At 40.7% G+C, this 57,671-nt stretch carries 47 protein-coding genes and 1 pseudogene (1 of these 48 running past the window's edge); 16 read left to right on the forward strand and 32 right to left on the reverse strand.

Going from position 1 to position 57,671, the window contains the following annotated elements; genetic code table 11:
* Positions 1-72: 72 nt before the first annotated feature.
* Together ASG16_RS09170 and ASG16_RS09175 are read right to left on the reverse strand one after the other, a co-directional pair.
* A complete protein-coding gene (locus ASG16_RS09170; RefSeq protein ID WP_056495051.1) occupies positions 73-672 on the reverse strand; it encodes a pentapeptide repeat-containing protein in 600 nt (199 codons plus the stop codon).
* Between the two features lie 77 nt (positions 673-749).
* A complete protein-coding gene (locus ASG16_RS09175) occupies positions 750-1,499 on the reverse strand; it encodes a metallophosphoesterase family protein (RefSeq protein ID WP_056495048.1) in 750 nt (249 codons plus the stop codon).
* Positions 1,500-1,839: 340 nt separating this feature from the next.
* Here ASG16_RS09175 and ASG16_RS09180 point away from each other — a divergent pair, with 340 nt between their 5' ends.
* A complete protein-coding gene (locus ASG16_RS09180) occupies positions 1,840-2,397 on the forward strand; it encodes an RNA polymerase sigma factor (protein ID WP_056495041.1) in 558 nt (185 codons plus the stop codon).
* Entirely contained in the window at positions 2,394-4,148 is a 1,755-nt protein-coding gene (locus ASG16_RS09185) for a DUF4179 domain-containing protein (protein ID WP_056495039.1), read from the forward strand. The genes ASG16_RS09180 and ASG16_RS09185 overlap by 4 nt, the downstream gene beginning before the upstream one ends.
* Before the next feature lie 57 nt (positions 4,149-4,205).
* Here ASG16_RS09185 and ASG16_RS09190 read toward each other — a convergent pair whose 3' ends face one another.
* The 8 genes from ASG16_RS09190 to ASG16_RS09225 all read right to left on the reverse strand — a co-directional run bounded on the left by ASG16_RS09190 (position 4,206) and on the right by ASG16_RS09225 (position 14,294).
* Positions 4,206-4,739 carry a GNAT family N-acetyltransferase gene (locus ASG16_RS09190; protein ID WP_056495036.1) on the reverse strand — a complete coding sequence of 178 codons (534 nt, stop codon included), beginning with the start codon at positions 4,737-4,739 and terminating at the stop codon, positions 4,206-4,208.
* A gap of 12 nt (positions 4,740-4,751) precedes the next feature.
* Complete coding sequence (locus tag ASG16_RS09195; protein WP_056495035.1) at positions 4,752-5,369, reverse strand: TetR/AcrR family transcriptional regulator; 618 nt, start codon at positions 5,367-5,369, stop codon at positions 4,752-4,754.
* Between the two features lie 520 nt (positions 5,370-5,889).
* Positions 5,890-9,045 (reverse strand): hybrid sensor histidine kinase/response regulator, encoded by a 3,156-nt coding sequence (locus ASG16_RS09200; RefSeq protein ID WP_056495027.1) that lies wholly within the window; start codon positions 9,043-9,045, stop codon positions 5,890-5,892.
* A gap of 70 nt (positions 9,046-9,115) precedes the next feature.
* Entirely contained in the window at positions 9,116-10,264 is a 1,149-nt protein-coding gene (locus ASG16_RS09205) for an ABC transporter permease (protein ID WP_056495024.1), read from the reverse strand.
* The gene (locus ASG16_RS09210) at positions 10,261-11,391 is read right to left on the reverse strand and encodes an ABC transporter permease (RefSeq protein ID WP_056495021.1); all 1,131 of its coding nucleotides are present in this window, start codon (positions 11,389-11,391) and stop codon (positions 10,261-10,263) included. Before ASG16_RS09210 ends, ASG16_RS09205 begins: the two co-directional genes overlap by 4 nt.
* 15 nt (positions 11,392-11,406) lie before the next feature.
* Positions 11,407-12,345, reverse strand: a complete 939-nt coding sequence (locus ASG16_RS09215) for an ABC transporter ATP-binding protein (protein ID WP_048031181.1) — start codon at positions 12,343-12,345, stop codon at positions 11,407-11,409.
* Between the two features lie 118 nt (positions 12,346-12,463).
* Entirely contained in the window at positions 12,464-13,579 is a 1,116-nt protein-coding gene (locus ASG16_RS09220) for a sensor histidine kinase (protein WP_056495018.1), read from the reverse strand.
* Between the two features lie 16 nt (positions 13,580-13,595).
* Positions 13,596-14,294 carry a response regulator transcription factor gene (locus ASG16_RS09225; protein WP_056495104.1) on the reverse strand — a complete coding sequence of 233 codons (699 nt, stop codon included), beginning with the start codon at positions 14,292-14,294 and terminating at the stop codon, positions 13,596-13,598.
* A 268-nt stretch (positions 14,295-14,562) separates the two neighbouring features.
* On the opposite strand from ASG16_RS09225, the gene ASG16_RS09230 reads away from it, so the two are divergent.
* The 4 genes from ASG16_RS09230 (at position 14,563) to ASG16_RS09245 (ending at position 18,395) form a co-directional block, all read left to right on the forward strand.
* Positions 14,563-15,348, forward strand: coding sequence for a class I SAM-dependent methyltransferase (locus ASG16_RS09230; protein WP_056495017.1), 786 nt, complete (start codon positions 14,563-14,565; stop codon positions 15,346-15,348).
* 146 nt (positions 15,349-15,494) lie between these two features.
* Positions 15,495-16,106 carry a TetR/AcrR family transcriptional regulator gene (locus ASG16_RS09235; protein ID WP_056495016.1) on the forward strand — a complete coding sequence of 204 codons (612 nt, stop codon included), beginning with the start codon at positions 15,495-15,497 and terminating at the stop codon, positions 16,104-16,106.
* Positions 16,107-16,128: 22 nt separating this feature from the next.
* Positions 16,129-17,433 (forward strand): MFS transporter, encoded by a 1,305-nt coding sequence (locus tag ASG16_RS09240; protein ID WP_056495015.1) that lies wholly within the window; start codon positions 16,129-16,131, stop codon positions 17,431-17,433.
* A 95-nt stretch (positions 17,434-17,528) separates the two neighbouring features.
* The gene (locus ASG16_RS09245; protein ID WP_056495011.1) at positions 17,529-18,395 is read left to right on the forward strand and encodes a copper amine oxidase N-terminal domain-containing protein; all 867 of its coding nucleotides are present in this window, start codon (positions 17,529-17,531) and stop codon (positions 18,393-18,395) included.
* Between the two features lie 229 nt (positions 18,396-18,624).
* Here the strand turns inward: ASG16_RS09245 and ASG16_RS30855 are convergent, their stop codons facing one another.
* A complete protein-coding gene (locus tag ASG16_RS30855; RefSeq protein ID WP_198674203.1) occupies positions 18,625-18,909 on the reverse strand; it encodes a hypothetical protein in 285 nt (94 codons plus the stop codon).
* A gap of 75 nt (positions 18,910-18,984) precedes the next feature.
* Positions 18,985-19,086: pseudogene (locus tag ASG16_RS31615) on the reverse strand (SPASM domain-containing protein); the annotation flags it as partial.
* Between the two features lie 520 nt (positions 19,087-19,606).
* Here ASG16_RS31615 and ASG16_RS09260 point away from each other — a divergent pair.
* The gene (locus ASG16_RS09260; protein WP_056495007.1) at positions 19,607-20,845 is read left to right on the forward strand and encodes a V-type ATP synthase subunit I; all 1,239 of its coding nucleotides are present in this window, start codon (positions 19,607-19,609) and stop codon (positions 20,843-20,845) included.
* Between the two features lie 135 nt (positions 20,846-20,980).
* Here ASG16_RS09260 and ASG16_RS09265 read toward each other — a convergent pair whose 3' ends face one another.
* The 6 genes from ASG16_RS09265 to trpB all read right to left on the reverse strand — a co-directional run bounded on the left by ASG16_RS09265 (position 20,981) and on the right by trpB (position 27,069).
* Positions 20,981-21,856 carry a radical SAM/SPASM domain-containing protein gene (locus tag ASG16_RS09265; protein WP_048031174.1) on the reverse strand — a complete coding sequence of 292 codons (876 nt, stop codon included), beginning with the start codon at positions 21,854-21,856 and terminating at the stop codon, positions 20,981-20,983.
* 168 nt (positions 21,857-22,024) lie between these two features.
* Positions 22,025-22,603 carry a GNAT family N-acetyltransferase gene (locus tag ASG16_RS09270; protein ID WP_056495004.1) on the reverse strand — a complete coding sequence of 193 codons (579 nt, stop codon included), beginning with the start codon at positions 22,601-22,603 and terminating at the stop codon, positions 22,025-22,027.
* An 83-nt stretch (positions 22,604-22,686) separates the two neighbouring features.
* Entirely contained in the window at positions 22,687-23,352 is a 666-nt protein-coding gene (locus ASG16_RS09275; protein WP_241970724.1) for a CPBP family intramembrane glutamic endopeptidase, read from the reverse strand.
* A gap of 146 nt (positions 23,353-23,498) precedes the next feature.
* On the reverse strand, positions 23,499-24,713 hold the full coding sequence (locus ASG16_RS09280) for a NupC/NupG family nucleoside CNT transporter (RefSeq protein ID WP_056494998.1): 1,215 nt from the start codon (positions 24,711-24,713) through the stop codon (positions 23,499-23,501).
* 57 nt (positions 24,714-24,770) lie between these two features.
* Entirely contained in the window at positions 24,771-25,709 is a 939-nt protein-coding gene (locus tag ASG16_RS09285) for a nucleoside hydrolase (protein ID WP_048031170.1), read from the reverse strand.
* A 193-nt stretch (positions 25,710-25,902) separates the two neighbouring features.
* The gene (gene trpB, locus ASG16_RS09290; RefSeq protein WP_056494995.1) at positions 25,903-27,069 is read right to left on the reverse strand and encodes a tryptophan synthase subunit beta; all 1,167 of its coding nucleotides are present in this window, start codon (positions 27,067-27,069) and stop codon (positions 25,903-25,905) included.
* 217 nt (positions 27,070-27,286) lie between these two features.
* Between trpB and ASG16_RS09295 the strand changes: the two genes are divergently transcribed.
* The gene (locus ASG16_RS09295; RefSeq protein ID WP_056494993.1) at positions 27,287-28,609 is read left to right on the forward strand and encodes an esterase-like activity of phytase family protein; all 1,323 of its coding nucleotides are present in this window, start codon (positions 27,287-27,289) and stop codon (positions 28,607-28,609) included.
* Between the two features lie 174 nt (positions 28,610-28,783).
* Here ASG16_RS09295 and ASG16_RS09300 read toward each other — a convergent pair whose 3' ends face one another.
* From ASG16_RS09300 to ASG16_RS09320, 5 genes are all read right to left on the reverse strand, one after another.
* Complete coding sequence (locus ASG16_RS09300) at positions 28,784-29,287, reverse strand: SMI1/KNR4 family protein (RefSeq protein ID WP_056494990.1); 504 nt, start codon at positions 29,285-29,287, stop codon at positions 28,784-28,786.
* A gap of 139 nt (positions 29,288-29,426) precedes the next feature.
* Positions 29,427-29,861: a HEAT repeat domain-containing protein gene (locus ASG16_RS09305; RefSeq protein WP_056494986.1), complete on the reverse strand. Its 435-nt coding sequence runs from the start codon at positions 29,859-29,861 to the stop codon at positions 29,427-29,429.
* 164 nt (positions 29,862-30,025) lie between these two features.
* The gene (locus ASG16_RS09310; RefSeq protein ID WP_056494984.1) at positions 30,026-31,240 is read right to left on the reverse strand and encodes a macrolide family glycosyltransferase; all 1,215 of its coding nucleotides are present in this window, start codon (positions 31,238-31,240) and stop codon (positions 30,026-30,028) included.
* A 411-nt stretch (positions 31,241-31,651) separates the two neighbouring features.
* The gene (locus tag ASG16_RS09315) at positions 31,652-33,964 is read right to left on the reverse strand and encodes a hypothetical protein (RefSeq protein WP_056494982.1); all 2,313 of its coding nucleotides are present in this window, start codon (positions 33,962-33,964) and stop codon (positions 31,652-31,654) included.
* Between the two features lie 567 nt (positions 33,965-34,531).
* Positions 34,532-35,326 carry a glycosyltransferase family 8 protein gene (locus ASG16_RS09320; RefSeq protein ID WP_048031165.1) on the reverse strand — a complete coding sequence of 265 codons (795 nt, stop codon included), beginning with the start codon at positions 35,324-35,326 and terminating at the stop codon, positions 34,532-34,534.
* Between the two features lie 327 nt (positions 35,327-35,653).
* Here ASG16_RS09320 and ASG16_RS09325 point away from each other — a divergent pair, with 327 nt between their 5' ends.
* The 3 genes from ASG16_RS09325 (at position 35,654) to ASG16_RS09340 (ending at position 39,444) form a co-directional block, all read left to right on the forward strand.
* Positions 35,654-36,736, forward strand: coding sequence for a glycosyltransferase family 28 protein (locus ASG16_RS09325; protein ID WP_056494980.1), 1,083 nt, complete (start codon positions 35,654-35,656; stop codon positions 36,734-36,736).
* 250 nt (positions 36,737-36,986) lie between these two features.
* Positions 36,987-37,430: a cell wall hydrolase gene (locus ASG16_RS09330; protein ID WP_056494977.1), complete on the forward strand. Its 444-nt coding sequence runs from the start codon at positions 36,987-36,989 to the stop codon at positions 37,428-37,430.
* Positions 37,431-37,908: 478 nt separating this feature from the next.
* Complete coding sequence (locus ASG16_RS09340) at positions 37,909-39,444, forward strand: thiol-activated cytolysin family protein (RefSeq protein ID WP_056494971.1); 1,536 nt, start codon at positions 37,909-37,911, stop codon at positions 39,442-39,444.
* A gap of 878 nt (positions 39,445-40,322) precedes the next feature.
* Here ASG16_RS09340 and ASG16_RS09345 read toward each other — a convergent pair.
* The 5 genes from ASG16_RS09345 to ASG16_RS09360 all read right to left on the reverse strand — a co-directional run bounded on the left by ASG16_RS09345 (position 40,323) and on the right by ASG16_RS09360 (position 46,128).
* Complete coding sequence (locus ASG16_RS09345) at positions 40,323-42,263, reverse strand: YfaP family protein (RefSeq protein WP_056494968.1); 1,941 nt, start codon at positions 42,261-42,263, stop codon at positions 40,323-40,325.
* Between the two features lie 753 nt (positions 42,264-43,016).
* Positions 43,017-43,670, reverse strand: a complete 654-nt coding sequence (locus ASG16_RS09350) for a lysozyme inhibitor LprI family protein (RefSeq protein WP_056494966.1) — start codon at positions 43,668-43,670, stop codon at positions 43,017-43,019.
* A 537-nt stretch (positions 43,671-44,207) separates the two neighbouring features.
* Positions 44,208-44,675: a hypothetical protein gene (locus ASG16_RS09355; RefSeq protein ID WP_017249846.1), complete on the reverse strand. Its 468-nt coding sequence runs from the start codon at positions 44,673-44,675 to the stop codon at positions 44,208-44,210.
* A 23-nt stretch (positions 44,676-44,698) separates the two neighbouring features.
* Positions 44,699-44,833 carry a hypothetical protein gene (locus tag ASG16_RS31500; protein ID WP_255412997.1) on the reverse strand — a complete coding sequence of 45 codons (135 nt, stop codon included), beginning with the start codon at positions 44,831-44,833 and terminating at the stop codon, positions 44,699-44,701.
* Positions 44,834-44,850: 17 nt separating this feature from the next.
* Positions 44,851-46,128 carry a helix-turn-helix domain-containing protein gene (locus ASG16_RS09360; RefSeq protein ID WP_056494963.1) on the reverse strand — a complete coding sequence of 426 codons (1,278 nt, stop codon included), beginning with the start codon at positions 46,126-46,128 and terminating at the stop codon, positions 44,851-44,853.
* 227 nt (positions 46,129-46,355) lie between these two features.
* Here ASG16_RS09360 and ASG16_RS09365 point away from each other — a divergent pair, with 227 nt between their 5' ends.
* The 4 genes from ASG16_RS09365 to ASG16_RS09380 all read left to right on the forward strand — a co-directional run bounded on the left by ASG16_RS09365 (position 46,356) and on the right by ASG16_RS09380 (position 49,308).
* Positions 46,356-46,553, forward strand: a complete 198-nt coding sequence (locus ASG16_RS09365; protein WP_056494962.1) for an aspartyl-phosphate phosphatase Spo0E family protein — start codon at positions 46,356-46,358, stop codon at positions 46,551-46,553.
* A gap of 340 nt (positions 46,554-46,893) precedes the next feature.
* Positions 46,894-47,913, forward strand: a complete 1,020-nt coding sequence (locus ASG16_RS09370; RefSeq protein WP_056494959.1) for an HNH endonuclease signature motif containing protein — start codon at positions 46,894-46,896, stop codon at positions 47,911-47,913.
* Between the two features lie 20 nt (positions 47,914-47,933).
* Positions 47,934-48,443: an SMI1/KNR4 family protein gene (locus ASG16_RS09375; protein ID WP_056494955.1), complete on the forward strand. Its 510-nt coding sequence runs from the start codon at positions 47,934-47,936 to the stop codon at positions 48,441-48,443.
* A gap of 352 nt (positions 48,444-48,795) precedes the next feature.
* Positions 48,796-49,308: an SMI1/KNR4 family protein gene (locus ASG16_RS09380; RefSeq protein ID WP_056494952.1), complete on the forward strand. Its 513-nt coding sequence runs from the start codon at positions 48,796-48,798 to the stop codon at positions 49,306-49,308.
* Positions 49,309-50,255: 947 nt separating this feature from the next.
* Here the strand turns inward: ASG16_RS09380 and ASG16_RS09390 are convergent.
* Both ASG16_RS09390 and ASG16_RS09395 read right to left on the reverse strand, forming a co-directional pair.
* Complete coding sequence (locus ASG16_RS09390) at positions 50,256-51,164, reverse strand: hypothetical protein (RefSeq protein ID WP_056494946.1); 909 nt, start codon at positions 51,162-51,164, stop codon at positions 50,256-50,258.
* The gene (locus ASG16_RS09395; RefSeq protein WP_056494943.1) at positions 51,161-54,259 is read right to left on the reverse strand and encodes a sacsin N-terminal ATP-binding-like domain-containing protein; all 3,099 of its coding nucleotides are present in this window, start codon (positions 54,257-54,259) and stop codon (positions 51,161-51,163) included. Before ASG16_RS09395 ends, ASG16_RS09390 begins: the two co-directional genes overlap by 4 nt.
* Positions 54,260-54,686: 427 nt before the next feature.
* Here ASG16_RS09395 and ASG16_RS31205 point away from each other — a divergent pair, with 427 nt between their 5' ends.
* On the forward strand, positions 54,687-54,854 hold the full coding sequence (locus ASG16_RS31205) for a tyrosine-type recombinase/integrase (protein ID WP_241970733.1): 168 nt from the start codon (positions 54,687-54,689) through the stop codon (positions 54,852-54,854).
* A 405-nt stretch (positions 54,855-55,259) separates the two neighbouring features.
* Here the strand turns inward: ASG16_RS31205 and ASG16_RS09405 are convergent, their stop codons facing one another.
* On the reverse strand, positions 55,260-56,828 hold the full coding sequence (locus tag ASG16_RS09405) for an RNA-directed DNA polymerase (protein WP_056494940.1): 1,569 nt from the start codon (positions 56,826-56,828) through the stop codon (positions 55,260-55,262).
* Between the two features lie 166 nt (positions 56,829-56,994).
* A protein-coding gene (locus tag ASG16_RS09410) for a hypothetical protein (RefSeq protein WP_056494937.1) crosses the window boundary here: on the reverse strand, positions 56,995-57,671 show its 3' portion. 76 nt of this gene lie beyond the right edge of the window; the window shows 677 of its 753 coding nt (coding positions 77-753); its start codon lies beyond the right edge, outside the window; it ends in the stop codon at positions 56,995-56,997.

A 57,671-nucleotide genomic window follows, 5' to 3' on the forward strand; every position in this document is an offset into this window, starting at 1 on the left:
GCCAAAAAGAAATCCCCCAAAAGGGGGTTTCTCTTCAGTCTGAGGAAGAGGGCGCTTGTCCTCTTCCTTTTTTCATGGGGTATGGATTTGCTGTATGAGCCAATTTCTCGCGTCTTCTCCTGTAAGAATATCTGGCTGCTCGACGGTACCGATATTAATACTTCTAATAGTAGCTTCTTCTAAACCGGTTACTCCTTTTAATTGCGCTCCTCTAAACAGCACTTCTTCAAATGAAGAATAACGAATATCTGCATTCTGCAAATCGGCTTCTCTAAAATCTGCCTGATAAAAAAGAGCATTCACTAATTTTGCCTTCCGCAAATCGGCTCGCGCGAACACCGTTTCGAAGCAAGAGCTTTTGACAAAGTTTGTCTTTTGTAAATTAGCATTTGAAAAGTCTGCATAAGAAGCTTCACTTTTGATGAAGATAGCGTTTTCCAAATTCGCAGATCGAAAGGTAGAGGAATACAAATGTGCCGCATAAAAATCTTTGTCCTTCAAATTCATCCCGTCAAAAGTACTGGCGATCAGACGTGATTCGACCAGACGATACTCCGTTACGTCTATGAAGCGAAAGTCTACTTCATCCACAAAGAACCTCACTCCCTCTTTCCCAAGCGAATCAGCCCATTGTTGATGCAAATCTAATTGCTTGATGATATCGTCCTTCATGAAAACCCCTGCCTTATCCGATAAACAAAATGACTTCTTTTCGTTGGAAAGCTTGCGGTAATTTTTCCTTCGATATGCTACAGCTCTGCTCTTCCCGTTCGGATCGCATACGCATAGTCTCTGCGTCCGTTTTCTTCCGCTCTTCTCGCTGCCTTCTCGAAGTCATATGGAACCAATACATGCTCCACAAGCCACGAGCCGCCTTGCGGTTTTACCGTGACGTACTTGGCATGCGGGGTTTTCGATTCCATCGAATGCGGGTACGGCGTTTCTTCAAAATACGCTGGCAACCCGACACTCCCCGGATTTACTACGAGCTTCCCATCTGGGAGCCACACGGATTTGGGTACATGAGAGTGTCCGCAAAAAATGACCTGCTGCTGAATGCCGGTCAGCTCGATCATTAAGGCATTTGCGCTTTTGTCTTCGATTCCATATGGAGCGACATTCTCCAATAGGTACACATCATCAGCAAAAGGTGTGCCGTGGCAAAACAAGAGATCATCAAACGTCCATTGCTTTTCGAATGACCCGATCCAGCTGAGCATTTCTTCTGTCAACAGTGGCTTCACGTATTCGAAGGTGATGGACTCCATTTGCTCTTGCAGTAAATATCTGTCACAATTACCCATGATGTGTACCATCCCAGGCCGCTCCATCAAGAGCTCTGCCGTTTTGAGCGGATCAAGCGGTCCAAATAAGGTGTCGCCTAAATTTACAATGGTTTCAATTCCGCGAGAATCAATGTCGTGCAGCACTGCTTCCAAAGCATAAGCATTGCTGTGAATGTCGGAGATCACCGCGATCGTATGGTTGATAGGGTTCAAGTTCGTTTACTCCTTTACGAATTAAAAGCATATATTCTTATCGTATTACCGCAAAATTATGTGAATTTCTTGTTCCCTATTGTAATGCAGCAAACGTGAAAATCAAGAGGATGCCCTTCTTTGCGTACAGAGGGGCATCCTCTTCCTGTGCAAATTTCCATTTTCATAAAAAAGTTTGAGAGGGGTCCCCTCTCCTTATCGTCTATAGTAGTGAACACCAAAACGGTTTCGTCCGTTTTGTTTGACCACAATCGGTCAGATTACATTTCATGAAAAACGTCGAGACGTTTTTCACAAAAAGGAAAGCTGCGCAGCACCTTTTTGCAAGGAGGTAACAAACATGCAGGACGATCGAGAGGTCATTGCGGAGGTTCTTCAAGGAAATAAAGAGGCTTATGCTCTGATCGTCAATAAATACAAGGGAAAAATCGCTTCGATTCTTGGGCGCACGCTCCACCACTCCCATGATGCCGAAGACATGGTGCAGGAGGTTTTTATCAAGGCGTACTACAGTCTGCCAGATTATAAACCCAACTACTCCTTCTCTGCCTGGCTGTATCGAATCGCGATCAATCGTGGGATTGACGAGCTGCGGAAACGAAAGCGGATGCCTTTCGTAACAGAGATGGATGTCGAGGTCAGGGACGAATGTCCGATCCCAGAGGAAGATTATCTGGAAAAAGAACAGCGTCATGCTTTGCGACAGCAGATGATGACACTGGACAAGAACCACAGGACGATTCTCGATTTGCATTATCTCCAGCATTTAAGCTACAGGGAGATCGGCAACAAACTATCTTTGTCCGTAGATACCGTGAGAATGCGCCTTTCCTATGCCAGGAAAAAGCTGCGAGACCAGCTAAGCAAGCCAGAGAAAAAAGGGGGTACCCCGCTTTGAATTGCCTTACGCAAAGACAGCTGATCGCCTACATGGAAGATCGTTTATCACCAGTGAACAAACGAAATGTCGAAAGTCATTTCGATCATTGCACACACTGCCAGCACCAACTGGAGCAATGGATCGATGAGCTGTACCAAACAGAAGAAACGATGTGGGAAAACTCCCTCTCAGCAAATATGGATCAAAAGATTATTCAGATGCTCTCCCCTCATCCCGTGAGAGTATTGAACCCTGCTACACCTACACACCAACCACCTGCGTGGAAACAAAGGAGTATCACAATCATGAAAAGAATGACGCTTGCCGCCGCTGCATTAACCATCGTCGTATCGGGAGGAATGCTCGTCTCCCCGACCTTTGCTAGTTATGTCCAGGCTGCTTTTACGAACAGCCCGATTGGTAAGGCTGATCCTGTAGCACCTGTAAGTAATAGTATTCTTCAAAAGTCCGGAGACCCTGGTATTGAGCAAGCAGCCAAAAAAGGTTTCGCTCAAACAGTGAATGCAAGTGCGACCGACCAAGGTATCACTTTTGAGGTGAAGGAAGTAATGGCTGATCCTCTGCGCATTAGCATAGCTGCTATTGTAAAAGACAAGAATGGCAAACCGATGGACAGTTTTTTGACCGAAATGATCAGAAGAGATAACAAGGAGCAAGTCATTACAATCAAAGACAAACAAGGGAACGTACTGAAACCTGTTGAATCGTCTGCAAATGAAGACACTCGCAAACCAAATGAAGATTGGCACAATGTTATGAATGTAGATACTGGTTACATGTCCTTGGATCGTGATCTGCGCAGCTACTTTGATGATATCAGTGAAATTCCGGACGAGCTGATTGTAGAGTTCAACCTTAAACAATTGGACGACATCAAAGGTAACTGGAGGTTGTCCGTACCTGTTGACATGAAAAAGGCAAAGGCCGCAACGAAGACACATGAAATCAACAAAACATACACGACTCCGCAAGGACTCAAGCTGGACGTAAAACAGATGACGTTTGCACCAAGTGGGGTGGAAATGGTCATAGATCGCTCGACTACGGATAACCAGCGAAAAGAATACAGCTACGTGTTAGTCAATGAAAAGGGCACAGTCGTCGCCGCTTGGGATTCCAAGGCTGTCATCCGTGAAGCCAGCAAACAAAACAATGTCATCCCGTATTTGAAATGGGATCACAGCCGCTCTACTGAAAATGGAACAAGAGACTTCCACTACTTCCAACCAATCGACGCAAGCCAAAGCCTTACCTTCAAGCTCGGGTCTGTCTATACAGAGGAAACCGCTACGCTTAACGCGAAGTTGGACGCCAATCGCCTCGAGAAGAAAGAAGTCCTCACAGCGGATGACCAGGGAGATCAGTTTACTTTCAAAAAATATCAAAAGGATCCAAACGCAGTCGTTGATTTTAAAGGCTATGACGGTCATCACCGCGTGAACGACGATGGGACTACCACGAAATTGGAAGGCTACCACCTGACATTCGAGGCAACTCTCTCTCCAGATACTGCCGCTATGGGTCCCTATCAATACTGGACCATTACAGATGAGACCGGGAAAAAATACGAAGACCCCGACTACTTAATCGATAAAACTGAGTATGAAAATGGCCGGGCGATTTTTGGAGGTACGATCTTCTTAGAAAACCTCACAGCCCTGCCTAAGCAACTGATTATTACTTCCGAGAAACGAATGGTTGAACACAAAAATGTAGAGTGGGAAGTACCGATTTACGCCGAAAAATAAGAGACACACTCATACACAAAAGGCTGATGGTACCCTTCGTACCGCCAGCCTTTCTTTTTACGAGATGTATTCCTGCTGCAAAATCCCCATGTGCACGAGATCATGCCATTTTCCCTCTCGAAACAAAAACTGCCGCGAGATCCCCTCCTGCTTGAATCCGAGCCTTTCATACAGCTTTATGGCTTTTTCGTTAAAGGAAAAGACGCGAAGCGATACCCGATGCAGATTCATTTCCAAAAAAGCATAATCCAGCAGTAGCTTCAGCGCTTCTCCTCCATACCCTTTTCCCCAGTATTCCTTCTCTCCAATATCAATGATGCATTCCGCATGGCGGTTTTTCAGGTCGATTTGAATGAGCGAAGTAATCCCGATCGGTCGATTGGTTTGGCTGTCTACGATTATGTAGCTCTTCGAGGAGCTTGCATGCAGGATGACCTGATTCACAAACCCGTTCGTATCGTCCCGGGTAAAGACGTCCATAGACGGACTTGTTGTCCGCATGACTTCCACGTCATTTCTCCACGTGTGGTAGACGTCCACATCCTCCCCCGTCATTTTTCTCAGATAGATTCTCTCTGATTGAAACAGCATTCTTCCCCCTCCTTATTGAACCGGTCCCAGCATCGCTCTCAATGAAAACAACAGTGCTTCCATCTGCGCGGGCACCTTCGTTTTCTCTGCGCCCAAATGCGCGGTATCCAGCATCAGTCCATCGATAACCGTGATGAGATAGCGAGCAATCGCCTCAGGTGGTAGCTGTGGCTTGAACTCACCTGTCGCTGTCCCATGCGCGAAGAAAGCTGTCAACACATCGACCATTTTTTCATAGCGAGTCGTGACGTATGGATAGGTCTGTTGCTTTTGCTGGTCTTTCAGTGACAGGAAAAACTCTGAGTTGGCTTGGGACAGTGTTTGTTCGATTTTCTCGATCTCAACCTGCTGTTTGTAGACCCATTTGGTGATTTGATTCCAAGACGTTTCGCCAGCAATTGGTGTAAAAAACTGTACATCCTGTTGATCCTCGAATTGCAACAGCTCCAAATATAAGTGCTCCAGGTTGTCGAAGTAAGCGTACAAGGCTCCCCGCGATACACCAGCCTCGTCCATGACGTCTTGCATGGTAGCCCGTGTATAGCCTTTTGAGATGAACACACGTTTAGCCGCTTGTAGCAGTTCGATTTTCTTTTTGGTTTTGTATTCGTCGCTTACTTTTGGGGCCATCGGGTTTGGGTCAACCTCCTTTGAACAAAATATACATAGATGTCGTTTTTGTTGGTGAGAACATTATAAACGACATTTATGTCGTTTTTCAATCTCTCATAATTTCTTTCAACGAGAATAGCCACATATCCAATCATTGGAAAAACCATGGCATATCCTGTGTTAGATTGTCATGAAAGGATGGGGCCTTCTTGAAAAGAAAAAAATCGAAGGGATTCAGGAAAGTCAACGGACGCTTGATACAATATGGCACTTATCAGGATTATCGCAGAGACCTAGCCAATCGTCTTCGAGAAGAATGTGAGCGGCTGAATCCAAATGATCCGAGTGGAGCTAATTGTTGTTACCTTTGTGCTAGATGTGCCATCTATGGGAATCGCTATGGTGACTATGACTGTAACGCCTGTAATTCTTATGAATGTAGGGGAGGGTAAACGGCGTTCCGAGGTATAGGAAACGCGAGAAAGCACCCTGCTTCACCAGTAACAGTGATCCAGGGTGCTAAAATAACAAACCTGTTCTATTGCGTCCGATCCGGTATAACAAACGACACCGTCGTTCCTTCACCCAGCTTACTCGTGATGCGCAAGCCCTTCCCGTACATTTGCGTCAGTCTCCGATTCGTGTTGGACACTCCGATTCCGCCTCTTTCCTTCTTCGACAAATCAAGAATTTGCCGCACAGTCGCTTCCTCCATCCCGATACCGTCATCCTTCACCTCAAAAAGAGTGGCGTTCTTTTGCCGGACGATGCGGATATGGAGAGTTCCTCCCTCTATTCGGGTAAAAAGACCATGGTTGATTGCATTCTCAACCAGCGGCTGAATGGTTAATGGCGGGATGAGAAGATCGATATCAGGCTCGACCTCCCACACGATCTGTATCCGCTCGCCAAATCGTTCCTTTTCAATGTAAAGATAGGCTTGGACGAGCTCCAGCTCATGGGAGAGTGCAACTTGTTTTCCTGTATTCAAAAAGTCAAAGCTGATATGCAAGAAGGCGGTAAACGCATCCCCGAGTTTACGCATCTTCTCCGTATCAATATCGCTCAATGCCATAATCGAGCTAAGTGTGTTGAACAAGAAGTGTGGGTGAATTTGCGCCTGCAAGTAGGCAGCCTCCATGCGAAGTCGTTCATCGACTGTTTGCTTGAGCGTGGTCAAAGACCATACGCGATATTTCAGCTCCATGCCATCGACTGGTTTGCAAACATAGTCATTCGCACCAGACAAATATCCGGTGTATACATCCTCAGACTGGCTGCGCGCCGTTAATAGCAAGATCGGAAGCTCGGAAACAGAGAAATGCTCCCTGACCTTTTGCGTCAGCTCGTAGCCCGACATATGCGGCATCATGACATCGATGATAAGCAAATCCCACTGCTCTGTAAAAAGCAGATCGAGTGCGTCTCTTGGCGATGTACACGTGGTGATTTGGTAATGCGAGGATGAGAGCATTCGATCCAGCACCCTTAGGTTAACCGGGTCGTCATCGATCGCTAATATGTTCGCCTTTCTGTCAACAGATGCATGCGCAGCCGTTTGCTGGAAAGCCAATATATCTGGAGCTTCACTATGCCCTATCTGCTTGGTAGCCATCACTTGATTGTTCTTATCTATCTGCTCCACATATTGGTTCTCTGCTGCTTTCATCTGATCTGTACTAACCACGGGCAGCCAGAAGCTAAATACCGAGCCTTTGCCCGGTTCAGAGACGACTCTCAGCTCGCTATCATGCAGCTCTACCAACTGTGTACAAATAGCAAGACCGAGGCCGATTCCTCCTCCATCATTCGTTGCTTGTGCTCCCTGTTCATACGGCAAAAATATACGTGCCCTGGTATGCTCATCCATCCCGATTCCTGTATCGGATACATAGATCGTCACCTGTCCGTCCACGATCTCAGCAGAAACGATGACCGATCCTTCTTCCGTGAATTTCAGTGCATTGTGAACAAGATTGAACAGAATCTGGACTAGCCGCTTCTCATCTGCCAAGATTGGCGGGATGGATTCCGGTACGTCCATTTTCAGTTGAACAGGCTTGCCCTCTACCATATAGGTGAGCATGCTGATGATGCCGGAAACTACCGATTGAATTTGCAACGGCTTCTTCTGCAACACGATATGCTTGTCCTGCAATCGCACGACATCTAGCAAATCGTCCAGTAAATGCGCCATTCTGCGGCTGATCGTGATTAAGAGCTCCATATCCTGTGTGCTGCGACCACTCATGGCATGCTTTTCATTGTTGACGACAGTCTGGGCGATATTCATGATGCCGTGCAATGGCGTCCTCAGCTCGTGTGAGGTATGGGCGAGAAACTGGTCTTTGAGCTTGTCCGCTTCTTTCAATTGCTCCGTTAGCTTTGCCTTTTCCTCTGCATTGCGAAAGAATCGCTTAAACCAATAGGCAGAAAAGCTGACAAGAGCAGCAACCAGATCAAGCGGATAAAACACGTACTTGATATCAATGACTTGATATTCCATGATTGCGGACCATATGACATTCGAAAAAATACTCGTTGCAGCAATGAGCAAAAACACAGCGTCATGCTTGTTTTGCATGAGCATGCGGCTGATTTTGAAAATAAACAGCAACAACGGGCCGAAATAAATAATGACTAAAAATGGCGTTCCAGCTAATATATACACCCATTGTGCCGTTCCAAGTACGATGACTGCCGAATAAAGACTGAGCACGAAAAAATATGCCCTGAACGGCTTGGAATATTCTTTCTCTTCCTGATCAGATAGACTCCTGACCAATAATATCATCAGCAGAGGCTGCCATATGTAGGCGAGCACGTCTACCTTGATCGACCATGTATAATCGATCGGGAGCCAAAGTAACAGCAGATTGTCATAATCAGACACAGTCTTTATCCCCACGCAGGACAGCAACAGCAGAAACACGAGAAACTCTTTGTAACGTGCATTCAATACATACAGGATACCGGCATACAAGCCATGTAGCAACAAGATGAGGAAGGTTGTCATCTGAAAGCCGATAGAATACCAACGTTCGGTGTCAATTGCGGCCTGCGACCCGAAGTAAATCGATCTGACGATGCCCCCTTCAATTGGATTATGAAAGTTGGCCGTTCGGACAAGCACTTCAATGACCTTTGCATCACCTGCAATGTATGTAACCGTGAAGGATGCCTTCTGCGGCGTGTACTCTTCCGCTGTTGTCGCGGGCACTCCGACTCTGGCTGATATCTCTCCGTTAACCTCTACGGTAGCAGATGCCTCCACTTGCGGAACCCATAAGGTATATGGCTGATTTAGCGGTTGATCGACCAAGATCCGTAAACGGTATGTTCCATAGCCATACGATGACGGAGAGTCCCTGGAAAAAGCGCTGCTCCAATTGCCAGGCACTTGAACGTATTTGCGTTCGTAATTCGAAGATTGCTTAAACTCCTCATGCGTAATCAAAGAATCAGGGTAAAACTCCCATTCCCCATCCAGTGAAATGGACGGGGAATTTTCAAAGTCCCACCCGCGCATATCAAGAACCCCTTGAACCACAGACGGATGCTCTGGAAACGCATGAAACGAAAACCAGAACGCCCGAAGACCTAGTAGAAATGCTAAAAACAAGAGAAGAATCACAAGATGCTTACTTATGAGTGCTTTTGAATGACTCCGATTAAGGTTGCTTTGCTTTATCATAGTAAGATCATCTTTCGACACGATTCGAATTATCCCTTGTCAAATTACAGTTCACCTCGTCCTATTTTTCTCACACAAACTGTCTACTATCGTTATTCCGCCCAAACCGATAGATGGCGATCAAGGCAAAAACCGTTGCGAATGCGAGCAAAATGGCCATGTTCAAATACAAGCTCCCCAGGCTGTATCCTTGTTGAAGCTTATTCACCGTATCGAGCAACCAATGCTGAGGCAAGAATGTTGAAATTTTGCGCACGGTGTCCGGCATGATTTCCATTGGAAAGAAGCAGCCAGCCAGAAGGCACGTCGGTACAATGATCAGGTTGGAAATCGCTCCGGCACCTGCTCTGCTCTTCGCAAAGGCAACAGTCATCAGAGAAAGTGCGATTGCCCCCAGCGCAAACACGAACAACGGCAGCATCATTTGACCATACGAGACGCCTGCATCTATGCCGAAGACGTTTTTCATGAGGAGTAAGGTTACGATGATTTGCAGCAGCAAAATAAACATGCTGACGATAATATTCGAGAAAACATAGGATCTGGCCGACATCGGCGAAGAAAGGAGTCGCAAAAAGGTGCGATTCTCTTTTTCTTTTAAAATGATCTCCGACATGTTCACCGCTGAAAACATCATGAACATAATGAGGAAACCAATCGATTGATTCGTCATACGCGTCACGTTCGAGGTGTCTTGCAGTGTTACCGTATTGAGCTTGTAGCTTTGCTCGTGGTATGCCGTATACAGCTTCGTGAACTTCGCCTCATCCGTTTGTGTCGCTTTTCCAATCGCGGCAAGATTGCCAATATAACTGTGCAGCATGGCCTTCATGTAGGCTGTAACCTGTTCACCTTTTACTGATACAATATTCAAGTGTGCTGGCGCCCCTTTTCGAACACTAGCAGCATACCCTGACTCGAAAACAATTCCGCTATCCAGCTCACCAGAAACGATTTGTTCACGCATCATTTGTTCGTCGATGACTGTGACCTTGATAGATTCCAATCTCTCGAGAAACCGGATCGTGTCCTGCGTGATCACCTGGTCCCCATCTTGATTGATGATTCCGACATGGATCTTGTCGCTGCCTGCATTGCTGTAAAGGGTGAGAGACAGCAGAACACCTAGAATCGGCAAACCCAAGTACGTGAACCAGCTTTTTTTGCTGCGAAACGTCTCCATCAGCGTTTTCCGAATGAGCCATAGCATTTCATTCATACAAAAGACCCCTCCCTTCTGCGCATCGTGATAACAGAAATGATGATGAACGCCGTGGCAATGCTCACATTCATCGCAATCGCAAACCATGCGCCTCTCGGATTGTCTGTGTAGATGATTTGCATCAGACCTGTATTCGCCCAGTGAAGGGGAGAGAATTTGGCCAAAAGGCTGAAGAAACCGGTTGATTGATCAACGGGAAAATAGGCACCACCTACAAAGGAGGCGACTTGCGTAAAAATATTGTTGATAGCCCTTACCCCTTCACCTTTAAAAAGAAAGCTAATCCCCAGACCCAAGCTTACCGCGAGCAACACCTCTGTCAAAAGCACGAGGATAACCATTCCGTAGTGGTTGCCCCAATCTGCTTGGAACACGATTTTGCTGACTAAGACCACGACGAGCACGAAAAACAGATTGACGAGCGTACTGCCGATCATTTTTCCGGTAAAAACGGCACCTTTGCTGACAGGTGCTGCCATTAATCGTGTGGACGTTTTGTTCGTTCGCTCCTTGGTGAACAAATAACTCGCAGAATACATCGAATAGAGCCCAATCATGGTCGTCATCGCAATCGCGTAATAGTCGATTGCCCCCGGTTTTTTATTTGGATTCAAGGTCGTTTCACGAATAAAATCATCACGCTGTCCGGTACCCTTGACTATTGCCGAAGCAGATTCGGGATCTATCTGATAAGCTGCGGATGCGAGCGAGTACCGATCTGCAAAAACGGTTAGCATCCCCGCAAGGATATTACTTCCTATCGCATTCTTGCTGCTTCCATAAAACTCAATCCCCCCATCACTGACGACTGCGTACCCCGTATAGCGATCCGAGCGTACTTCCTCCTGCCCGTTCATGCCTGAACCCTCTTGAGCGACCTCCACTCCTTTATCACCCAATGCTTTGATAAACGAGTTCCACGCCGTAGACATTTGCTCATTCGTCCCGTTGCTTTTATACAGCAAGCGCATGTCTCCTACGGTCCTCGTATCGTCGAATGCATTGGAAAGGGCGGAACCTAATATCAGCATCAGGATGATGGGAAGTGCTAGCATAAACATGAACGTTCTCTTTTCGCGAAGGCTGGACTTGATTTCTATTACAGCGATATTCCATATATTCATGGCAAAGCCCCTCCTCTAGTCTCGCAAGTTTCGACCGGTTAAGGTCAAGAACACAGTCTCCAGATTCGGCGCTTGCTCTTCAACGGAGCGAATTTCTACCTGATCCTTGATGAATTGTTGAATGATCCGGTTCAGGTTGTTGATCTCCGTTTTCGATACGATTTTGATCGTATTCTCTTCTTGAAGCACCGCATTCACACCAGGAATCGCCTTAATACCTTCGAGGTTTAACGGTTCATCTGCCCTGACGCCAATCCAGATTTCCTTCGCGTCGGTAATAATCGCTTTTAGCTCCTCCTTCGATCCTTCCGCGATGACTTTTCCATGATCAACGATGGCAATGCGGGTGCAGATTTCTTCGACTTCCTCCATGTAATGGCTCGTATAAATGATCGTGCAGCCCATGTCGTTGAGCTTGCGCACCGAATTCAGGATATAATTGCGCGAATGAGGGTCAATCCCGACAGTAGGTTCGTCCATGATGATCAGCTTTGGTCGATGGGCAATGGCACAAGCGATATTTAACCGACGCTTCATACCGCCAGAGAAGTTTTTGGGAAAGCTAGTAGCTTTGTCACCGAGACCTACGAATTCAAGCGCCTCTTCCGTCCGTTCGCGCAACAGTGATCCACGCAGTCCATACAAGCCAGCAAAAAACCTCACGTTTTCATAGGCAGTCATATCCTCGTAGATGGCGATATCTTGTGGTACGATACCGATGTTCATTTTGGCGAATTTGCTGTGTTTCTCAATGTTTTTTCCCAGCAGGGTAATCTCACCCTTTGTTACGCGCAACAGAGAGGCGATCATGTTGATCGTTGTGCTCTTTCCCGCTCCGTTGGCCCCCAGGAAACCAAAGATTTCTCCTTCACGCACGTTCAAGGACATATTGTCGACGGCGACGAAATCACCGAATTTTTTCGTTAACTGACGAATTTCCAATACATGACTCACGTAACTCACTCCCTTCGTGGTTATGTCTGCATTGTAATAAAAAAGGATGCCCCTATGTCAGTGCATAAGTTCATCCCTTGGCATATGAGAATTCTCATGTTGTTTCTCATGATCTTTTTCATTCGTTGCGATAAGGCAGCAGTGTGGTCACGCTAAAGCCTCGCGTACCGTCTACAATCACCGTTCCACCAGCGGAAGCAGCTCTCTCCTCCATCCCGAGAATGCCAAGCCCTTTTACAACCTTTTCTGCACCCGCCCCATTGTCTGTAACCACTGCTTTAATGAATGTATTCAGTACCCGTACCTCTAGGGAAATCACTGTCGCCTTCGCATATTTAAGTGCATTCGTGACCGCTTCCGTCGCATTTTGCTGGATGATTTTCCACTGAATCGGTGTAATGACGTCAATGTCCCCGTCAAAAGTAAGCGTGGCTGACACTGTCTCTCTCGCAGACAGCTCATCGACAAATAGCCGAAGTCGATTGATTCCCAGCTCCTCCGGTCGTGGCTTCACATCCTTGAGTGTCACCCTAATTCGCTCCAGCCCTTCCTTCGATATTGCGATCGCATTGCGGAGCAGCTCGGATGCCTTGTCCTGATCAGTCGCCATCAGCAGTCGCGACGCTTCCATTTGTATCAGCGCACCTGCAACCGCATGCCCTACATCGTCATGAATTTGTTGGGAGAGGCGATTGCGCTCCTCTAGTTGAATGGTATAGGCTGACTGTCGGAAATACTCATGATTTTCGTTTAAGGTGCGAGTCAATCTGTATAAATCCTCTTTCTGCTTCTCCCGTTCAGCCTCCAGCCTGCCGAGCTTATCTGTCAACATACTGCCGCATCTATACAGAAAAAAGCTAAGCAAAGCCGTAAATAGAAACAAGGGCACCCATTCAGGTGGCACGATGAAAAATGGCAACAGCATACATATAAATACGACCACCGGCTGCTTATCAGCCAAGAATGCTAGCTCCAAAATATTGATCGGCAAGAGAAGTACAAACAACGGGTCAAGTATGAGTCCACTCGCTATCACGAACAGGATGGATAGCCCAACAAACCATTGCTGATGATTCCTCTTTTTCAAGATGAGAATAGTGAGATTAATAGCCAAATACAACAAGTACACAAGAATTTGCCACGGGTCAACTTCAGACGTCGGATGAGCAAGAAAAGAAGTCACGATGATAAACCCAAGCACCACTGCCTTATTAGCCATTGTCCATAATTCCATCGGTCGTGACCTCCTTTCAATCAGACATGTTCGTTTCGCCCGTCAAATAATAGATCGCGATCTGGGTACGGTGTTCAAGCGCTGTTTTATTCAAGATGGAAGTAATGTAATTCGCAACTGTTCCCTCGGAAATAAACAGCTTCTTGGCGATTTCCTTGTTCGATAGCCCTTTGGCGATCTGCTTCATGACATCGAGCTCCCGTTCCGTAAATAAGCTTTGGTCGATTTTGCTTTCGGTAGGGATGGCTGCTGTCATTTTGGGAGAAACGGTAGTGGACACGGTATCCGCACTCTTCCCTGTATTCAGGTTCATTTTGATCTTATCCAGGACGACATCCTGTAGCACATGATGGTTGTTATAGACACTCTTGATGGCATCTCGAATGCGGTTGGGATCATTGTTTTTCAATAAATAGCCGCGTGCACCCGCTTGTATGGCCTCGAGGACAAATTCGTCATCGTCGAATGTGGTCAAAATGAGCGGTTTGACCGTAGTATCGGCAGTCAGCACACGAGTCGCTTCCACTCCATTCATGTTCGGCATCCGAACGTCCAAAAGCGCGACGTCTACCTCGTTCTGTTTACAAAATGTCACCGCCTCGACCCCATCCTCCACACTCCCCACCACTTCAAACTCCTCGAAGCTCGTCAGGATGATTTTCATGCCTTCCCGTATAAACGAATTGTCGTCTGCGATCAACACTTTGATTTTCAAAGCAGCTTGCCTCCCGTCGAACAAACCCTCGACCGCATAAAGCGCGGACGTATATATTTTTCCCAATATTACCACTGTCCCGCTTTGCTTCACAATTGTAGAATCTCGCCCCCAATTGTTCTTACTTTCAGGTCACACATGGAAAAATTAACACTTCGAAAATATATAGACACGATCGCGCTACGTCAGTATGATAAATTACCTAAGCTCTCGTAACCAACATACCGGGGCCAATTTTTTGAATGGAATACTCTATGGAGGGGAATTTGTGGAAACAGCACAACTAAATAAAACGGCTTGGAACAGTGGGGCTTATCAAGCGTGGTTAAAACGCTTTGGAACACCTGCTGAGGCAGCGGCCAAAATTAAAGAAGACCCCCAAAAGCGAATCGGTAAAGTTTATGAGCACATGGGGGATATTCGCGGCAAAAAGATAATCAATTTACTCGGTTCAAATGGAAACAAAGCCGTTGCGCTCGCCTTACTAGGTGCCGACGTGACCATTGCCGATTTCTCTTATGAGAATGAGCAGTACGCCAAAGACTTGGCCGCAGCTGCCGACGTTGACCTGACTTACATCGTATCGGATGTATTGCAGCTACCTACAGATGTATTGTCTGGTGAGTATGATCTCGTTTTTATGGAATTCGGTATTCTTCATTACTTTTTGGACTTAACCGAATTATTCCAGGTGGTCAACTCGCTCCTGAGAAAAGGCGGCGTGCTCGTCCTCCAAGATTTCCATCCGGTATCCACAAAACTCATTTCCTCACGCGGAACGACTGCTACTATCCGCAAACATAAAGTAACAGGCGATTATTTCGACACCTCGCTTGAGGAAAAGGACATTGCTTTCTCCAAATTTCTTTCGAACGGCACAAATGTCACTGAATCAAAAGTTATGTTACGCCATTGGACATTAGGGGAAATCGTTACGGCCATTGCAAACAAAGGGCTGTTCCTAAAAATGCTGGAAGAGCTCCCGAATCTCTCCTCGGAGGTTTTTGACAAAGGAATCCCGAAAACCTTTACGATTATCGCCGAGAAATTATAATGAACGTTTGCCATCATCTTATTAAATTCCTACTACCGAACAGAGGAGATTTTCTCTCCTCTTTTTCTTTCACCCCCTTATAGACTGACGGTCAGTCGTATGGTAATCTGTATCCAACCACTTACTGACAATCAAAGGAGGCGCCGATGAAACGAATCGTGAAAGACCCTACAACACGGCGAGCAGAAATATTGGAAGCCGCCGGGGAGCTATTTCGAAATCAGGGTTATGTCCATACAACCGTGGATGCGATCATTCAAAAGGTGGGCGTAGCGAAAGGAACCTTTTATTACTACTTCAAATCGAAGGAAGAGATCCTCGAAGCATTTGTCCAATCCATGGTCGATACGCTTTGCCAAGAGTATAAAAAAATCGCAGATGACTCTTCTTTACCTGTCATGGAGAAGGTTCGCCAGATGCTGCGCAGCCAAAGCCACCCCATCGACAAGCAAGCCGAATGGATGGAAAGCTTGCATCGCCCTGAAAACAGAGAGCTTCACGAGCGTCTGAACATCGCCATTATCTTAAAAATTGCCCCTGTCCTTGCGCAAGTCATTGAACAGGGAAATAAAGAAGCTGTCTTTCATGTCGAGAATGCCTTGGAGACCGTTCAGTTCCTCCTCGCTGGCTCACAATTTTTAATGGAATCAGGCATTTTTCATTGGGAGCAAGCGGAACAGACGAAACGATTACAAGCCATGCAGGTGATTATTGAAAGATCACTGGGAGCTGCGCCGGGGTCCTTCTCGTTTCTGTAATGGATGATAAGGAGGAAAGACAATGAACGCTCATGACAAAGCCTTTCGCAGATTCCTGATCATTTGGTCGGGGCAGATGTTTTCAGCCATTGGAAGTGGACTTACTGCTTTTGCATTGGGTGTCTTTGTTTTTCAACAGACCCAATCTACCATGAGCTATTCGTTCATCATTCTCTTTTCTTTTCTCCCCTCCTTCCTCTTACTTCCCTTTAGCGGGGTGCTGGCAGACAGATTTGACCGCAAGAAAATGATGATCATTGGCGATCTCGGTTCCATAGCTGGTATCTTGTTCATCTTGCTTGTCATGCTGTCCGGGCGTATAGAATTATGGCACATCTATTTGGGGGTTGGCATCAGCTCGATCTCTGCTGCTATTCTCAACCCAGCCTTTAAAGCAGCCGTCTCCGATCTTGTTTCGGAAGAGATGTACTCACAGGCAAGCGGGCTCATCCAACTGGCAAGTTCAGCCCCATATCTTATTTCTCCACTGGTTGCAGGTTTTCTTCTTAGTGCTTTTGATATCCAGCTCGTCTTACTCATCGATATCATGACCTTCCTTCTAGCTGTCGGCGCCGTACTGATGATTATGAAACACGATGCCACTCCCCAGAAACAGGAAAGACAAAGCTTTTTTCACGAAATGTCTGAAGCCTTCCGCTATCTCCTTTCAAAGAAAGGGGTTTTCTCATTAGTTCTGTTAATGTCTGTCGTTTGCTTTTACATCGGGCTGCTGCAATCGCTTTTTGGGCCAATGATGCTGACATTAACTGATTCCAAGACGCTCGGTATTGCCCTCTCTGTATCTGCATCAGGCATGCTCGTCAGCAGCCTTTTGATCGGACTTTTCGGTATGGGAAAGAGCAAGGTGTTCATGCTGTCCTTCTCTCTCGTACTTGCTGGCTTGTTTTATGCCCTGATGGGTGCGTTTCCTTCCGTTTGGCTGATTACGGTTTTTGGCTTCCTCTTTTTCATCACACTTCCCTTTGTGAACACGAGCCTCGAAGTTCTCATTCGAACGAACGTCGAGAATGAACGGCAAGGCAGAGTATGGTCGATGATCACGGCTATTTCGCAAATCGGGTTCGTACTGGCATTTGGGTCGGCAGGATTTTTGGCGGATCATGTATTCAATCCGTTGTTTGATCCAGATCAATTGCTGGGCCAAACGGTCGGTCAGGTCATCGGAACGGGGGCGGGCAGAGGAATTGGCTTTCTGTTTGTTCTCTCTGGCGTACTTGTGGCGTTACTGGGAATCGTAATCGGACGTGCAAGGAAGATACGGGATTTGGAAGGAATGACAGTGAAAGGTATCCATTCGTACAAATAAAAATATTTTCTCAAAACCTATGCAACATATTCATATTTTCCTCCGTCTTGAATGTCGAGTTCATGAGACTTACACCTAGAAGGAGGAAGATTCAAATGAAAAAAGCTATATCTACTTCGTTGGTTGCTATTCTACTCGCAACAAGTGTACCTGCTGCTCTGGCGGCTGACCTGGAGAGCAAAGGAAATGGAAATGGGAAAGGCAAACCAGAAGTAAAGGCAGAAGCAAAAGATAAATCGAAAGAAACTTCTGTCAAAGAATCTGATACCGATACCGATAGCGACGATGAGAACTCAACCGAAGCTAGCACAGAAACCAACATCAAAGACGTAAAATTGAAAAAACAGCTAATCGAGCTTCGCCAAGAGCTCAAGCATACGGCTGAAATCACGGAAGATCAAAAAGCAAAATATGAGCAACTGGTAGCTGAACTGGAAAAAACCACTGACAAGCATGGAGCTTTGGAAGTTCAGCTTGAGCTTCTTCAGCGCACGTACCAAAAAGGAGATCACACACCATTCAAAAAGCTTGGAGAACTCCTTGAGGATACAGGCTCGACAGAAGTGAAAGCATTCGTAGATGGAAAACAGGTACAAGCGGATGTGGCACCTTTTGTAAAAGGTGGAAGAGCTTTGGTGCCTGTGCGTGCCATCAGCTCCGCATTGAAAGCGGAAGTGAACTGGAAGCCAGAGACTCGTACCGTAGAAATTACGCGTGGCGAAAAATCTATCACGCTGTACCTCGATAAAAAAGAAGCAACGGTAGACGGGAAAACCATTTCTCTGGACACTGCACCTGTACTGAAAAATGGACGTGTATTCCTGCCTCTGCGCTTCATCAGTGAACAACTGAACGCGGAAGTAAAATGGCAAGAAGAAGGCAAAATTGTCATCATCGACGACCTTCAAGCCTCTAAAGAATCGGAGCAGAATACAGACTCCAACGATACATCTGCAAAGTAATACAAGCAAGAAGCCCTCACATAGCTGAGGGCTTTTTCCCCTCAGTTCCCCTGGCTCATTTGGCATAGAAAAAAGATAGTGGTTCTCATTAGCTCCTCTTGGCTATGAGATCCGCTATCTTTTTTTGTTTTTCCCATTACTTTTTTGCCCATGACTTTGTGGGAGGATAGCGGCATTTGCCTCTTTTCTGCGCCTGAAAACAAGCTTTTTTCCCCTATAGTTAGTCCAGTCATGTCCAAGCGGTATTCATAAAATATGGTATGAACACGAAGGAGGTGGATGTATGTCTTGTGGTTGTAAGGATGGAGAAAAAAAACACGAGATTGAAAAAGATTGTGACACAGACATAGAAAAGGATTTCGACAGAGACGTGGACGAAAATTTTGACCGCGACCATGATCGTTGTCGTTGTGGCCGCCGCCGCTGCCGCCGTCGTCGTCGCTGCCGGTTTTGTTCCTTCTTCCGTCGCCGTCGTCGCCGCTGTCGTTTTTGTTTCTTCCGCTGTCGTCGTCACCGCCGTTGTAAGTAGTGTTCTTCTAATAATAATGAAAAAACGTCCGAATCATTTGACTCGGACGTTTTGCTTTTGCTACGCCCCAAACCTCTGGCGGTACCCGCATCTTCTGCATAATTCCTCGACGGCTTCCCTGCGAGCCCGCTCGCCATCCACAATATTGGACCGAGACCATTGCATCCGTCTCTACCATCGCCCATGCGGTTTCTGTAGCAACCTGTTACGTCCTCATCTCCGCCACTGTCGGTTTTGTTGCATCCGCTGCCGCCGCTGCTTGTAGCGTCACTCACCTGATTAAGAAAACGTCCGAATCGTGTTTTTCGGACGTTTTGATATTCTATTCTTTAGCTTTTCAGCTTCATATTCTGTAATCACTAAAACGAATTAATCAACTTTAACCATGATGAAACGAAATGTTCATCTAGTTTAATATAGAGCGATATGTAGTAACATAGGTTCCCACAGAAATCATTGAGAAATTTTGCAAAAGACCGTATAAAAAGCAATAATCCAAGTGTTTTACTTATTCGAAATAAGGGAATATATACCAAGTATTTTGTTATGATTACGTGTACGTCTATATTCTTTGAGAAATCAACCCTTTCAGTAAGATTTTTTTACTTAATAAGATTTTGTCTTAGATCATGTAATAATTCTATCCATTTTATATGATTCCGTATTTTTGGGGGATTGGATAATGCAAAACGTTACAATTGAAGAGAAAATAGTGAGGATTTTCCCATTTACACAGAGTATTTTTATAATCATAAATGATTCAAGAATTAAGTTTGTATTAAACCTTTTGAGAATAATAAACGCAATTGGGCTTACCGTAACATTATTTGGCTTTATATTCTATTCACTTGGCTATTCATTTTTGTATGGATACTATTTTGGGGGAGAAAATAGTTCCTCTATATCTACGTTAGACATGATTATTTATCCAGTTCCCTTTAGCCTTACCTCAGTTCTCCTAGTAAGTATGATATTAAGTGCCGGAGTAATTTTTTTTATTCTTGTTGTAAAAGGTATTATTAAGTTATTTAATGATCTAAAAAATAAACGCGGGAAAGAAGTTATCATTGCTTCAATAAGTTTTGTTGTATTTATATTTTTTCTTCTAACTGGTCTACATATTGGTTTATCGATATTTTTTGTGAGTGGTTTTACTGATTTAATGGACAAAGCGAAAGAATTTATTATAGTTTGGTTGGCACCTTTGTTAATTGCAATAACCTTATTAGCATTTTTAAGACTTAGTATGAATCCAATTTCTTCGTTTTCTGGAATCTTATACGGAATAGTTTCGTTATACATATCTGCAAAGTATTTAAATATTGGAAAAGAATACATTTTCCTGAGTTTCCTTCCAATGATTACGTTTGCTATTATTCTTTCTTTTTTTGAGAAGTTTATTTACACATCTAGACTATACAGAACTTTTATTTGCTTTCCTTTTCCAGCTATAATTTTTATTGTGGTCAACGGTTCACTTGAATTTAAGATATCCGATACATGGTTATTAGTCTTATCTATTATTATTTCTATTATTATTTCTAGAATGTACAAACTCAAAGATACTGAAATACAAAAGAATAATGGAGATGATCCCGTTATTACTGTTATTGAGGCTTTTTCAAATAAATGGTGGGGTTTTAGTATTCTTATAGTTCTTACTCTCTATATGGGGACATTGATTACTACACTTGTTGCAACTGCTGGAGAACATGTTAGGAGTAATACTCCAACTAGGTCTTTAGTGACTATAAAGGATGAAAAAGCAAACATAGCTATCAGAGGTAAAATTGTCGCAGTGAAAAATGACATAATCTATATTTCAAATGAACAATGGAAACTAGAAATTATCAAAGACACTCCTATTAGAACCTGCTGTGAAGAAAATACGCCATTAAAAACACTGAGTTTGGAAAAGTAATACTTACATGTTCTGACTTAAGTAACTTAAAGATAAATTTATTATCACGTAAGCGTTGATCTTTAAGACACAATAATATCAATCTAAAGATAAGGAGTTACATTGGTAACTCCTTACTCATCTCCCTACCCAAAATTAAGCTCCAAACCTCTGGCGGTACCCGCATCTTCTGCATAATTCCTCGACGGCTTCCCTGCGAGAAAATCCATCTATCAGGTTATTGGCCCGCTCGCCATCCACAATATCAGTGAAAGAGGTCTGATTGATATTCCCTAGATTAATAACCCCTTCCCCATCGAGACAGCACGGCACAACTGTTCCATTTTCGAGAATCGCCGCCTGCGAGCGTAGGCCATGGCAAAAGCCTTTTCCATCATCCTCAGGCGCTGTCAGACTCGGCCACTGGAATTCGTAATCTTGGTTCAAATACACACGATCATCGATTTTTACCCCGCTGCCCGGCATTACTTTTTCTTCAATTCGATAGTCCAGCCCAAATTCTTTTTCAATCACTTCGAGCGTCTGGCGGTTTCTACTCTTTTGAATGTTCGTGGCGTTATCCTGTGTCAAATTCCACAGACGGAAAGAAAAAATCACTTGATGCTCCTGCGCTTCTCGAACAAATGAAAGAATTTCCCGCAAGTAACCTTCGCGGTTGGTTGAGCCGATATGTCCATCAAAGCTGTGAAGCGAGAAATTCATTTGTCGGAGCGCAGGCTTGCCTAGCAATTTATGCCGATTTTTCGCGATCAGCGTTCCATTTGTGGTGATATTGACCTTGAAGCCTTTCTCATGACTGATATCGAGCAGCTCATCAATTTTGGGATGAAGAAGCGGTTCCCCTTTGACGTGCAGGTAAATGTAATCCGTGTGCGGTTTGATCTCATCCAGCCTTTTCGCAAAGTCTTCTACTTTAATAAAACTTTTACTGCGCTCCGTTGGCGGACAAAAGGTACAGGCCAGATTGCACACGCTGGTGATTTCTATATAGACTTTCTTAAATGTTTTCAAGATGTTATCCCCATTCCAGATGCCTATGAATTTACGGCAGTCGTTTGTTGCTACAAACATAGTAACATAGGAGTCCTCAGATTAGGGCAATATACGGTTCTGTCTAATAATCCCTATTCAGCAAACAGGAATTATTTTCTGATACAATATACAGTAGGGGCTGCCGACTCATCCCCTTCCTTTTTCATAGTCCTCTTTTAGCATTCCGTATATCTCTAGATCCACGATTCCTTTTCCCGACCATAGCGTTGCTTGTCTGAATGTTCCTTCCTTCATGAAGCCATTCTTCATCAATACTTTCTTGGAGTTCTCATTCGGAGGCATCACTTCCGCCTGTATTCGGTTGACCTTGACATCCATGAACAAAAAGTCGAGCAATATGCTTACCGCTTCCGCCGCAATCCCTTTTCCCCAATGCGCTTCGGACAAAAAGTAGCCAATCGTCACCATGTTTACCCTTTGATGAAAGTCGAAAGCTTCGATAATGCCAAGCAAATGATCCGGGTTATCATTGGCGAATATCCCCCATTTGATCCTGGATTTTTTCAGATAGTCTCTCTCAAAATGCCCGATCATGCTTTTCACAGTCGCTTTATTATGCTTGGGGATAATGCCGCAGTATGCAAATACATGGTCATTGCTGTAGATTTCAAATACTTCGTCCAAATGCTGCTCTTCGATTTTCTTCAAGGTGAAACGATCTGATTGTAAAATGGGAAACTGGTTAAAAAGTACGTCAATGTTCATGATTTCAGCTCCATCTTTTGAGATTACCTAACTTCTTAGTTTTTCCAACACAGCTCTTTTTCCTCCTTATCCACGATCATCATTCATTTCAAGAAGAGTAGATAGACAGCCATAATCCCTGAATCTGCAAGAATATGACTGACAATCGAACCCATCAGTGATGTGCTCTTGTTTCGCATATATCCCCAAATCATTCCCGCCAAAAATACTGGCAAAATCATCGCGATATTATACGGCCAGCTAAACAAAGGAATGATGGAGAGGAAATGATACAGACTGTAAAACAATGACGTCAGCAAAATCATGGTTCGCTTTGTCTGTTTTCCTTCCAGCTTTTTAAATAAATATCCTCTCCAGTAGATTTCCTCAAGAAACGGGTTGATCACCAGCAAAACAAGGATAAGCCAAACGACAAGATTGCCTGAGAAATCCCATTGTACCAATAAATTTTGCAGATCCTCCTTATCAAACAAAAAGCTGTGAAAGAAATATCCCGCAAGAATCATGGTGAGAAAGAAAAGAAATCCAGTCAAAATGCCGTGATACATATTGGGGCGGTTAATTACCAATCCCATTTGCCTGAATGTGTCCCGCCATGTATTTCTTTTCAAAACGATCATGTCCACAAACGGAATCGCAAACAGCCACCCGTAAAAAAGCAAAAACGTTATGGGCACACTACTCATGACTTGTAAACCCAAAAAGATCATAATCGTTGGCCCTAGAAATAACAGAACATGCTTCATCATATCCCCACCAAATCATGGCTTGTTTTTACTAACAAGATTGTAGCGGGGATCACAAAAAGCGAGTAGTACCAACTTCGCGTAGTACCAAAAAAAACGAGGGCATGGATCACTCCAGCCCTCGTACTTATTTATTTCTATCCAATCATTTAAATGAGCATCCCTGCAATCGTTGCGCTCAACAGATTCGCCAAGGTTGCTGCAACTACTGCACGCAAGCCCATCTCCGCAAGGTCTGATCTTCTTGACGGAGCAAAGCCGCCCAAGCCGCCAATGACCATAGCCAGCGCAGCCAGATTGGCAAAGCCGCAAAGCGCGAAGCTGATGATCACAACGCTTTTTTGCGACAAATTCGCAATCTCAGGAGCAAAAGCCGTGTACGCGACAAATTCGTTGAGGACAATCTTTTGCCCGATGAAAGAACCGGCTTTTAGCGCTTCCTCCCATGGAACCCCGATCATAAAAGCAATCGGCGCGAACACGTAGCCTAAAATGTGCTCAAGCGTCAACGCTTCTATTCCCACTAACCCGCCAAGCCAGCCAATAATCGAGTTCAGCAAGAAAATCAACGAAATAAACGCGAGCAACAGTGCACCGACACCAGCAGCTACTTTTAGCCCGTCTGAAGCTCCGCGAGCAGCCGCGTCAATGACGTTTCTGGACTCTGTATCTTTCATGACTTCCACATGTTCCACTCTTTGTGGCTGTTCTGTTTCGGGCATTATCATTTTCGCAAGCAACAAACCACCCGGCGCTCCCATGAATGCGGCGGCCAGCAAATATTCAATCGGAACCCCGAGCATCGCATACCCACCGATCACCGAACCCGAAACGCACGCCAGTCCGCCTGTCATTACAGCAAACAGCTCGGACTTGGTCATTTTCTCAATATAAGGCTTTACAACAAGTGGGGCTTCAATTGGACCCAAGAAAATATTTGCAGAGGCTGACATGGATTCGGTTTCGCTCGTTTTGAGCACCCGAGACAAAAATCCACCGATGATTTTCGTCGCCCACTGCATGATTCCGAGATAATACAGGACCGAAATCAAGGATGAGAAGAAGATAATGATCGGCAATACTTGCAGGGCAAACGTAAAGCCTGCATTCTGTGCACCGAGTATCCCGCCAAACAAGAACTGGATTCCGGCATTCGTCGAATCAATGATGCTTTGTACGATCGACGCCAAGTACTCCAGAAGCTTTTTCCCAAAATCCCATTTCAGTACGACCAAAGCAAAAATAAACTGAATCGCAAACGCACCAATGACCGTTCTCGGATGAATTGCTTTCCGATTTTTCGAAAACGCAATGGCTATTAAAAAAATGCCCAGGATGCCGAGAACTCCCCAAATGTATTGCATGAACGTATCCTTTCTGTATCGCCAGCTGTGTCGATATCTAAGATGACTTGCTTTGTTCTAGATCGCTTTTTTCGCTAATTCTGTCATGTAATCAAAGAATGCATCACGATCTACGTCATAAACCACATGTACAGGGCGTCCGTCAGCCGTCTCAACAGTTCGGCCTTGGCTTGCCCCTTCTGTAATCACGATGCTGTTAACCGTTTGAACCTTTACAAGATCACTATTGCCAACAAATGCTGTGGTTAATACATCCCACAGGTAGTAAGTCGAGTTGGTCGAGAAGTGTACGAGCGGCGGCACCATTGCGTAGCATTGACCCAAGAAGTCCACACCGATATGCTTGCGCTCTTTTGCCCAGCGCTCACGAACATCTAGTGTCAGTGGGACCTGGTTCGTGCTCTCCAGTGCGACCAAATCAATCTTCATTCCGCTTTCCCATACGCGAGCAGCCGCTTCCGGGTCCCAGAATACGTTCCACTCTGCTGTTCCATCGTGCTCAGGCTCATGCACGTTTCCTTCTTCGCGGAATGTTCCGCCCATCCACACCAGGCGCTCTACTTTTTCTTCGATAGTTGGATCGATATCCAATGCACGCGCAAGGTCAGTCAAAGGACCGGTAAACAGTAAGGTCGTTTTTCCTTCCGTTGCACGCAGCGTTTCAATAATGTGAAGATGCGCAGGCTTGTCCGCTACTGGCGTAATTACTTCTCCTGATTCATTGAGCAAGGGCAGTGCGTCTACATAAAATGCATGCATGCGCCAGTCCTTTGGAAAGGGATTTTTCCCGCGGGAATTGGACTCTGCTACATCCAAACCGCCTTTCCCAAAACGATCAATGATTTTCCGGCTTGCAAACATCGCTGGTTCCAAGTAGCAATCCGCTGGAATGACAGATACCCCCGTCAGATTCACATTGTCCATTTGGAGCAGCAAGAATAAAGAAATTAAATCATCAACGCCGCCATCATGATTAAAGTAAATGTTTTTCTTCATCATTATGATCTCCAATCTCATACTTGAACTTGTAAAAAGTACATGTAAATCACTATTATTTGGAACCCTTCAAAAAATAATACTAAAGTTTCACTAAAAAATATATAACCATTATGAACATCACAACAGGAGGACAAAAAAGAAAGACTATCCTCCAGCAGAAAATCTACTTTCGGGATAGCCTCTAAACCACTTATTTGTTTAACAGATGGAATACTTGCTCTACGTCTTTGTCACCTCGTCCTGAAAGGTTAACAATCAGGATTTGCTCCGGGGAAAGAGTGGGAGCCAACTGCAAGGCATACGCAATAGCATGAGCGCTTTCCAAGGCGGGAATGATCCCTTCCGTTCTCGATAGTTCTTGAAAAGCCGCCAATACTTCTTCATTCGTCACCGTGTAGTATTCCGCTCGTCCACTTACTTTTAGCTGGCTGTGTTCTGGGCCAATACCAGGATAGTCCAACCCGGCAGCAATCGAATACGTTTTTTGAGGTTCACCATTCTCATCCAGCAACACCAGGCATTTAAAACCATGAATGACGGCTGGAACCCCTTTGGTCAACGTAGGTGCCTGATCAGGCTCAACACCAATCAGTCGTACGGATGGTTCCTCTATATAATGGGCAAAAGCTCCAATCGCGTTACTGCCACCGCCAACAGCAGCGATAACCGCATTCGGCAAACGACCTTCTTTTTCTAAGATCTGTCGTTTGGATTCTTCACTGATAATCGCTTGAAAATACTTTACCATCGTAGGGAAAGGATGCGGACCAACCGCAGATCCCAATAGATAGAACGTATTCTGGTAGTTTTGCACCAAATCATTCAGCGCTTCATCAACCGCATCCTTCAGTCTGCCTTGCCCTTTGGACACCGCTACCACTTTTGCCCCTAAAAGCTCCATGCGAAAGACATTTAATGCTTGTCTTTTCGTATCCTCCGCGCCCATATAGATCACACATTCCATGCCAAACATCGCGCAAACCGTCGCGGTAGCAACTCCATGCTGTCCTGCACCCGTCTCGGCAATAATACGCTGTGCACCCATTCGCTTTGCCAGAAGGATTTGCCCGATGACATTATTGATCTTGTGAGCACCCGTATGGTTTAAATCTTCTCGCTTTAGATAAATTTTGGCACCGCCGAGTTTTGCAGTTAAATGACGAGCAAACGTCAACGGATTTTCCCGACCAATATATTCTTTCAGATAATACTTGTACTCTTCGATAAATTCCTCATCATCTTTATACCTTTCAAATTGTTCAGCTAAATAATCTAATACTTCCTGTAATTGTGGAGGCACAAAGCTTCCTCCGAACTCCCCGAAATATCCCTTTTTTGTCTGTTCTGTCAACGACATGCTCATCTCTCCTCAGCTATAGCTAGTCCTCAATCCTTCCTTGCATTTTATAAGATCAAAAGAGAGTGTGTCAATTTTGTTTTATGATTATTCAGAATTCGTTAGTTTGTTGGTAGTTTTTACAAAACCATCATTTTAGCTTCACATTTTCCCAATACAGATCGGGTAGTCTAACAAAAGCGGTTCATTACGTCGTTTCTTTATTCGGAGGGATATCATGAAGTTTCACTTTCAAAAGAAAAGCTTGCTGATCGCAACAATTGCGGCTCTATCCTTGATCGGAACACAAGGAGCAGGTGCAACGCAAAATGTAACAGGAGCACCCGTTGTAGCCGAAATTCATGAATGGAAAAATCCTCCTGCGCTCGCTGAAGGTATTAAAGAAGGCGGCTTCTCTGGTCTGGTGCATCTTCCTAACGATCCTCCTTCTATTTTTTATACATTGGCTGACCGTGGACCAAATGGGCAATATGGCAAGGACGAGCTGCGTACGTTCCCTGACCAAAACTACACCCCACGCTTGTACAAAATCAAAGTGGAGAATGGAAACATTCACGTTTTGGAAACCATCAAGCTGCGTTTGCCACAAGGCAAGATCAACTCTTTTACGAAAACTACCTATATTAGTGGATTGCCGAACCTTGCTGGCCCTGATGAAGTTCCCTACGATGTGACGGGAACAAAAAAGATTAGTTACGATCCAGACGGTTTGGATTTGGAAGGCATCGCTTACAATCCGGTCAACGATACCTTTTGGTTATCCGACGAATACCGCCCATCCATCATTCAAGTAAAGCGTGACGGTACAATCCTGGGCCGCTATGTACCAAAGGGCACCAAAGAAGCCCTGCTTGCCGCAGGTGCAAAGATGGAGATTTTTGATACGCTGCCAGCCGTCTATTCCAAACGCATTGCAAACCGTGGCTTCGAAGGTATCACTATCTCGCCAGATGGCAAGTTCTTGTATACTTCGATCCAAAGTCCAATGGCACTCCCTGATAAAAAGACAGGCGAAGCTTCCCGTAATTTGCGCATTTTAAAGATGGATCTCGCCACCAAAAAAGTCGTCGGCGAGTACATGTACATCGCAGAGAACGCGAAAGATTTCGTAAAAGTGAAACAGAAAGACGTCGTCATCAGCGATTTGGCCGCACTCAGTCAGGATGTTTTACTGATTGACGAGCGAGACAAAAATGCCGGTGCAGACGCACAGCTAAAGCGTATTTACAAAGCAGATTTTTCGAAAGCAACCAATTTGCTCGGTACGTCAACAAGTGAGCATGACTTCGAAAAACTCAGTGTTGCCCAAGTGAAAGAAAAAGGAATTGTGCCGGTTTCCAAGGAATTGCTGGTGGATGTAGCCAAGCTGAATTATCCACATGAAAAGCTGGAAGGGCTAGCGATTGTGGATAATAACACGATTGCCATTGTGAATGACAATGATTTCGGCGTAGATGGCTATGACGAGAAGGGTAAGATTAAAATCAACAGCAATCCGACGCAGATGTATGTGATTAAAGTAGGTAAGGATTTGAAATAAGTAGCAAAAGAAGAAGTCCTGCACTTTCAAAAAGCGGCAGGGCTTCTTCTTAATGTATGAAGTGTTATTAGTCCACATTTATTTAGAACTCTCAAATACAGTCGGCGTAAATAGTATGAGAAAAGCCTCGCGGTTGATTTATGTCCGCGAAGCTTTTCCTTAGTTAAGGTATTTTCATTCATACAACTTCGATAAAAAGTCTGTAAATGATGAGGCGACTGGCGTGATGGCTTCTCTTTGCCATTCTTCGAGAGATTTTTCTTCTAGTTCATCTTCAGAAAGATCTTCCATTGTAACAATAAACTCGTGATTTACAAATACAACAATTGGTTCTGCATTCTTTCCATTAATGTAGTCGAAGCAAATTTGACCACCGCTAGCATCGTATCCAATAGGAAATACTCCGTCAGGTAGACATTCCTTAACATCCTCATATGCTGTTAGAATATAGTATTTCCCAACCCTACTACTAAGGCTATAAAATGTATTAAATACTTTCCCTTCTACTTCCCCGTAATCAAAGCCGCAGGGAGTAGGAGCTCCCTCATTATTCTCAAGCATACACTCTACGAAATCCCTAGGAAATCGGATCCCCATTGCACTTTCTACTTCTTCGATATCTTGAATGTCTATTTTCTCTGTGCAGCATTCAAATGTTACATGATTTGGAACTGTCATGTCATTACTCCCTGTGAAAGTATTTCGCAATCATCGCACCACTTTACTTATATCGGTAATTCTTACATTTCATTGAAACAAAAAAGAAGGGGCGTGATCCCCTTCCTTTGCCACTCATTCCATCTCTACTGCTTTTTTTCTATAACGACGCCCAGGTGTTTTCAAGCCACTGATCAAAATCAGCACCTTTTTCTCCCTCGTAGGTATCATAGATATCGCTTCTCATTTTTTGCAGTTTCTCTTTGAATTCCTCGAACGTATGATCTTTGGGCAAGCTTTTCTTAATTCTTACCAAGGCTTTCGTTGCGCCTTTGATCAAGTCGCCTTTTTTCTGAGAAGGTAATCGAACACCTACCCCAAATGCTTTGAGCTTATGAAAAGCAGTCTCTTGCACTTTGTACACCGTATCGTTTTCCACGATACGAGTCAGCAATTGAATCGTTTGCTCATGCTTCCACTGTCCCAGTTCTTCAACAGCCTCTAAGCGCTCTCTCCAATTCGATGTTCGATTAGTCGCTTTCTTTAATTCCTCAAAGTTTGGAGGAAGCTCGTTTTTCATTTCAGTTTTATTCAATTCAATCTATCTCCTTCTGACTATCATTCTTCTATTATGACACTACGTCACCCAAATAACACCACCTGCTCACATATAATGGCTCAACTTCAACATTTGGAAGATATTATTGTCAAAAAAGCTCCTTGCCGCTCATGATGATGAGGCAAGAAGCTTTTTCATTTTTAATTCGGCACGGAATACAAAGACATGATACGTCTTGCAGCTTCCTGATATCCGCCAGCGTTACGCAAGGAGTCCCCTACCTGTATTGCACGCTCTTTGTAGGTGGATTCGTTCAACACTTGCATCAATGCATCCTTCAAAACTGTCGGTGTAAGCTGCCCTCTATCTAACGTAATCCCCGCTCCTAACTCCTCCACCCGCTTCGCTACAATCGGTTGATCAGAGCTTAGTGGAATCATGACGAGTGGCACATGAAAATAGAGAGCCTCACTCGTACTGTTCATGCCAGCATGTGTAATAAAAGCATCGGCGTGCCGGAGCACTTCCAGTTGCGGAACGTACGGTTCAACGATGAAGTTGGGTGGAATATGGTCTACGAACGACTCCAGCTCCGTGTCTCTTCCGCAAGACAGTACGAATTGAGCCGGAATATCTTGAAAGGCTACAAAGCACATTTTGTACAATTCCACATCTTTGGTCAGAATACTGCCCATGGAAATGTATACGATCTTATCGTGTGGAGAGCGAAGCTTTTCAAACGGAAAAGAAGGTACATCAGGACGCGAAGTAATAGAAGGTCCTGTAAAAATGTAACTATCGTCCAGCTTGTCAGCATCTGGCTGGAATTCACGGCTGGTAAAGACAATCTTCATGTCCCCATACTGGCGGGTAATATCTTCAATGGCAGGTACGGCTACGTTGCATACACGAGCGATGCTCTGTGCAGTCTGTGTCACTCTTTCATAAAGTGCATCTACATCTACATCACTTGCTTGAAACACTTCGACAATCTGGCTGAGCGGTTCAGCAAAGGCCAGGTTGGTTACGGAGCAAATCGTCGGGATTCCTAACTTCTCCCCTAAAATCGCCCCTCCCCAACCAAACAAGGAGTCAAAAATCAGGTAATCAAATGATTCGTTTTCTATCTGCGTAAGAATTTCGGGAATGCGGGGTTCAATAATGCCTCGCAACATAAAATCGGTGAAATGAAGAGGGTGTTTGAATTCTGTTGGGTTAAAGCCTAAATCACGAAATACTTGTTCATCCATTTGATATGCGCGGAATAGCGCCCCAGTCTGGGCAAGTCTATCCCGATATTCTTCTGAGCACATATAGACGACTTCTTCTCCGTTGTCGACTAGCTGCTTCACTAAACCCAATGTAGGATTCACGTGACCATCTGCTGGAATCGTAACATACAATACGCGTGCCACTCACTCCACCTCCAAAAGAATATCCAATTAGAAAATGTTTCCATTTCATTATAGGTCAGATGGATGGTGAAAATGGGTAAAATCCAAATATTTCATAATTTGTTCAATATTTTATATGAAGATGTTTAGTATTGTGCGCATGTTTTCATGTCATCTTTAGGTTGTGAACTTTTCATCATATAAAAGCGACAAAACCCCTTGTATCCCAAGGATTTTCGTCGCTTTTAATCGAGCATATTCATCTTCTATTTCTTTACAGGACTGCGTCGGCGGTGTTGCTTTTGGCGGGCCGCCTTCCTAATTCAATTTCTCCTCCACACAATCTCAATCCACACTTGATAAAGAACTCCCGGAAAAGAAGGGAATGGCTGGTTTCCTCATGTATCTTTAACACAAAGCGCATTGCTTCTTCTACACTACATTTAATATTTTTTTTAGCCCTCTTTCAATTTCCCCCTTCTTAATTACTAATATTGCATTCCTTCTACATTCATTTGCTCGATTGATAAGATTATTAACATATTCATCGATTGATATATTTTCTTCGTGAAAGATCTCTTTTACCCTTGAAGAGAAATGTTTGATTAAAGATTCTTTCTTTAAGTATTCATATTTTTCCTCTGAGAACTTTAGAATCAGAAATTCGATTATACCAGTTCTTAAGTAATAATTATTAATCAATTCAACGAAATTACTTTCCGATAACTCAAAGAAATGATTAATGAAAAATACCCTAAAATCGTTTTCTACAGCGAGTTGCTCCAATGTGTATGTAACTTTTTTACAAAGGCTATACAGGTGCAAGGAGAAAAATTGATCGTGCAAGAGATTAGGCGCTTTAATCATCTCTTTCAAAAATTCAATTTTCCAATCCTGATAATAAGAGTTCTTCCCACTATTAATTTCAAAGTCGTAAAAAGAAAAAGGGGAGGGTCTGTTTTCAGAAAAAATATAATTAAATTTAAGAAGCCTTGCATAGGACAGGTATCTTTCATTCAAACACATGTCCAAAATTTCTTTGTTGAGTTGCTGCATGTGGAGATTTTTGTAAATAAATCGTATTAAATTACAGTCAATTCTATGTCCTATGTTACTATCATTCATTTTTTGGCAGACGAACTTTTGAATACCTTCTTTACTAGATGTTTCATCCCACCTTGATGTTTGTATTATTTCACGAAAAAATAAAACATCCTTTTGCCATTCCAACGATTCACCTGTGTATAGCATATGATAAAAAATAAAAGAGACACGATATTTATAATCCAATTGTTTCAATATAAACTTAGCATACTCTTTATTCTGCAAAGTATAATGCATACGGATCAAATAGTCATAAATTATTTCTTTTGTTTGCTTGTCAAAATGTTCAGTTGAACTATATGAATGACTCGCACCCCAAAAGTACGAAAAGTAACTGACTTTAAAATCATTGAAATAATCCTTATAAAGTTTCAATAGTTCGTACAGATATGATTTGTAACTCTCAACTAATATATCCCTATTATTTGGTTTAGCATTTCTAGATTCTTGAACAAATTTATAGCAACACCTGTTTGTCATAACACGATGTATCTCTTCTAAATCTTCATAGGACCTAATGTGTTTCTTTATGACAGTCGGTATTTTAAAATACGTGCATTCTTTTTCTCGCCAGCTATCTACATCAGAATATATTGTAATTATTCTAGTAACAGCCGATTCATTATCGATAAAATCGCCGTTTGACACACTTTCGAAAACAGCATTATCATGCAATCTGTAAATAATTAGATAATCCTTTAAACTTAACTCAAAACTACATTTTTCAATCTCGTTATATAATTCAATAAAAAGTTCGTTTATAAAATGCGGCATATGCTTATGCTCTCGATTTAATAATTTGTCCATTATATAATTATTATATTTTTTGTAGTGTAAATCACCGAAAACTTCTTTCAATATATAAATTAACACCTCAGACTGTTCTTCCCTTTTTAATGTACCTATCATATTAATAATTATTCTAATGAAAAGGTCAGAGTTTTTCTGTCTATAGCAGTATTTAAAATACTCCTTAAATTCATTAGCGATTTCCTCTTGAATTTTCCATTTTTGAGATAAGCTATTCTTCTCTAACATGTCATAGAAAAACCTTAGACTATTCAAACTTTTAAAAAATAGATATGCATAGAGCAGAAATATAATAAAAACACTTGCTTCCCAAAAACGCTGTAATAAAACATTTATTTGAAAATAGTTTAATTTAGTTAAAAATTCGTCAGTTAGGAGGGGATACAAAGTAGAGTAAAATAATAAAATTTTAAACATAGTCGATTTAAAAATGCTAAAACCTAAGTTTTTGATGAAATAACTTTTAGTAGTACTCTTCCCCCAGTATTTATCTTTATCGTTTTGAAGTGCGTAACTGATAGTGAATTGCAAGAAAGTATATAATATACCGTATAATGTTAAAATACTTATGACTAATGGAATATAATTTTCTTTTTTCCCAAATTGAATAAAATTATATTTTTGTTGTAATGACCAGAATACAGCAATCAATATGAAAGAAAGTATACCTTTAGTTTTACCTTTTAAAAATTCATTATTGAAAAAAGAACTAAGCACTGTTTTCTGTATATTAGCGTAAATGAATTTCAAAAATGAAAGAATAATAATAATTGAAAGAAATACAGATCCTAAAATAATGATATTTTTCCATATGAAATTTACAAGCTCCACTCGTATTTAACCTCCTAATATATTTTTTGTTGTCTTAAAGACTTTAGTGTTAAAATAAAAAACTTTTACAGGAGTAGGGTCGAATCATTTACAACACACTGTTTCGGTAATTGTTTAAATAGATCACAATCTAACCCTTTGTACATGATTAGAGTATATTAATGCCCATCCATTGTAAACTAAAATAAGATCATATGTTCTTGCGAATCAAGAGAACATCAAAGAAGCCCAAACAATTTTTTTGCTTGAACTTACCTCACTACAAAAATTGTATATTTAGAACAAAATTTATTTTGTACTGTCTAACAAACTTCCATATTTTATCCGCTAAAATTAATTCCCCGATTAAACTAATTCAATCTAAGATTTTTAAAGCTTAGATAAAAACAGGGGAAAGACTTTATCTGATCAATCTCTGCTCTCCCTCTGTTTTTTGATCTAAAGTTCAGTTGCTTTTTATATAAGCGAATAGTTTTTAAATATATTTATTTTAACCAATAACGCAACTGACTTCACATACCCTGTGTGTATTAGGCTCCACTTTACCACTTGGACAAAATCCTTAATTTACAAGGAGTTTAACTTCTTTACTTTTTTGAGATAGTGAAAATATTCCTCTCGAAGCGGGTGCTTTTTACTCAACCACGGTTTGCTATCTTCTCCTGTGTAGTGAATAATGGCCGGGTCTATTCGCAGGTTGCTTTTATAAAGATGCTTAGACTGATAATTCCACTTTGTGTCAAGTTGAAGCCAATTATCATGAAGAATCGCATTCATCGGATCTTGACTGGGATAACGAATAATACTTTGGTTCTTTTTCATGTAATCCATAATCTTTTTTGTGATGTTATGCTCTCTCCATTTTTTCAAATTCATGACTAATACTCCCGCATTAAAGTAATCACAGCCATCAGGAATAGCCAGATCGGCATGTCTTAACTTGTTTACCCCTTGCCAAGAATCCATCACCGCCGCAAGGAAATATTGATCAACTTTTGTGTTCCATAATGGCGTGATGTCCTTTTTAATAACGATATCACTGTCCAAATAAATCACTTTTTCAACTTCTTTGTCCAGCAGGTCGGGAATAGAAATTCGATGATAAGTTTCTTGAGTAAGATGATCACGGACGAGGAATCCATCATATAGGGTCGGATCAATAGTTACATATTTGATTTGAGCATGGAATCGTTTCACAGTTTTCGTTAAGATGGATTTATTTTTCCCAGAGACTTGGCTGTCAATGACGTGAACGATGACTGGGTTTTTCGAAACCTTATTTTCAAAAAGGGAATATAACATAACTGCGAGATGTATAGCAAAACCATCATTAACGGCTGTTACAATATGAATCGTGCCCACTATTCTCCCACCCCATATCCTTATTGAGCTATATATACACACTATTCATGGACAGCGTTGGTTTGTGTGATGAAAATACCTAATTATTTCTAGATGGGAGCACAATTCACAGATGCAGACTTCCGCTGATGCGGCTTTTTTCTGTGAGCGATCAGAAAACCGTTATACGACTAGAGCATGTTCCAACCATCCCCATAAAATATATAAGCGCTGTGAGAACGGCTCGAATTCGGCAATGACCTTATCCCCCAAGTGCGGGTATGGGGGTAATTTGTCCAAGCTCCAAACTGGGAACAAGAAAGTACCTATTTAAAAGGGTGATGAAATATGATCTCCTTTGTGGTTGGCAGAGGTATGGGCCATCTCGGTAGATGCATTAGCATAACGGAAAAATTGCAGCACCACCATCTTCCCATTCACGTGTTTGCCTTTCGGGAAACACATGGCTATTTATCGAAAAACCTGCACAATGACGTCCAATTAAAAGCCTTTAAATCCAAAAAATTCGAGGATGGTAAACAAACCACACTATTAATAAATGATTGGCGCTCCGATGTGCCTCGATTTCGCAGTGAGGGGAAAGTCAGTGCAAACACAAAGCTCGTGACCCTCTATCACAGTGACTTTATCATCGATAAAAATGATTCAGCCCCGATGCAGGAATACAAAAACCGCATTGTAGAAATCGCCAATCAATCCGATATCTTTCTGCACATGAATCTTATACCACCTAAGCAGGCCCATCCGCAAATGAACTGCATCTATATCCCTATTCCTTTAATCACCAGGGAAATCAGCCAGTCCCCGGAAGAAGTAAGACGCATGTTAGGTCTTCAGAAGAACGAGTCATTTATTCTGGTTCACATGGGTGGCGGACTCGCTAACCGTTATGAACAGATCGTGAAGTGGTACGATCAAATAAACTCGCTTGCCAGCCGTTATCGATTTGTTGTAGCTGGTCAATTGGCAGATGAAGATTACCCGTTCGATGAAAGAATCATCAAAGCCCCTCTCATCCCGAATGGCAAAAACCTTGTACAGGCGGCCAGTCTGGTTATTAGCAAACCGGGTATGGGCATTTTAGGAGATTGCATCTCTACAGGGACCCCCTTGCTTTTCCTTCCGCCGGATGATGCAGAACGCGAGCAAAAAATAGATATGCTACGCGAAATAGCCAATAGTGATAAGGTATCGATCCAGGAACCGGAAGAGCTTGTACCAAAGATTGAGCATGCGTTAGCAAATAAAGAGGCCATTCAAAAAAGATTTCGTCTCATCCCTACCAACGGCGCTGAGGTCGCAAGCAAAATTATCGAAATGGCATACCGTATCCCGCTATCGAAATTGTCAAAAAGACGGGAAGATCTCCTTGGCTTGACACCGTATCGCTCATTTGGAAATAAGGACTGATGACATTGAAGTCAAAAAGGAGGACTGTCTTAGGTAGAAGATCAATTTCTACTTAAGACAGTCCTCTTGCTTTTACTTTTGCGTTTGGGATTGCTTCTGGCGTATTCAAACTGATGGCTGCTTATGCGCAGATGGGTATCGCTCTGCGCGCTGATCTGCGAGGGGGCGGCTTTTTCTATTGGTTGAAAAGCGTAACATATCCGTTCCATCTACAATATGATAGGCTAGAACAATCTAAAGAGGTGAGCCGATGGCAGTCGTAAAAGCCAGGAGTAGTGATATTGACATGTTGGCAAGGTTGCTACGAGCAGAAGCTGTAGGTGAAGGCGAAATGGGTATGCTCCTTGTGGGGAATGTCGGAATCAATCGAATAAGAGCGAATTGCTCCGATTTTAAAGGAATACGGACAATTCCCCAAATGATCAACCAGCCGCATGCGTTTGAAGCTCTGCAACATGGTATGTACTACCAAAGGTCTAGAGATAAAGAACGCCGTCTGGCACGACGGGCTGTGAATGGGGAGCGGCATTGGCCGGGCAAATTCTCCCTCTGGTATTTTCGTCCGGGAACAGCGCAAAATCCCCTACCTTGTCCGCCGACCTGGTATAATCAGCCGCATGTAGGACGATACAAGCTTCATTGTTTTTATGAGCCGACCGCGAAAGAATGTGAAAATGTATATAATACTTTTTAATTTTATAGAAGAAAATAGCCCAGACATTACACTGCCCCCAAAGCGAAGAAAGGGGCAGTTTTTTTCATCAAGGCACAAAAGAAATCCAATTCTCTCGATACTAAGAATTTGTTACATAATGAATGACCGAGTCCGCCGCCAGGAGAAGAGCAACTACCACAGCCGTTAACTCCTCCCCCAGCGTTCATCCCCCCACGACCCGCTCCCTTTCGAATTGGTCCAAGGGCAATTGAAGGATGTTTGTTCCGTTTTACGTATCTTTGGCTCGTAAATGGAGAGCAATTCTGGTTTTTCCCCGTTTTTAAACACAGGTGTCCATTCCTGAATTTCCTCGGATTTTTCAATCCCCACTATATACTTTTCTGCTTCAATCTAAAGATTATTTCGGAAACTACCGATATAGTTAGTATTCCAAAAAATATATTTAATGGGAGTATAATGATTGACGTTATACTCCCATCTCAAAGGGGAATATCTTATGAGGCTTCGAAATCATACCAGAATTTTAAAAGGAATCGCTAGTTTATCTGTTATTTTCGCTACTCTAAATTATCCAGTGATCTCCTTTGCCGAAACAGTTGATTCTAGTGAAGTCAGTGAAACAAGCAACGCCGATGACATTAATACCGGTATAGCAGACTTAGACTATGATAATGACGAAATTCTAGCAGTAAGTGGTGATGAGATAGATAGTTTTGTTCCAAAAGAAGCTCTCAATCCACACGGTAAGTTTATCGTCGTAGAACGTAAAAAAAAGTCACTTACAACTTCTCCAGTCGATATTTCCATTATTGATTCTATGGCTAATCGCACTTACCCAGGAGCATTACAGCTTGCCAATCAAGCTTTTACAGAAAATAAACCGAGTGTATTACTGGTACCAAGAAAACCTTTGACGATTAGTATTGATTTACCCGGTTTGAAAAAAGAAAATTCAATGACTGTGGATAATCCAACATACGGGAATGTGTCTGGAGCAGTAGATGAGCTTGTATCTAAATGGAGCGATGAGTATTCAGAAACGCATACTTTACCTGCGCGATTGCAGTATGCAGAATCAATGGTTTATAGCAAATCTCAAATTGGCAGTGCTCTGAATGTTAACGCGAAATATCTTGATTCTACATTAGGAATTGACTTTCATGCGATTGCTAATGGAGAGAAAAAAGTGATGGTAGCGGCATATAAACAAATATTTTATACGGTAAGTGCGGAACTGCCTAACGATCCATCCGATCTTTTTGATGATAGTGTTACGTTTAAGGATTTAAAACGTAAAGGGGTCAGTGATCAATCCCCACCTCTTATGGTTTCAAATGTCGCTTACGGTAGAACCATTTATGTAAAATTAGAAACAACCTCTAAGAGCAAAGACGTAAAAGCAGCATTTAAAGCCTTGCTTCAGAATACTGCCAATGTCGAAACGAATGCCGAGTACAAGGATATTTTTGAAGATAGCTCCTTTACGGCTGTAGTATTAGGCGGAGATTCACAAGAGCATAACAAGGTTGTTACAAAAGATTTTAGTGAAATTCGGAATATCATCAAAGATAATGCGGAATTTAGCCTAAAGAACCCAGCATATCCGATTTCCTATACTAGTGTTTTCTTAAAAGATAATGCAATTGCTGCCGTACATAACAATACAGATTATATTGAGACTACGGCTACAGAATATTCGAAAGGTAAAATATCGCTTGGCCATTATGGCTGGTATGTCGCTCAATTTGATGTATCCTGGGATGAAGTTTCCTTTGATGAAAATGGTGAAGAAGTACTCACACATAAAACGTGGGAAGGAAGCAACCAAGATAGAACAGCTCCCTTCACTACAGTCATTCCTCTGCCACCTAATGCAAAAAATATAAGGATTTTTGCCAAAGAATGTACCGGCCTTGCTTGGGAGTGGTGGAGAACCGTTATTGATGAACACAATGTTCCGTTATCTAGTGAAATTAAAGTTGAGATTGGAGGAACGACTTTAAACCCGACTGGTGGTATTACGTTTAAATAGTTGGAAAAAGAAACGGCTGAAATCCTTTTTTATCGAGGAGTTCAGCCGTTTTGCTTTTTCTTATAATTTTACCAACCTGGGTCAGTGCCATAGGAAACTATTAAAGAATGACTTGGAATTATTTGGATATTTTAAGCTCATAATACATTTTTCAGATATCGTTTATTACGAAATAATCCATCTCTTTCTTGGTACAGCCACTCCCCGTTCGGTACTTACACCCTAAAGCTAGCGCCTATGCTGTGCGCACTCAAAACAGCAGACGCCTCTTTTTCAAGAGGCGGTGGTCATACGCGATTCCATGCCCAGAGTGTGCTGTCATCAAGTAAGGAAGCCAAAGGTTACTCAAATAAAAAGCACCCATAATTAATGGCCCGGGTCCGCTACGTTCTGCTTTATTACAAATACTTGAGGCGCATTATCGTGAGTCACATCCATAGGTAGCCAATTGATACACACAGTCATTGAAAACGTTAGTAACATGAAGGACAGTACTTTTTTCATTTGAGTCACTCTCCCTATTTTCCAAAATTATCCATAATGTTATTGTACACTTCTTTTATCTTTTTGACATACTGCAAATCCATCGACATGGACTTTTCAGTTAAAAACCTAAAATTTACAACCCCAAGATACAAGCACTGTCACTAAACTTCCTTGCTCCATATCCCTCTTTGCCTCTCATCTGGTACTAGCACAAACATAGACTTTTACGATCATTTTTATAATTCATGCCTTTGCTACAATGAGCACAGGGCAAACAACGGCGTTTTACTCCGATCGCCAAACCATCAATTGATTATTTGTTGTTTTGATAATCCCCTCTGATTTCTAGATAAAAGAGGTTCATAGGAACATAACGAAAATTTCATGATGATCTATTTCATTTTTATTCGATTATATATCCGTAATTGGTCTTTCACTGAATCATACGAGAATACTTCCCATAACTCGCTGTCTCCTGCCACCGGGCATGGAATTTCGATTGGGGGGTGTCCATTCAGATATATAGTTATCTTCGCTTCACTTTGTATAAGTGAAGGCATATTGGAATAGTTGTTAACATGAAAATGATAAACACCCGGGAGATATTGAAAGACTTGAATTTCTTCGGGACCGAAACCTACTTGCTCATCCTTGTTCAGTACTGCCCAAGGAAAGACTGACGAACTCCCTTTACTTCGATAATCAACGTTAACAGGAGATGCCGTGCTTTTAGATGTCACTATCGTTAGGTGTAGGTCCAGATCTTTAGGCTGTTTTCCCCAAGTTAACGTGACTCTCAATGGCAGTGGTGCAGGATTTGCATTAACTTGCACATTCGCCTTAGATACAGTTGCATCGAACGATCTTTCGAGACATGCTTGGGTAATCGTCTCCTTTAAATAATCTTGAAACTCCTGAATTGCCGTGACCGAATTTGGACGCATTTCATGAATAACTTTTACAGAAGATTTAAACTTATGATCCACTCTAGAAACAATACTGGAACTCCCTTTTCCATAATTAACGATGAGAACCCTTGCGTTCGGCCTACCGCGGGCATAATCATTCAACGCATCGGCAAAGTTTTTCGAACCTGCTCTTCGATATTGCTTACACTCAACAACAAGCAGAGTGCTTCTCTCAGCGTCTGCAATTTCCGTTAATAGTGAGTAATCCGGCTGAATACCTCTTTGACGTGATTTTCCCCTAGGATTCGCCAATGGTGTTCTCACCTCCGCCCATAACTCTAGCGTCGGCTCATATTTTCGAGAAGTAGCTAGGTGGTTTCTGGAAAATGAGAACGTAACAGTCCCATTTTCATGAATATATGTCATGCTTGAATCATTCATTGCCACCATTATTTGAGTTGATATCCATGCAGCATATAAATCATAGCGTTTTCTCCAAATAGGAAGCTCAAGTAACGACACCAATTCTTGTGTCAGCACGGATTTATTACGAAGCGTTCTAGTTATACTTCCCAACAATTTTGTCATGAACTGAACTACATCTTGCCACCATACGTTTAACCTACCTGCATCACAAGTCCCTGGTATCGATCTGCTATGCAGAACCTCTAAGATAAGAAGAAACTGCCTAAGCCACATATCTGACTCCAATTTTTGCAAGCATCGTTTATAATCATCGGCATCTTTTCCTGTTTGAACACCTGTCGTTCTCGTAACATTATGAAAAAGACAGTCAGCCCACACCTGCTGCCATAATTCATACAAGCTACTAAACACACGATCAAATTCCTCATCCCCAACGGATGGGAAAATAATCGTATATTTAGGCAAAGAATCGCTATCATAATCGCTTATCCAGCGCTTTACTTCCTGATGATGCGGGTTCCAATCAAGTCCGGTTACATCTAAAAATCTGCGCAAATCTGAGTACAACTGAAAGAGAACTTCTGGGTTAACCTCGTACACGTAAACCGGACGTAATGCATGAATAAACTGTATTTGCCATGATCGAAAATGCTCCAAATCAAACTCTAAAGCAGTTGACTTTGCATCAAAATCGAATTTAATCTTTAAATTATGAGTCGTTCTTAACGCTCCCGATTTCTCAAACTGCACGAGAAGATCTGACATCATGCTAGAGAATGGAGCAACTGCAGAAAAAAAAGCAATTATCAATTGTTCAGCATCAATCTTATGTAAAATTAACTCTTGTTTAAAATCATTCTTTCCCCTTAGCAACGGAATGTTAAGCTTTCCTCGCATCTCATTAAGAATATCTGAATCGTAACTTTTAAGATCCATCCCTCCTTGCGACAATAAATACTCCCACACTTCCACACTCGTTTGCAATAATGGTTGATCCATGTTTATCTCGACTCCTTTTTTGTCGGTCACGATTTAAACATACCTGACTTGCACGGCAGGCATCCACTCGAATGATTAAATAGAAGCATCTATTAGTATTAAAAATGATAACACTCCCTCTAATCCTACTTGCGGCTCTCATATTTTGGTTTTATATACAATAAGCCCTATATCAACATCTATATTCTTGAAAAAAACTCAAGCCAATGATCAACTTGAGTTTTAATACTATTGATTATGTTTTAGGGAAATGTAGCCTCAGCAATCCCAACAAAAGCATGCAATACGTAGTATACTTTAACAACTTAATAATCTAATGCGAACCTGCCATACCTCATCTTCGAACCATCAATATGACCGACTCCACATGTGACGAGTAGACAGTGAAAACAAATAAAAATTTGTGTCCACAGCTTGGTGTTTGCTCTAATAAGCTTTTCGTGTTAGTTATGGATAACCTCCCGCTTATGTGCGGAATATTTTGTGTACGTTGCACAATTTAACTTTTCATCACAAGATTACATGTTGAATTAGCTAGGGATTGCGGAAATTTCAATCCAACGTTCTTGTATTCACGAAAACACCCAGCCCTAGATAGCTCTTATCTTAGGCTGAGCCGTTTGTTGTCTGAGCTTCTTCCTAGATTATACATCTGAAAACCAAGGGGTGGTAGCCCCGCAGCGTGAATCCAGTGTTATGCGCCGTTACTGTCTTCGAAGCATCACCTAAAAACCTTTGATTAAGATTCCAACTCTATTTTTTACTTTGGTATAAAAACTCAACTTCACCATCTAGCAAATATCGATATTCAAATAATTGCATTGTTCTTTCCCTAATTCTCTCCCGTATAACCGTGCCTAGGCTTACCGATCCTTGTGATCCAAGGTAACCATTATTAATAAATGTCTTCTCTACAAATTTTGTTTCCCTTAAGTGATACTGTAACCATTCTTTCTGCGATTCAATTAGTGCTTCTCTTGGTTCTCTATCCAACTTAGAAAGAAGCTTTTTATATATTTGATTCAACTCTTTATCCCAAATCTCTGTATATTTGCTTTCCAAAGCCCCCCATCCCAATGTTGTAATAATCTCTTTGGAATTTTGAAATTCATTAAATTCCACTTCATAATCATGATCTATAGGATTTCGAAGCATTTCATTATAAAATTCTCCAGTCAAATCAAAGTTCCTAATGTTCATGGATAACACTTCATTGTTAGAAGTATCTGATCGACCTTCAGTTATTTCTTTCGATTCTGTTCCATTACCTGTACTCACTACATTAGGAGGCAGTTCAGAATTCATTATTGATCTAGTTTCGCTGTTCAAAGTAGTCGATTGACTAATATTTTGACAAGATGAAAACATTATCGTAAAAAAAAATAATAAGAGTATCTTACCTTTCATAAATTATCTCCTTAAATATTATCTTTAATATTTACTGGTAATGGCGCATAACGTCTTATTCACGCAATTTGTAAATAATCCCATATGTAGGGTATTCGGAAAACTTTTGAACTATCCTGCCCGTAACTTTAAGAAAGGACCTTGTGCGTACAACAAATTCTTAAATAATTTGGTACGGAGCAAACGAGGGTAAACTCTGCCGCAACATTAAAATGTAAATCATTCGGCACTGGGTGGGGTCTAATTAGAAGCCTATACATGCCCTGTAGAGGACAATAAAAGAGCCGCCCGTTTGGGGGTGGCTCTGCTTCTATTAGTCCTTTATACAGCCCCTCAAAGCTGGGTAGGGGCTACTGTCAGATGAACAAGTCCAATCGCTCCAAAAGGCTTTTCAGTTAATCTTAACTGTATTCTAAAAGGCGAAGCCCTCCTTCGAAATAACCCGAGGAGGGCTTTTTTACGTTATGCGTTCAATTTTAGAGTCGCCTTTTACTTCGCTTCATGTAGTACAACGTTCATATTGAATCAAATTCGAGATTATTTTTCCTGCTCGTAATCCCATTTTCCATTCTTTTCATTATATTTTAGTTTGAAGATCAGAGCCTCACCGTCTTCTCTATTAAACGAAAAAGAACCTTCTTTTAACTCTTCATCCAGAAGAATAACCGGAATGGTATCCCCTACTTTTGCGTGCTTCTGCATGATCTCGTCCTGAACTTCAATGAAGGCATCCTTCACGTCTACAGAACGCTCATTTTCTATTTTATCCATTAGCGGCGCTCTTTTAGTGAATTCGTTATAAATCCACTCTTTTCCATTTTCATCAGTCAAAGTTTTCATGGCTACCAAATCATCGGACTTTGCTTCGATCCCCAATGAATTAAGGGTTTTCATTTGATTTCCTTTTTCGTACTGCTCAACATCTTCACTTGCGTATAGACTGCTACCTGCGAAAATTGCACCAGCTAAAACAAGACCCGAAATTGCTATACTGCGTTTTTTCATAACCTCAAATACCTCCTATAATCTTACCACCCTGGGTCAGTGCCATAGGAAACTATTATAGAATGGTTTGGAATAGCTTGTACCTCTGTTGCTTGAATAGTTTGAGGCATAGTAACTAAGAACACCGTCATTAATATCTGCAAAAGAAGCTTGTTCATCACTTTCCCCTCCTAAGTTATCTGGATATTATAAGCTCATTATACACTTTTTGGATTTTGTTTATTACGAAATAGTCCATCTCTTTCTTGTTTTTTGTGTAATAATTTAAAATTTGATTTACACATTCATATCCTTTTTCATGAGCGCTAACTTTAGCGTACTCTAAGGTAGCTTTTAAATAACTATCTACCGCATCTCTAATTAGACCGAGACGCATTTTATAGTCTCCTTTTAACCTAAAGTAATAGGCTAATTCTGTTTTCTTGAATGGAGTTCGTATATTTACATTGTTCATCTGACCTTCATACTTTAGAAGATTTTCTATGGAATGAACATCATTGCTTTTTAGGTATAACTCAAATAATTCATTAACAATGTGAATGATATTATTGCCCGTAGCCTCTGAAAGACAAGCTTGTAGCTGAGTGATAGCTAAGTTAAGATTGCCCTTCTTCCCATTAATAGCCCCTTCCATTACTTTTACTGTTTCAGTTACGTGTGGGTATGAATAATGACTAAACAGTTCAAGGTATTTTTCTGACAGTCCATAATCCCCCGAATAATAATACGAGTTGCATATTGCCAATGTTGAATCAGCTTTGATTCTGCTATCCGTCCCATCTTCTTTTAAAACATGTTTACAAAGTTTGATGCAATCATCAAATAATCCGAGATTATAGGCATGGACTCCCAGTTTATAATGCAAAAGTATCCGTTCATCAGGAGATAAAAATTCCGCATATTGCAAGATTTGCTCCCCAGACTGATATTTTTGAGGTAATTTAGTAAAATCATCTCGTTCAATTAGATATTTCTTAAATAAAGCTTTTGCAATGTATATCGGCTCACCACATTGTCGTGCATAATTTGCGATGACCTTATAGAGAGCTAAGCGTATTTCGTTATTTGTTTCAGCTATAGCATTGGAGTCTGCGAAGCCATAAAGTCGCTCTAAAGCCTTCTCAGTCTTCTCATTAGGAGATTGAAGAAATTTCAAAGATACTCTTTCGACTAATGAAGAATATTCACATTGAATGATTTCTTGAAGAATTTCAAATAACATTTCACTCCTAGTCTCTTCCTCAAGGTATCCTTCAATAATTTCTTCATACGGGTACGGAAATATAGCGGGTATCGACTTCACTGTTTTAAATTCAGGGCGTTTTGTCTCTCCACTCTCAATCTTTTGTAGTACGCCCCTACTTACACCAGTTCTATCTTCTAACTCAGCAAAAGACAAGCCGTTATTTCTTCGGCTCTCAGACAACATGTCCCCAATCGTTTTCTTTTGCACTATATTCCCCCCATAACAAAAACTTCCTTTTTTTTACAACGCAATCGAGTAGGATTATAGCAAGGTGAAGTTTGTGAATTCAACAAAAACAAACAGACATATTTCGACTGAAATTTGCGGAAATTATCGAATAATGTCAAATGTATCAAGGTAATTTTTTCCATAGTTTTTGTGATATAAGTGCTATAGTGAAAAAGAGGGGGTGAGACTATGGGGGACAGATAACGATGGTTGAATGGCAAGAAGTAAGCAATGAAGACCTTACACAAATCATCAAGAATCTACAATATCAGCTTAAAGAAGTCTTCAAACAACAGGGCAAATTGACAGACTCCGATATGTTGAAGATAAGTCAAGAACTAGACGAGTACATCTTAGAGTGCCAACGAAGAAATCTTACTTATCAGAAAGGAGGCAAATTTTAAAAGTGAATGGACTTGTTTTCAGAAGGCAAATCAACAAGAAAGGACGTTCCCCCTTTGCTTCCCGGCAACAGGAACGCCCTATAGGAGCACTTGAAACTCCTATAATTAACTCTATCATGAGATATTCAGATTAGAAAGCAGGAGATTCTTACGAAATAAACCTAAAAAACAAGCAGAGGCATTTGCTCGTTCGGGTAATTCAATCAAAAATGATGAAGAAAGAATGTGAGCAAGTGTTAGTAAGGGAAAAATCTAACGTCATCCCCCTTAGAACAGGTAGATTCATAGAAGAAAAACATGTAAAAAAACGCACCAAATTAAATGTTAGGAGGATTATTAAGTGAAAAAATATTTACTCACTTTACTCGCTTTCGCTGTGCTCATAATAAGTCCATCTGGTTCGTATGCGGAAGATTCTAAGAACAGCATTCAAGAAAGAATAGAAAGAGGTGAATTAAAAGAACTTACTTCAACGATAATTGAACTTACTTACGATTCTGGTACTGGAGAAATTCTGAATACAGAGGAAATTACCTCCATACACTTGGCAGCCATTGAAGAACTTGAGAAAGAAACTGGAGAAACCCTTGAAAAGAATTTTGAGTTACCTGAACAAGAGATTCAAGAGTTACCGATTGAAGAAAACACACACGAGGAAGTAACTCTTCCGTCATCACAAAGAGGTTCAGGTGTCAGACTTAAAGGGGGTCTGGTAATTGATGAAACAAACAAAGAAATCCTCTCGTATGTTACAATCGATGAAATTCGTCGGGCCAGGCCGACAATAATTACTGGGAAATTAACATTGCAGTATTCAACTAATCGCAACAAATCATATAGAGATGAAGATATTTTAAACTATACGTTTACTGGCACAGAATTAAGAGAAAAAGAAACAAAATTAAGTGATCCAGTCAGTATTTCAGATACTAATTTTTGGCGTGTTATTAACACCTCATTAGCGACATGGAGCGATGGGTATAGCGATGCAGACCATAAAGTAGGAAAAGAATTTTTGCTTAACAAAAAGGGTATCGAATACCCTAAGTATAGAGATGAGCATAGTAGAATAAAAATGTTCGAGCCTGATGAAGCCGATCTCGCTTGGGTTCCTAATAATCAAAGAGAGCCTAGAGAGCCTAATATGAGAGAAAAATATATTAATTGGTATGAGAATAAATATGGCACCCCCGATTTCAATTGGGATGACGTAGATATTCATCACATTATTCCCCTTGCATATGGTGGGGATAACAGCTATGATAATTTAATTCCGTTACCAAAAGACTTCCACCGAAAAGAGGTTACTCCTTGGTGGGCTAGTTATGGCAAATATGTACCTTCTGGTGATGACTATTAAAGAATAGTAGGTGATTCTCCTTGAAGAACAATTTATCTGAATTGGTATTGGAAGGGTTAAAAAAAAGACTCGATAATAGTAATCGATTATTAGTGCAAAATAGGAATGGAAAAGTTGATACAGCCCAGTTTACATTTAACCCTCCTGCTAATGTGGAAGAAATTGAGGAGTTTTTAAGGAGCACTAACTGGCACTTACCAACTGACTATAAGAATTTTCTCCTAATCCATAATGGAGCATGGCTGTTCAAGAGTGTAAGATATGGTGGAGGATATGAGTTACTGAGTCTAGATGAAATTAAGGATAATCATCTCGATTATATGCCTGTGCATTGGTACCCTATCTCGATTAACAATGGTGACTACATTTTTATTGACTCTAATCGAGTTGCGTCCGGTCAGAACAACTATTTAGTGTGTTTTAATCATGATGATGTTTCAACCTCAGAAGGTTATTACTTAAATATGAATTTTGAAACTTGGTTGGAAAGATTAATCATTGCTCAAGGAACAGAGTTTTGGACTTGGTAAGTGGAAATAAAGAAGGGGCTGTTTCAAAAGTCGATTTTTTCGACTGAGAGACACCCCATTTTTAATATCGAAACTCTTGATACATCAAGGTTTCAGAGGGACTTCACTTGTTGTCTAGTTGTAAGGAAGATGTGGAACACTCATTCAAGCTTACTCTAAACAGATTGAATCTGCCCCCTACTTTCACAGAGAGTACAATGCCAACGGGAAAGCAAATTTATAGAAGTTACCTCGGATACAGAAAATTGTTATACGTGCTCTTTTAAAGGGTTGGATGTTTTTAATATCAAGGTAGAAAAATTGGATTGTTATTCAATTGACAGTCCCTACTCTCATTGAAGGATGTAATCCTGTGAGTAATCCTTTTGAAGCCCTCATTAGTAAGATCAGGGGGAGTAAGACAAGTGTAGACGGGAACATGCATATCAAAAACGAGGAATATCATTTTACATTCTACATCTCGAACGAGTCTATCACAGATACAAAGGAGAAATTAAAATCGTTTGAGTTACCAGAGGATTACGTCAGTTTTTTAAGTCACTACAAAAGTGCAAAATTATTCAAGAGCGCCAAGCATAACTCTGGGGGTTATGATGTGCTAAGTACCGAGCTCGTCATTGGGTACTGGAAAGCCTACAGCATCGACCATCCTTACTATCCTATCATTTGGAGCGATATCTCAAATAGCTGTATATGTGTGGATCAAGACAGAATACATAGTGGTAAAGGTTACCTCACATGGGTTGGATCGATACTACCAGACGAAACTATCGACATAGACCTGACGTTCACAGCGTTGCTGGAACAACTTATTGAGCATGACGGAATTGAGTTTTGGGATCTACCCATTGAGGAGGAAGAGTAAGAAATAAGGGGCTGTCTAAAAAGTCCCTAAAAAAGTAAAGAAGGTGGGGAAAACCGTTTCGTTTTCCTCACTTTCCTTTTTGCTTTTGAGGAAAGTGGGTAGACGGATACCCGCCACTTTCAACAGGTTATGTACAAATGCCACAATCCCAAACTCAACATGCACTTTGTCGAGCCCTCGAAGAGAAAATCGGCGGGCATTTCGTAGTGAGTGCCGAATGGCTGTGTGAATGTCAATCAAAATGTTGACCACCATGGGAAAATATTCTATGTAATGAACTACAGAAAAGAGGCGTTGCGTTTAGTAATGCACATGTTATGTTCAAAAATGTGCTGCCTTTTAAGTCACGTATAGAAGGAAAAAATTGTGAGAAGGATAAGGTATACCCTCCTCACAAAGTAGATTCACATAAATCCATGAGCTAAAAAAGGCCGGGATGCTAATTCTCGACCTTTTTTACAAGTTTTATAAATATTACAATGAATAATTAAGATAGTCGACCGATGTACTGAATTATATACTTCTTGTTAATATGGCATACAGAAAGCAAAAAAATCCTATTGGAGATAAGTCGATGAAAAAATTTATCCTTCCTCTCCTATGCACAGCCATACTATTTGTCCCCTCTGTCTCTTTTGCAAAGGAATCTCAGGCTCATTCCGATGCAAAGTATCCCGTTGACGCAAACGCCAAAAACTTAGAAACCATTATAGATACTACGTGAAAAAAATAGCCCTAACATTCTAGAAGATTCAGCTAATAATATGGTTGTACCAAATAGGGAAGACTGCGGGTGTGATGAAGTTATTAAAAAAGGACAAACATGATTTACATTGACAATACAATGCCCATAGAGTACACCATCCACAAAAGAAAATTTGTTCTTTTGAAAAGACCTATCTCTATTATTACACACAGAACTTCACTCAAACTTGGAGGAATCAAAACTAAGTTTCTTGTATTTTTACGCATATATGATAGAGGCATGTAGTTTTTCCCGAACGATTATGGGTTGTTGTCATAAACCTTATGTCAGAATATGGATAATTTTCATCAGCATTCATGTCTGACGAAATAAGCATTACTGGGTATTCATGTTTTTTAACATGGGCGCAATACTTATCCCAAAAAGAACCAAAATCTTTAACTTTGACATAAGACAAGCATACATTGAACACATTTCCTGCTGTATCATAAGAATATATTTTGTCAAGATGCGTATTTAGATAATTAGTGTTCAAACTATCTAAATTAAGAGCTTCTATAATGGTAAACGGCATACCGTTTTTTTCAATATAAATGTCAACTTCGCCAGATGATTTTCCTACGGCTGAACTTCCCCGTCGAGTTTGATCTTTTAGGCGGTATCCGTTTGTTTCTAGTAAATCTGCAATAAAGTCATTACGCTCATCTTCTGTAGCATTCACATAAAGTCTTCGAGCTTGGAGCTTGATGCAAGCCAAGTAAAGATCACGCATAAATATATCGGGCGGCGATTCTATATCGTGCGTAGATTTGAAAAAAATGGAGCTTGTAATCTTTTTTACTTTGATTGCATAAATGTTTTTACCATCAATAGTAAGACAACCAAAGTCTATTATCGGTTGCTCAGATAATAAACCGAGTGCCCGTTTAATAGGTTCATCTATCTTAAATCCAGCACTTATGCCAATAATAGAATATTTATCTGTATTTTTGATTGCTCCAATTACAATGTAACCGTACTCGTCTGGCATGTTTGATAGCGCAGCGATAAACATAGCCAAATTTTGCGGTCTGAATTCTAGATTCCTACAAATAAGATTTTTTGAATCCGGAGATTGCAATAATTGTGACACTTCATTAATGTCAATCACTTTTCTCTTATGCTCCTTAATGGAATTTTGTTAACGCCAGTCATCTTCAATATTTTCCCAAATGTTATTTTTTGCGGATCGCTTTTTCCATCTTCAACCCACAATTCACAATCTTTTTCGTAATCAAGAACATCTAACTCAGAATCATAATATAAAATTATTTGGCCATAATCAGATGGGCGAGCAATTAAATATATCTCAGTGTTATGTTTTCTAATTACAAAGATAGTATTGCTGATTTCTATCAAATTTGAAACATCATAATCCGACTGCTCACTTAAAAAATTGATAATATTTTTCTTGGAACGCTCAAGAATCTCTTTGACATAGCTAAACATTTCTAAGCTACTTTTAGAATCATGAAGAAATTCTGCGTTAAGTATATTATTGGTTAAAGCACGATTTAAATCCTCTTCAGTTGAAATACCCCATTGTGCAAGAAGTTCTCTTGATATTTCTACCGCTTCACTTGAGCTACTTTCGATATTAGAGCGAGACAATATTTTCTCTAATTCTTGCACTCCACAAACACCATATTTCTTTAACACATCGTTGTACTCTTCCACTTTAGACATATTTTCAGCAATATCATTGTCATTGTAAAACCAATGTAAATTGGTTAATAAATCTTTAAAGCACTTTTTAACCGTTTCACTACCCGAATTTTCTCTTAGCCAAAGGTAGGTTTTTTTAAAGGCTTCTTTTTCATCATCATTATTTTGGCCTATGCTGTTTTTATTCTCCTTCACATACTTTGTGATCTTCTCGGAAATGCTCTCCAAGTAAACAGTTCTACTTTCAGGCAGATTGAAATAAATGTCTTTTAATAACAATATTTCACGCACGTCATATCCGGTATACTTACATGCGTCCTTGAGGATTTCTTCAATTTCACCTGAGTCGAGAGACAACTCTGCGCTTTTTTTGAAAACACCATATTGATCAGGCAATATACTGATACGATCTAATAAATGGTCCTGCTCATATTTCACCAAAATTTGAACAAAATTTGACAGCCAAATAATTGCCTCTTGTTCATTAGCAAAACAATATTGAGAAGTAAATATTTCGCTGCATTTACACGAGCTTACGTCCCTGCTTATTTTTTCTCTCCAGAATTTCAATCCTGTTTTAAGGAGCTCATTTGAATGTTTTGAGACTTTACTTTTTTTCCACGAATCATCAGAATACAAATTCTCAACAAGACTTAAAAAGTCATTTTGTTCTTGGTTTTGTTCAGCTTGTAAGCAAATAATATCTTTATAAAATTCCTCTGCATTCGGATGTGGTCTCTGTAATTTCTTTTCGAGCTCTGAAAAAACATCTTCTAACGTGCATTTTTTTAAGTTAGGCAGAAATTCATATTTAATTTTTCTATCTAATAATTTACTTTTGAAATCAAAATCTATAATAGCAGCTATTTTTTTATAGATTTCATCAACACCGCAATCAAGCAAGATTGTATCTATAGCACAAAATTCACCGTGCTGATTTGGCAAGATACATGGATTTCTGCCAAGGATGTTAGCGAAAGCCTCGTCTTTCGCATAGAATAATGCCAATAATTCATTTAACCAATCAGTTACATCACCAATAACATTTTTTGATAACACATCAATATTCTCGAACTCTTCTACTTTTTCTATTAAATCTAATATGCTATAGTTGCGACACTCATCCCATAAAGAGTTGTACCAAAACTCTAATTCTTCGCGCTTTGTAATCATATTTGGAATGAATTTGCTTGATAGTGCCCATACTTTTTCCCTGACAGTTTCATCTAAATCTTTTGGAATAAGTACGCAGGTATCGCCCCATTCATCGAAAAGAGGCTTTTTCACAGCACTATGTGTGTAAATGAGCGGGATTTCTTTGATGTGAGATTTTAGTGGATTAATTATTTTTTGCTCAAACCATTCTTTAGATAGCCAATCCTTTTCTGACTGTTCAAAGATTTTAACGATGTTATAAATCCCTTCATAACTTTTTTCTGAGAAATAATCCAGCATCTTAATGTAAAGTTGGCAAGCTTCCATCATCTTTTGCTTGTTTTGTGTTATTTGTTCATGTTCTTTATCAGTTAAATGGATTCCATTTCGTGGTTCTGTTGGATTAAACAGTGGACTGTTTACTACTACAGGGAATGAAAAATCATTTGTTCCTAAGAGAGGAAAGTCGCAAAAAATTCGGGGCAATTCTTCATGGTATTTAACAATAAAATCATTTTTTTCTTTTTTTTGTATTTCAACTGCAAGTGACAAATCTTTAGTGTTAACAACAAAGATATGCTTATTTTTACGGGTATAATTCCCTCTGTTTTTTGTTTCAACAACAACTTCTATTTCATATGCATTTTCAAGATTATTATTAATTGTTTCTCCACGACTTATTTTCTGAATGAATTGACCGCTTGTGACTGTTATAGAACTTATCTCTGGAACAAAAGCAAATACGTAAGGCGCAGAAATAAGTAGATTTTTCAGACCTTTCTTTGCAGTTAATACTCCAGATTCATCCAAAACATAATTGAAACAAGTGTTGAAATCTTTTTCATTTATTGTTTTACCACTAGTCATAGTAGTGTTTTTATCTAACTGAGAGCAACTCTCTTGTATCGCATTTATTATTGACTGTTTATCCGTACCAGATCGGTCTAAAACAACACTAAAAGAACACGGCGGTTCGCCAACATCCTGCAAATACCCAGATACCTTCACTTTTTCTGAAAGTAAATGCGTAGTTAAGAATCCTGTTCCAAATTTTCCTGTAGTCCTCTTGTTTTTTGCGTCAGTTATTGAGCGATCTTTTGTGGAAACTTGTTCTATAAGAAAAACAATATTTTTCGTTGAGAATAGTTTGCCGTTATGTTTAAATTCAACAGTTTTACTGTTTTCCTCAAAGTTGATAATAATGTCAACCTTACCGCTAGAGTTAACAACATCTTTTGCATTTTGAATTAGTTCCCAAGTCCATCTGTAAGAAGTTGTATCATCATTCTTCAATTTCAACTGAGTCAACATATCCATAATTTTATTTGCAGCTTGCGTTTCTTGAGCTTTATTTCGCAGTTCTTGTATTTTTTGTGAAAACTCCATCCTTATCCTCCTTAATTTTCCAGTACCTAGCTATTATAGACCATTCGGTTCTATCCGTTCTACGTTATTTGTTCGAAATTTGTTTAGATTCGTGACCATCAAGCGAAAATTTATAATCTTTGTCGGATATGCAGTAACAATTAAGTTTCTTTGTACAGACGGCCAATTTCTTCTTATAGAGATGTGAATTACTGTTCAAATAGTTTAAATAAACTTGTGATAGTATGAATCCACTTTTTACGCAGTTTCGTTTCGGTTGAAGATCGAAAGCGCTGACACACTAGTTCCTTGAGTCGCAATACGCAATTGTTTTGACAAGTCGGACGCAAAATTAGATGTAATATGCCTCCCTATTTGTTCCCGATGGGAAACTTACTATCCAGAAACACCTTATCTACACTTCCGGTCATTCCTCAAAAAACACGGGCTGTGTTACACAACCTTCCATTCTCTGCGTCACCTGAGCGCGACTACTCTTATTAACCAAGGAGTCCATGCCAAGATTATTTCTGAAAGGCTCGGCCACTCTAATATGGGGCCTGCTGCTCTAAGATCTGCCTACAAAGAAGCTGCAAGCAAGTTTGATGTGATTTGACCATTCCAGGGTCGAAAATCAAACGCTTAATAAAATGACACCGGGAGGTCGATCCGGTGTCATTTTTTTGTTACGGTAGGAGCCTAAATGATCTAATATCACCGATTTGGTCAACAAATGGTCAACAATACTTCCATCACCCACCTGTTACATTTAGTTCTATACCCTATATCAATTTCAAAAACTATCATATCAACTATTTGCTGCACCTGTTTCTTTCTTCACAAGTAACGCCACACTCTCCACATGCCCCGTTTCGGGATGGTTGTAACTTTAGGTGAACAAGTTTTATAAGGGGTCCTATAGTGCTGCTAATTGCATTAGCGATTCATCCAAGATTACCAATCATCATATTAATTAATGGAATTGTGTGGTCAATGATGAGTTTTTACTACCAGGGAGAATTTATTGATATTTCATTTTTACAAAACTTATAATCTTATCGAGAAATTTATCCTGTCCAATGCAATAGTTATAATAATGGTTTCTTTTTGTAACTGGCATGTTTCTTATTGCGTATAGAATTGTTTCTCTTACCCAGCTGGAATGGTTGATTTCGTATTGATTCAATATCCACTCTCCATCAGCAGAATCGCCGTGTTTTCCAAGAAAAAGTAAAGCACTTACAAGAACTGCATCGTGTAAGTTCCCCTTGGGACTCATTATAATTTTTCTAACTGATTGGATGTCGTCTTTTTCAATCTCAGTAAACTCATTGAGCAGTTGTAGAAGCCACATTAATTGCCAATCATATTTCGTATCGTTTTCAATGTATCGAGCAACACTTTGACTAATGATTTTTTTATTATCTATTGATTTATAAATGTTTTTTAGATAATCAACAACTCTTGGTGTAACAACAACCAGTCGATCTAAATTATTTAAAACATCTTCTAATACCTCTTGATCCCTATACTTTTTAAATTGTTTAAGGCAAAATCTTGCTATTGAAGGATTGGGATAATCTAATTCTAATTGTTCTAAAAATAATTCTCTTGCTGATGATAGATCAACTTTTGAGAGTTGATCGTAATAGTCTTCATCATACTCAAAATCCTCACTATACGGATTATAAGTGACTTTCTCTTCAATTTCTAAAAGAATATTTTGTTTAATTTCGTCAATTCTTGACTTATATGGAAACAGTTCATCTTCAATCTGTTCGGATTTAATGATTTTAGTTTTAGCATCATTAAGCGTGAGCCCAATTAGTGACAAATTTTCTTCTAGAGTAAGTAATATTTTTTGCGCATCTGCATAACTGTCTACTCCGAATCTTATATCATCTACATAACGACAATAATTATGTCCTGTTCTCATCATAAATTTGTCTATTGGGTCCAGATAGACATTTCCTAAGTAATCAGAAGGCCAAATTCCTTGGGGGATACTATATGAATTACCTTTGTTCCATTTTCTAATCAAATTCATCAACGCTTGAACTATTTCATGTGTTGCCCCAAGACCGCGGAGTGCGTTTTCTAAATTATGATGATAAATTCTCTCAAAGTAGGAGGAGATATCAGTTACAACAACAAAATTAAAAGCTTTACTTAATTCAAGTGTTTTCTCTTCAAATGTAGTATACGAAGCCTCTTTAAATAGAAACATATCTTCTGAATTTCTAGAGCTTGAATAACGGTAGCTGTGTACAATTTTGTTTTCAACAGGTAATAATTTCGCTTCAATTTCATGGGCTATTTCATCTGTTAAATATTGATAATATATTCTATCCGGAATACTTGGAATAGAACCTGGTCTTGTTGTGTAAGATGTTTTTGGCACTCTAATATTGCGTAATGATTTCGGAGAATAGTCTACCCCTTCTTTAATTATTTTTTCTTTCAAATCATCTAATAATTCATCTTTATAATTATCAAAAACATCATATTCAAAATCTCCAATAATAAAATCTGTTCTTCTATCCTTTTTTATTCTTTTCCAAGCGATTAACAATTTATCAGTTAACTCCAAGTTTAACTCCTCCTACTTATAAGGAACTGTAATTTGATAGACGGCTATAAAATATCTACAGGAGTATGTTAATAAACTAACATAAACATGATTTACAAAATGAGATTGACCAAAATTGAGAATAGTACATATTAAAAGTAATAGTTAAATTGTAATTTTTATCCTTTTACTTTAATATCCACTTCATTTTATAGTCTCTAATTACCTTTTTTGGCTCCGGCAACATTGACCTCTTTGAATGGGAAAACACCTCTTTTATCTTGTTTTTATAAAAAACCATCTCTTCTCTTTCATCAAATTGAGATACATAATACTCTAATGATCGATTTATGATATGTGAATTTAAAAGATGATAATTCATCTCCATTAACATACTTAAAAAAATAAAGTTCAGTCTGATTTCTCTTTCGTTTTCTTTCCATCCTAACTCTATTTGTTGTGAATAAATTGTTCCATGAGCGTATTGGCATAGCAACTTCCAAAAATCTTCTATCTCAGGTGATTTAGTTTTTATCTTACTAAAAACATCTTTATTCATCCAAATGTCTTCACCTTTATGCCATTTATTTATGAGGATAGAGTTTTTACTAATCGAAATGAACTTAGCAATTATTAGGAATTCGAGAATATGCCGTAATAACATTCTAGCAGAACCTACTAATCCTCTCTTGGTTAAGTCAAAGGCTGAATAAAAAGATATCATGTTTTTCCCAAATGCAGTCCACATTAATCCTGTGTGTTCTTCTTCGTCTACAAATCTTCCTAAAAATGCACCGTGTTTAATTGCAATAAAATACTCAATATTAAACATAGTTTCAAAGACTGTAATTTCATTCGAAAAAT

It is taken from the genome of Brevibacillus sp. Leaf182, from assembly GCF_001423865.2.
In the GTDB taxonomy this organism is placed as follows: Bacteria; Bacillota; Bacilli; order Brevibacillales; family Brevibacillaceae; genus Brevibacillus; species Brevibacillus brevis_C.

What these genes read in the sequence shown, in the direction of transcription:
- ASG16_RS09180 (WP_056495041.1), top strand. Translation starts at nt 1,840, where the DNA reads ATGCAGGACGATCGAGAGGTCATTGCGGAGGTTCTTCAAGGAAATAAA.
- ASG16_RS09195 (WP_056495035.1), bottom strand. Translation starts at nt 5,369, where the DNA reads ATGGCCCCAAAAGTAAGCGACGAATACAAAACCAAAAAGAAAATCGAA.
- ASG16_RS09280 (WP_056494998.1), bottom strand. Translation starts at nt 24,713, where the DNA reads ATGCAATACATTTGGGGAGTTCTCGGCATCCTGGGCATTTTTTTAATA.
- ASG16_RS09235 (WP_056495016.1), top strand. Translation starts at nt 15,495, where the DNA reads ATGAAACGAATCGTGAAAGACCCTACAACACGGCGAGCAGAAATATTG.
- ASG16_RS09275 (WP_241970724.1), bottom strand. Translation starts at nt 23,352, where the DNA reads ATGATGAAGCATGTTCTGTTATTTCTAGGGCCAACGATTATGATCTTT.
- ASG16_RS09190 (WP_056495036.1), bottom strand. Translation starts at nt 4,739, where the DNA reads ATGCTGTTTCAATCAGAGAGAATCTATCTGAGAAAAATGACGGGGGAG.
- ASG16_RS09205 (WP_056495024.1), bottom strand. Translation starts at nt 10,264, where the DNA reads ATGAATGAAATGCTATGGCTCATTCGGAAAACGCTGATGGAGACGTTT.
- ASG16_RS09220 (WP_056495018.1), bottom strand. Translation starts at nt 13,579, where the DNA reads ATGGAATTATGGACAATGGCTAATAAGGCAGTGGTGCTTGGGTTTATC.
- ASG16_RS09270 (WP_056495004.1), bottom strand. Translation starts at nt 22,603, where the DNA reads ATGAACATTGACGTACTTTTTAACCAGTTTCCCATTTTACAATCAGAT.
- ASG16_RS31500 (WP_255412997.1), bottom strand. Translation starts at nt 44,833, where the DNA reads ATGAACAAGCTTCTTTTGCAGATATTAATGACGGTGTTCTTAGTTACT.
- ASG16_RS09345 (WP_056494968.1), bottom strand. Translation starts at nt 42,263, where the DNA reads ATGGATCAACCATTATTGCAAACGAGTGTGGAAGTGTGGGAGTATTTA.
- ASG16_RS09285 (WP_048031170.1), bottom strand. Translation starts at nt 25,709, where the DNA reads ATGAAGAAAAACATTTACTTTAATCATGATGGCGGCGTTGATGATTTA.
- ASG16_RS09355 (WP_017249846.1), bottom strand. Translation starts at nt 44,675, where the DNA reads ATGAAAAAACGCAGTATAGCAATTTCGGGTCTTGTTTTAGCTGGTGCA.
- ASG16_RS09240 (WP_056495015.1), top strand. Translation starts at nt 16,129, where the DNA reads ATGAACGCTCATGACAAAGCCTTTCGCAGATTCCTGATCATTTGGTCG.
- ASG16_RS09245 (WP_056495011.1), top strand. Translation starts at nt 17,529, where the DNA reads ATGAAAAAAGCTATATCTACTTCGTTGGTTGCTATTCTACTCGCAACA.
- ASG16_RS09300 (WP_056494990.1), bottom strand. Translation starts at nt 29,287, where the DNA reads ATGACAGTTCCAAATCATGTAACATTTGAATGCTGCACAGAGAAAATA.
- trpB (WP_056494995.1), bottom strand. Translation starts at nt 27,069, where the DNA reads ATGTCGTTGACAGAACAGACAAAAAAGGGATATTTCGGGGAGTTCGGA.
- ASG16_RS09200 (WP_056495027.1), bottom strand. Translation starts at nt 9,045, where the DNA reads ATGATAAAGCAAAGCAACCTTAATCGGAGTCATTCAAAAGCACTCATA.
- ASG16_RS09210 (WP_056495021.1), bottom strand. Translation starts at nt 11,391, where the DNA reads ATGAATATATGGAATATCGCTGTAATAGAAATCAAGTCCAGCCTTCGC.
- ASG16_RS09330 (WP_056494977.1), top strand. Translation starts at nt 36,987, where the DNA reads ATGGCAGTCGTAAAAGCCAGGAGTAGTGATATTGACATGTTGGCAAGG.
- ASG16_RS09340 (WP_056494971.1), top strand. Translation starts at nt 37,909, where the DNA reads ATGAGGCTTCGAAATCATACCAGAATTTTAAAAGGAATCGCTAGTTTA.
- ASG16_RS09395 (WP_056494943.1), bottom strand. Translation starts at nt 54,259, where the DNA reads ATGGAGTTTTCACAAAAAATACAAGAACTGCGAAATAAAGCTCAAGAA.
- ASG16_RS09365 (WP_056494962.1), top strand. Translation starts at nt 46,356, where the DNA reads ATGGTTGAATGGCAAGAAGTAAGCAATGAAGACCTTACACAAATCATC.
- ASG16_RS09350 (WP_056494966.1), bottom strand. Translation starts at nt 43,670, where the DNA reads ATGAAAGGTAAGATACTCTTATTATTTTTTTTTACGATAATGTTTTCA.
- ASG16_RS09260 (WP_056495007.1), top strand. Translation starts at nt 19,607, where the DNA reads ATGCAAAACGTTACAATTGAAGAGAAAATAGTGAGGATTTTCCCATTT.
- ASG16_RS09325 (WP_056494980.1), top strand. Translation starts at nt 35,654, where the DNA reads ATGATCTCCTTTGTGGTTGGCAGAGGTATGGGCCATCTCGGTAGATGC.
- ASG16_RS09295 (WP_056494993.1), top strand. Translation starts at nt 27,287, where the DNA reads ATGAAGTTTCACTTTCAAAAGAAAAGCTTGCTGATCGCAACAATTGCG.
- ASG16_RS09170 (WP_056495051.1), bottom strand. Translation starts at nt 672, where the DNA reads ATGAAGGACGATATCATCAAGCAATTAGATTTGCATCAACAATGGGCT.